Source organism: Aquimarina spinulae, from assembly GCF_943373825.1.
Lineage (GTDB): Bacteria > Bacteroidota > Bacteroidia > Flavobacteriales > Flavobacteriaceae > Aquimarina > Aquimarina spinulae.
In genome coordinates this window covers 692,058-749,728 of record NZ_CALSBP010000003.1, presented here as the reverse complement: position 1 = coordinate 749,728, position 57,671 = coordinate 692,058, and the positions used below count along the sequence as shown (strand labels likewise).

The 57,671-nt window shown below is 33.3% G+C and carries 46 protein-coding genes (1 of these 46 only partly in view); 27 read left to right on the top strand and 19 right to left on the bottom strand.

What is annotated here, in order from left to right:
- The first annotated feature begins 3 nt into the window (after positions 1-3).
- Positions 4-1,095, top strand: coding sequence for a trypsin-like peptidase domain-containing protein (locus NNH57_RS25975; RefSeq protein WP_108807616.1), 1,092 nt, complete (start codon positions 4-6; stop codon positions 1,093-1,095).
- A 50-nt stretch (positions 1,096-1,145) separates the two neighbouring features.
- Here NNH57_RS25975 and NNH57_RS25970 read toward each other — a convergent pair whose 3' ends face one another.
- The 5 genes from NNH57_RS25970 to NNH57_RS25950 all read right to left on the bottom strand — a co-directional run bounded on the left by NNH57_RS25970 (position 1,146) and on the right by NNH57_RS25950 (position 7,714).
- Positions 1,146-2,708 (bottom strand): FMN-binding glutamate synthase family protein, encoded by a 1,563-nt coding sequence (locus NNH57_RS25970; protein ID WP_074409915.1) that lies wholly within the window; start codon positions 2,706-2,708, stop codon positions 1,146-1,148.
- A gap of 10 nt (positions 2,709-2,718) precedes the next feature.
- A complete protein-coding gene (locus NNH57_RS25965) occupies positions 2,719-3,972 on the bottom strand; it encodes an amidohydrolase (RefSeq protein ID WP_373419409.1) in 1,254 nt (417 codons plus the stop codon).
- Between the two features lie 140 nt (positions 3,973-4,112).
- A complete protein-coding gene (locus tag NNH57_RS25960; protein WP_108807617.1) occupies positions 4,113-4,652 on the bottom strand; it encodes a DsrE family protein in 540 nt (179 codons plus the stop codon).
- Between the two features lie 133 nt (positions 4,653-4,785).
- Positions 4,786-7,161 (bottom strand): PKD domain-containing protein, encoded by a 2,376-nt coding sequence (locus NNH57_RS25955; RefSeq protein WP_108807618.1) that lies wholly within the window; start codon positions 7,159-7,161, stop codon positions 4,786-4,788.
- Positions 7,162-7,426: 265 nt separating this feature from the next.
- On the bottom strand, positions 7,427-7,714 hold the full coding sequence (locus NNH57_RS25950; RefSeq protein ID WP_051473707.1) for a hypothetical protein: 288 nt from the start codon (positions 7,712-7,714) through the stop codon (positions 7,427-7,429).
- 427 nt (positions 7,715-8,141) lie between these two features.
- Between NNH57_RS25950 and NNH57_RS25945 the strand changes: the two genes are divergently transcribed.
- Together NNH57_RS25945 and NNH57_RS25940 are read left to right on the top strand one after the other, a co-directional pair.
- Entirely contained in the window at positions 8,142-10,472 is a 2,331-nt protein-coding gene (locus NNH57_RS25945) for an ATP-dependent helicase (RefSeq protein WP_074410056.1), read from the top strand.
- A gap of 75 nt (positions 10,473-10,547) precedes the next feature.
- A complete protein-coding gene (locus tag NNH57_RS25940) occupies positions 10,548-11,168 on the top strand; it encodes an L-threonylcarbamoyladenylate synthase (RefSeq protein WP_074409912.1) in 621 nt (206 codons plus the stop codon).
- 17 nt (positions 11,169-11,185) lie between these two features.
- Here the strand turns inward: NNH57_RS25940 and NNH57_RS25935 are convergent, their stop codons facing one another.
- Positions 11,186-11,908, bottom strand: a complete 723-nt coding sequence (locus tag NNH57_RS25935) for a phytanoyl-CoA dioxygenase family protein (RefSeq protein WP_074409911.1) — start codon at positions 11,906-11,908, stop codon at positions 11,186-11,188.
- 84 nt (positions 11,909-11,992) lie between these two features.
- Here NNH57_RS25935 and NNH57_RS25930 point away from each other — a divergent pair, with 84 nt between their 5' ends.
- From NNH57_RS25930 to NNH57_RS25920, 3 genes are all read left to right on the top strand, one after another.
- Positions 11,993-12,859, top strand: coding sequence for an AraC family transcriptional regulator (locus NNH57_RS25930; RefSeq protein WP_074409910.1), 867 nt, complete (start codon positions 11,993-11,995; stop codon positions 12,857-12,859).
- Positions 12,860-13,009: 150 nt separating this feature from the next.
- Positions 13,010-15,112: a LodA/GoxA family CTQ-dependent oxidase gene (locus NNH57_RS25925; protein WP_132066085.1), complete on the top strand. Its 2,103-nt coding sequence runs from the start codon at positions 13,010-13,012 to the stop codon at positions 15,110-15,112.
- Positions 15,112-16,263 (top strand): NAD(P)/FAD-dependent oxidoreductase, encoded by a 1,152-nt coding sequence (locus NNH57_RS25920; protein WP_074409908.1) that lies wholly within the window; start codon positions 15,112-15,114, stop codon positions 16,261-16,263. Before NNH57_RS25925 ends, NNH57_RS25920 begins: the two co-directional genes overlap by 1 nt.
- An 81-nt stretch (positions 16,264-16,344) precedes the next feature.
- Here NNH57_RS25920 and NNH57_RS25915 read toward each other — a convergent pair whose 3' ends face one another.
- The 3 genes from NNH57_RS25915 to NNH57_RS25905 all read right to left on the bottom strand — a co-directional run bounded on the left by NNH57_RS25915 (position 16,345) and on the right by NNH57_RS25905 (position 18,891).
- Positions 16,345-17,205: an OmpA/MotB family protein gene (locus NNH57_RS25915; RefSeq protein ID WP_074409907.1), complete on the bottom strand. Its 861-nt coding sequence runs from the start codon at positions 17,203-17,205 to the stop codon at positions 16,345-16,347.
- A 98-nt stretch (positions 17,206-17,303) separates the two neighbouring features.
- The gene (locus tag NNH57_RS25910) at positions 17,304-18,296 is read right to left on the bottom strand and encodes a glycosyltransferase family 2 protein (RefSeq protein ID WP_074409906.1); all 993 of its coding nucleotides are present in this window, start codon (positions 18,294-18,296) and stop codon (positions 17,304-17,306) included.
- A 151-nt stretch (positions 18,297-18,447) separates the two neighbouring features.
- The gene (locus tag NNH57_RS25905; protein ID WP_074409905.1) at positions 18,448-18,891 is read right to left on the bottom strand and encodes a type I restriction enzyme HsdR N-terminal domain-containing protein; all 444 of its coding nucleotides are present in this window, start codon (positions 18,889-18,891) and stop codon (positions 18,448-18,450) included.
- A 26-nt stretch (positions 18,892-18,917) separates the two neighbouring features.
- Here NNH57_RS25905 and holA point away from each other — a divergent pair, with 26 nt between their 5' ends.
- Entirely contained in the window at positions 18,918-19,922 is a 1,005-nt protein-coding gene (gene holA, locus NNH57_RS25900; RefSeq protein ID WP_074409904.1) for a DNA polymerase III subunit delta, read from the top strand.
- A 1-nt stretch (position 19,923) separates the two neighbouring features.
- On the opposite strand, the gene NNH57_RS25895 is transcribed toward holA, so the two are convergent.
- Together NNH57_RS25895 and NNH57_RS25890 are read right to left on the bottom strand one after the other, a co-directional pair.
- Positions 19,924-20,652, bottom strand: coding sequence for an SDR family oxidoreductase (locus tag NNH57_RS25895; RefSeq protein WP_074409903.1), 729 nt, complete (start codon positions 20,650-20,652; stop codon positions 19,924-19,926).
- A gap of 79 nt (positions 20,653-20,731) precedes the next feature.
- Positions 20,732-21,187, bottom strand: coding sequence for an Lrp/AsnC family transcriptional regulator (locus NNH57_RS25890; protein ID WP_034238836.1), 456 nt, complete (start codon positions 21,185-21,187; stop codon positions 20,732-20,734).
- Positions 21,188-21,427: 240 nt separating this feature from the next.
- On the opposite strand from NNH57_RS25890, the gene NNH57_RS25885 reads away from it, so the two are divergent.
- The 7 genes from NNH57_RS25885 (at position 21,428) to NNH57_RS25855 (ending at position 29,199) form a co-directional block, all read left to right on the top strand.
- The gene (locus NNH57_RS25885; RefSeq protein ID WP_074409902.1) at positions 21,428-22,705 is read left to right on the top strand and encodes a cystathionine gamma-synthase family protein; all 1,278 of its coding nucleotides are present in this window, start codon (positions 21,428-21,430) and stop codon (positions 22,703-22,705) included.
- 231 nt (positions 22,706-22,936) lie between these two features.
- Positions 22,937-25,495: a ligand-binding sensor domain-containing protein gene (locus NNH57_RS25880; protein ID WP_074409901.1), complete on the top strand. Its 2,559-nt coding sequence runs from the start codon at positions 22,937-22,939 to the stop codon at positions 25,493-25,495.
- A gap of 345 nt (positions 25,496-25,840) precedes the next feature.
- On the top strand, positions 25,841-27,088 hold the full coding sequence (locus NNH57_RS25875; protein ID WP_074409900.1) for an erythromycin esterase family protein: 1,248 nt from the start codon (positions 25,841-25,843) through the stop codon (positions 27,086-27,088).
- 129 nt (positions 27,089-27,217) lie between these two features.
- Entirely contained in the window at positions 27,218-27,364 is a 147-nt protein-coding gene (locus tag NNH57_RS25870; protein ID WP_132066083.1) for a TIGR04149 family rSAM-modified RiPP, read from the top strand.
- Positions 27,365-27,456: 92 nt separating this feature from the next.
- Positions 27,457-27,600, top strand: coding sequence for a hypothetical protein (locus NNH57_RS25865; protein ID WP_159099190.1), 144 nt, complete (start codon positions 27,457-27,459; stop codon positions 27,598-27,600).
- A 43-nt stretch (positions 27,601-27,643) separates the two neighbouring features.
- The gene (locus NNH57_RS25860) at positions 27,644-27,811 is read left to right on the top strand and encodes a hypothetical protein (RefSeq protein ID WP_159099191.1); all 168 of its coding nucleotides are present in this window, start codon (positions 27,644-27,646) and stop codon (positions 27,809-27,811) included.
- 155 nt (positions 27,812-27,966) lie between these two features.
- On the top strand, positions 27,967-29,199 hold the full coding sequence (locus NNH57_RS25855; RefSeq protein ID WP_074409899.1) for a C1 family peptidase: 1,233 nt from the start codon (positions 27,967-27,969) through the stop codon (positions 29,197-29,199).
- A gap of 707 nt (positions 29,200-29,906) precedes the next feature.
- Here NNH57_RS25855 and NNH57_RS25850 read toward each other — a convergent pair.
- Together NNH57_RS25850 and NNH57_RS25845 are read right to left on the bottom strand one after the other, a co-directional pair.
- Positions 29,907-30,449: an SRPBCC family protein gene (locus tag NNH57_RS25850; protein WP_074409896.1), complete on the bottom strand. Its 543-nt coding sequence runs from the start codon at positions 30,447-30,449 to the stop codon at positions 29,907-29,909.
- A 223-nt stretch (positions 30,450-30,672) separates the two neighbouring features.
- Positions 30,673-31,092: a DUF2147 domain-containing protein gene (locus tag NNH57_RS25845; protein WP_074409895.1), complete on the bottom strand. Its 420-nt coding sequence runs from the start codon at positions 31,090-31,092 to the stop codon at positions 30,673-30,675.
- 283 nt (positions 31,093-31,375) lie between these two features.
- On the opposite strand from NNH57_RS25845, the gene NNH57_RS25840 reads away from it, so the two are divergent.
- A complete protein-coding gene (locus NNH57_RS25840) occupies positions 31,376-32,668 on the top strand; it encodes a T9SS type A sorting domain-containing protein (RefSeq protein WP_108807620.1) in 1,293 nt (430 codons plus the stop codon).
- 136 nt (positions 32,669-32,804) lie between these two features.
- On the opposite strand, the gene fumC is transcribed toward NNH57_RS25840, so the two are convergent.
- Positions 32,805-34,202, bottom strand: coding sequence for a class II fumarate hydratase (fumC, locus tag NNH57_RS25835; protein ID WP_108807621.1), 1,398 nt, complete (start codon positions 34,200-34,202; stop codon positions 32,805-32,807).
- A 191-nt stretch (positions 34,203-34,393) separates the two neighbouring features.
- Between fumC and NNH57_RS25830 the strand changes: the two genes are divergently transcribed.
- Positions 34,394-34,570 carry a hypothetical protein gene (locus NNH57_RS25830; RefSeq protein WP_165583327.1) on the top strand — a complete coding sequence of 59 codons (177 nt, stop codon included), beginning with the start codon at positions 34,394-34,396 and terminating at the stop codon, positions 34,568-34,570.
- Positions 34,571-34,636: 66 nt separating this feature from the next.
- Here NNH57_RS25830 and NNH57_RS25825 read toward each other — a convergent pair whose 3' ends face one another.
- The 5 genes from NNH57_RS25825 to prfB form a co-directional block, all read right to left on the bottom strand.
- Positions 34,637-35,593, bottom strand: a complete 957-nt coding sequence (locus tag NNH57_RS25825) for a PorP/SprF family type IX secretion system membrane protein (RefSeq protein WP_074409892.1) — start codon at positions 35,591-35,593, stop codon at positions 34,637-34,639.
- Positions 35,594-35,655: 62 nt separating this feature from the next.
- Entirely contained in the window at positions 35,656-42,585 is a 6,930-nt protein-coding gene (locus NNH57_RS25820; RefSeq protein ID WP_254504282.1) for a T9SS type B sorting domain-containing protein, read from the bottom strand.
- A gap of 1,245 nt (positions 42,586-43,830) precedes the next feature.
- Positions 43,831-46,275 (bottom strand): TonB-dependent receptor, encoded by a 2,445-nt coding sequence (locus tag NNH57_RS25815; protein ID WP_108807419.1) that lies wholly within the window; start codon positions 46,273-46,275, stop codon positions 43,831-43,833.
- A gap of 192 nt (positions 46,276-46,467) precedes the next feature.
- A complete protein-coding gene (arsC, locus tag NNH57_RS25810; protein ID WP_074405911.1) occupies positions 46,468-46,809 on the bottom strand; it encodes an arsenate reductase (glutaredoxin) in 342 nt (113 codons plus the stop codon).
- Between the two features lie 14 nt (positions 46,810-46,823).
- Positions 46,824-47,922 (bottom strand): peptide chain release factor 2 gene (gene prfB / locus NNH57_RS25805; protein ID WP_108807420.1). Its coding sequence is split into 2 segments (ribosomal slippage): positions 46,824-47,858 and positions 47,860-47,922, totalling 1,098 coding nucleotides; the frame shifts between segments, so codons are not numbered across the junction.
- A 104-nt stretch (positions 47,923-48,026) separates the two neighbouring features.
- Here prfB and NNH57_RS25800 point away from each other — a divergent pair.
- From NNH57_RS25800 to NNH57_RS25750, 11 genes are all read left to right on the top strand, one after another.
- Entirely contained in the window at positions 48,027-50,438 is a 2,412-nt protein-coding gene (locus NNH57_RS25800; RefSeq protein WP_108807421.1) for a zinc-dependent metalloprotease, read from the top strand.
- A 143-nt stretch (positions 50,439-50,581) separates the two neighbouring features.
- The gene (locus tag NNH57_RS25795; protein WP_108807422.1) at positions 50,582-51,802 is read left to right on the top strand and encodes a lanthionine synthetase C family protein; all 1,221 of its coding nucleotides are present in this window, start codon (positions 50,582-50,584) and stop codon (positions 51,800-51,802) included.
- A 224-nt stretch (positions 51,803-52,026) separates the two neighbouring features.
- Positions 52,027-52,236, top strand: a complete 210-nt coding sequence (locus NNH57_RS25790; protein WP_074405914.1) for a hypothetical protein — start codon at positions 52,027-52,029, stop codon at positions 52,234-52,236.
- 339 nt (positions 52,237-52,575) lie between these two features.
- The gene (locus NNH57_RS25785) at positions 52,576-52,788 is read left to right on the top strand and encodes a hypothetical protein (RefSeq protein ID WP_074405915.1); all 213 of its coding nucleotides are present in this window, start codon (positions 52,576-52,578) and stop codon (positions 52,786-52,788) included.
- A 38-nt stretch (positions 52,789-52,826) separates the two neighbouring features.
- Positions 52,827-53,051: a Blp family class II bacteriocin gene (locus NNH57_RS25780; protein WP_074405916.1), complete on the top strand. Its 225-nt coding sequence runs from the start codon at positions 52,827-52,829 to the stop codon at positions 53,049-53,051.
- A 76-nt stretch (positions 53,052-53,127) separates the two neighbouring features.
- Positions 53,128-53,475 (top strand): hypothetical protein, encoded by a 348-nt coding sequence (locus NNH57_RS25775; protein WP_074405917.1) that lies wholly within the window; start codon positions 53,128-53,130, stop codon positions 53,473-53,475.
- 219 nt (positions 53,476-53,694) lie between these two features.
- On the top strand, positions 53,695-53,961 hold the full coding sequence (locus NNH57_RS25770) for a hypothetical protein (RefSeq protein ID WP_074405918.1): 267 nt from the start codon (positions 53,695-53,697) through the stop codon (positions 53,959-53,961).
- Positions 53,962-54,037: 76 nt separating this feature from the next.
- Positions 54,038-54,199, top strand: coding sequence for a Blp family class II bacteriocin (locus NNH57_RS25765; RefSeq protein ID WP_074405919.1), 162 nt, complete (start codon positions 54,038-54,040; stop codon positions 54,197-54,199).
- Between the two features lie 96 nt (positions 54,200-54,295).
- Positions 54,296-54,481 (top strand): TIGR04149 family rSAM-modified RiPP, encoded by a 186-nt coding sequence (locus tag NNH57_RS25760; protein ID WP_074405920.1) that lies wholly within the window; start codon positions 54,296-54,298, stop codon positions 54,479-54,481.
- 13 nt (positions 54,482-54,494) lie between these two features.
- Positions 54,495-55,742: an HlyD family secretion protein gene (locus tag NNH57_RS25755; RefSeq protein ID WP_108807423.1), complete on the top strand. Its 1,248-nt coding sequence runs from the start codon at positions 54,495-54,497 to the stop codon at positions 55,740-55,742.
- Positions 55,743-55,745: 3 nt separating this feature from the next.
- On the top strand, positions 55,746-57,671 hold the 5' portion of the coding sequence (locus NNH57_RS25750) for a peptidase domain-containing ABC transporter (protein ID WP_108807424.1). The gene runs 204 nt beyond the window's last position; the window shows 1,926 of its 2,130 coding nt (coding positions 1-1,926); the start codon lies at positions 55,746-55,748; the stop codon falls past the right edge of the window.

The following is a 57,671-nucleotide window of genomic DNA, read 5'->3' as shown; positions in this document are numbered from 1 at the left end:
AATATGAGCAATTTAGATTCGTTAAAAGAAGCAACATTTAAAATACTTACCCCAAGAGGTACGGGGAGTGGCTTTTATATAAAAAGTAAAAATATTATTCTTACTAACCACCATGTTATTAGCGGTTGTAAAGAGGTCGCTGTCGAAGATGATCATCATAACAGAATGCTGGCAAAAGTTATTATGACAAATCCAGATATTGATATTGCAATACTCAAAGTAGAAGGGGAGTTGAATATAGATCATGGTTTTTCTGTAGATAATTCTTTAGAACTAGCCAGGCAAGAAAAAGTATTTGCTCTTGGGTATCCATTCGGAATGCCATTTACAATAACAGAAGGTATTGTTTCGAACCCCGAGCAACATATGAATGGGAGATATTTTGTGCAAACAGATGCAGCTATAAATCCAGGAAATAGTGGAGGTCCTTTAGTGACACAAGATGGAAGATTGGCAGGTATTAATTCTTCAAAATTCAATAATGCAGATAATATGGGATTTGCAATTCCGATTTCTGAAATTGAGCAGGCTATCGAAAGTATTGAAAATAACCCTGAATTTAAGTTTTCCCTGCAGTGCTCATCTTGTTCTGGTCTCACATATGTCGCACAAGATTACTGTAATAATTGTGGAGCAACATTATCTAAGGATGTATTTGATGAATTAGAACTCAATGAATTTTCAAACTTTATTGAAGATTCTTTGAAACAATTAGATATTAATCCTGTTTTAACAAGAACGGGTCAGGAGTTTTGGGAATTTCACCAAGGAAGTTCTCAAATTAGGATTTTTGTAATGAATAGAGAATATCTCTATCTAACCTCTCCTTTAAATAATTTACCAAAACAAAACCTTGAAAGGTTATATGAATATTTGATTTCTAGTGACCAGGGACAATTTACATTAGGAGTATATAAAAATACTATTTTTATATCGTATAGAATTAGTATCACCGATATATTTCAGGATGAAGCCACCAAAAATGATATTAAACTAAAAATAAAAGAACTCGCACTAAGAGCCGATGATCTTGATGATTTCTTTGTAGAGGAATATGGCTGTACTATGAGTACATATGCTAAAAAAGTAAGTTAATCATCTAATGTTATTTTCTGGTTTGAATTAGCTTAGATGATAAGAGAATCCTATTTTTGGTTATAACCACCAAGATATGTACATTCTTTTAGATCCTGAGTACAAGTATATTCAACAGCAGTCTTACTATATTTAAAAGATTCTCTTAATGTCTTGGTAAGTTCTCCGTCATCCACGTTAAGATCTATGTCCTGCATTGTAAACTGACAAGGATGCTCATATCCGGCAGCATGAGTGATCTCTGTAAATTCTTTTCTAAATGTTTTAAAATACTGTGCCAGGCGATCAGATTTTAATGGGATATCAATTCCCTTTTGTAACCATTTACTTTGGGTAGCTATGCCACTAGGACATCGATTAGTATGACATATCTGTGCCTGGATACAACCAATACTCATCATAGCTTCACGAGCAACATTGATACAATCGACACCCATGGCAAAGGCCATTGCTGCTTTTGCAGGAAAACCTAGTTTTCCACTACCAATAAAAACTACCCGATCTGTAAGATTATGTTTTTGAAAAATTTTATAAATAGCTGTAAATCCATATATCCAGGGAAGAGACACATGATCAGCAAAGCTTGGTGGTGCAGCTCCTGTACCACCTTCGCCACCATCAATAGTAATAAAATCCGGACCTCTATTGGTTTTTACCATTAGTTCTGCAAGGAGTTCCCACTGTTCTGTTTTACCAATTGCAGCTTTGATCCCTACAGGAAGTCCTGTCTCTTTGGCAATATCCTCAATAAATTGTAATAGTTCTGGGACATCAGAAAAAGCTTTGTGCGCAGAAGGAGATAATACATCTTTACCTACTTCTACACCTCTTATTTTTGCAATTTCTGGAGTAATCTTAGCACCAGGTAATACACCTCCTTTTCCTGGTTTTGCTCCCTGTGATAATTTGATCTCAATAGCCCGAATAAAAGGATTTCGAGTCACCAGATCTTTTATTTTTTTCATCGAAAAATTACCATTCTCATCGCGAACTCCAAAATATCCAGTTCCAAAATGAAAAATAACATCACCTCCATTACTATGATAAGGAGAAAGTCCACCTTCTCCTGTATTATGATAAGCATTTCCTTTTTGTACCCCTATATTTAGAGACTCTATAGCTCGTGCAGAAAGGGATCCGAAACTCATGGCAGAAACATTAATAACAGACCCGGGTCGATAAGGCTTTTCTCGTTGGTTGTATAAACCCATCACCTTTGCGCAAGGAAGAAAAGATTTATCTTTTCTATTGGGATGATCCTTATCCATCTTATAAGGGATCATACAGTTTTTTACAAAAATATGCTGGTGCAAATAAATATCCCTATCTGTACCAAAACCTTCATAATTATTTTCATTTTTAGAAGAAGCATATACCCAACCTCTTTCAATTCTATTAAATGGAAGTTCTTCTCTATTATTAGCAACAAAATACTGTCTTATCTCTGGACCTATACTTTCTAACAAATACCTTAGATGACCTATAATAGGGAAATTATGGCTTACGGTATGTTTTTTATTAAAAAATATATCGCGAATTGCAACTAATACAAACGCAGTAATGATCCACATCCACCAGGATATTGAACCTAAAAAATTAAATACACTTTCCATTTTATTTTATCTATTGTGCATTAAGATAGTCAATAGTTAATTGTGACATTACTTTAACTCCTAATAGTAACCCGCTTTCGTCTATAAAAAAATCAGGTGTATGATGAGAAGCTGCTTTATTGGTTCCAGGTGTTTTTCCTCCTAAAAAGAAATAAAATCCTGGTACTACTTCCTGAAAATATGAAAAATCTTCTCCTCCTGTAGTTGCCTTTGATAGGATAACATTTTCTTTGCCAGCAATACCTTCAATAGTTGGTAACATCTTTTTTACAAGGTCGGGATCATTATATGTTATAGAAGTATTATTTTGAAACTTAATAATAGCTTCACCACCATATGCCTTAGCAATAGTAGGTACCATTTCATTCATACGGCGAATAATATGGGCTCTCATTTTTGGATCCAAAGTTCGTACTGTACCAATCATTTCGGCACTTTCAGGAATAATGTTAAATCGTACACCACTAGTAATTTTACCTACCGTTATTACTGCGGCTTCATTTACCAGAGGGGATTCTCTACTTATAATAGTTTGTAAACCATCAATAATTTTGGCCGAAATCAGGATAGGATCTACTCCCGTCCAAGGAGCAGAACCATGCGTTTGTTTTCCTTTTACTGTAATAACAAATCGTTCTACTGCCGCCATTGTTCCCCCAGGTTTGTAACGAATTTTTCCAACTTCGGTTCCCGAATTGATATGCAAACCAAAGATTGCATCTACATCTGGATTTTTTAAAACGCCCTCTTTGATCATTAATTTGGCACCACCTTCTTCTCCTGGTGGCGGTCCTTCTTCTGCCGGTTGAAATATAAATTTAACCGTACCATTTATTTTATCTTTATGTTTTGTTAGAATTTCTGCTACTCCCATTAATATAGAAGTATGAGTATCATGACCACAAGCATGGCTAACGCCAACTTCGGTGTCCAGAAATGTAGTTTTTACAACAGATTTAAAAGGTATATCTACTCGTTCGGTTACTGGTAATGCATCAATATCTGCTCTTAGTGCTACAGTTTTGCCTTCTTTTTCTCCTTTAAGAATAGCTACTACACCAGTTTTAGCAATATTTTCGGTTACTTCTAAACCAAGACTTTTTAGGTGTTTTGCGATTTTCTTGGCAGTTTTAAATTCTCGATTAGAAAGCTCTGGGTTTTGATGGAAATCTCGTCTCCATTCAATTACTTTGGATTCTATTTTTTCTGCAGAAGTATTAATATCTGGATCAATTTGTTGTGCCTGTATGGAACAAAAGATCATTAAAAAAATAAATAAAAAAGATGATGGTTGTGTTTTCATGCGCTTGTTTTAGTGTTTAGAAGAGGGCCACAGATAACTTAAGGCGATTAAAATAATCATGTTGTGATATGAGGGTTATAATCATATTAGTTTCATTAAGTTTAAAAATTAATAAGTCTGTAGTTTTCGTTTTGTAGTTGTACCAATGCGGTCATTGCAGATAATGCAATCTGTATTTCGGGAAGTACATCTTCTTTAGAAATATCTCGATATGCTGCAGTCTGCCCGCACAAAATTAATTGGACTCCTTTTTTTGCTAAAGCAGAAAGAAGTGGAGCATTGGGGTTGTTAATATGGTATTTGGCTTTATACTTTGTATTGTTTAAGATATCATTTGCTGCCAAACCATGAATTACTAATGCAACCTTTAACTTTTCGAGTGGCACACCAGCACCAGCATGCATATTAAGATATCTCGCAGCGGTATTAAAAAGAGGATTTACTTTTGAGCTGTCTTTAAATGTTCTTCCAACATCAAATACAGCTTTTAAATCATGCTGCATTTTGGTTTTAAAATCTGGATCGCTAACTGTATAGGTTTTGCCATATTCAGTTATTATTTTACCTTCCTTAGATTTTTGTTGAGAAAAAATAAAAAAAGGAAGTAAAATAAAAATATAGGATGCTATTCTGTTTCTCAAGCTTTAATTTTTGTATCTAAAGATATTCAAAAATCTATTAATGGAAAGTTAAAATATTATTTTGATGTTTTATACAAAAAAAGCATACCCTCTAAACTAAGAAAGATATGCTTTAATAATTCTTATTATAGGTTTACTGTCTTACAAATTTACCAAGAGGTTTGTTGTTAATTAAAATGATATATAACCCATGCGAAAGTTCTGATATATCCATTTCGGGAGTGGGAATCATATCAATTAATACTTGCCCCTGTATGTTAACAATTCTTACAGAATAATCATTTGTTGTTATACCATCAATATGTAATATTTCATCATCATTAACCGGGTTTGGGTAGTAGGTAAACGTTTTGTTCTCCTGGCCCAAATTAAGTAGGGATTGATCAACTTCAAATGCTTTAGAAGTTATGCTACAGCCAGCTTCGTTAAATACTTTTATAGAATATTCACCTACTTCTGTGGGTAAATATACTGCTTGATTAGCATCATCAATAGGTTCATCTTTATAATACCATTGGTAAGAAGAGAATTGAGATGGTACAAATAGCATATGATTTTGATTAACAGCTATTGTTGGTTCTTCTGGGTTTTCTGATACAATTGCTTTTACTTCTGTTCTTGTTGTTGTAGTACAGTTACCAATAGCTCCTTCTATGTAATAGGTCTGAGTAGCATCGAGTGCTGGAGTCTCATAGGATAATCCAGATGCGATACTGGTACCTCCGGTTGCCGTGGTGTACCACTTATATTCGCTATTTCCTGATACAGTTATCGTCACAGATTCTCCGGCACAAACATTTTGATTTGTTACAACCGGGAGATTCGGAAGATTTATAGAAATAAAATCTGATTTTTCTTTAGTATTATTTCCAGAATCATTGGTTGTCGTAAGGGATACAGTATAGTCCCCATTAGTTGCATAAGTATGTGTTGGGTTTTGTTCTGTAGATGTTTGACCATCTCCAAAATTCCATAAATAAGAACTTATTCTATTGGTAGAAGTGCTTTGAAATTCTACTACCGAACAGTTTGTAGTTGCTTCGAAATCTGATAATGGAGGTTGTTTATCGTCTCCTGGTATATAATTACCCGATATAGAATAATTACCCAACGAAGAGTAATCAGAATATCCATTGGCTAATGTTCCTTCACCCACGCCATCAATCTCAATATAATAAATTCCTTCTGTAAGGTTTTGATTAATCGATGCTGTAAGTCCGTTTGGATCAGAGAGTGCTACTTCCTGGCCAAGTTCATTTAGAATTCTTACCTGGATGTTTAGATTGGGATAGTCGGGATCGGGATCAAAAGACAAGGATACATTTCCGGTTTCTACTGCAAAAGAGAAAACATCTTTATCCTCTCTAGTACTAATTAGTCCAAAATTTTGATCGGCACTTACTGCCCCAGAAGGAGCTACTTTAAGTGCAGTGGCTTCATTAATAGCATTGCCATGGTCATCATTTTGAAAACCAACACCGTTTCTATTATTAGAGATAATTGCGATATCGTCCTGAGTATTTGTTGCATCGGGATATTCTCCGCTACTCCAATGTCCTAATGTTTTATTAACGCTCCATCCCATAATTGGGCTCCATTCTCCATGCCCTGCGTAGTATGTTGTACCTGGTTTACCATCATGTGATAGTCCCAAAGTGTGGCCAACCTCATGAGATCCTGTCTCACCAGCAGATCTTGTTCCCAAATTATAAACCCAACAAGGGTTATTGCTATTCGACGAAAACGAATTTAAGTAAGCAACTCCTCCAGAATCCGGAGCAGCATCTTTTGTAGTCGTAAAAATGCACATCATTCTACGATTTTTAGGAGCTGCATCAAAAAGATCTCTTCTGGTAGTAACGTTTAGATTAAATGGGCGAAAATCTTCGGCCATGATTTTCCAAACTTTGATTATTTTTTCGTCAGAGAAATTAGGAGATTGCGCGTCAATTGTAGCACCACCAAGCCAACTTGTATTAGAAACCAATTCTCCATCAAAATCAAGATAAATAATACCAGGTGCTCCCGGAAGGCTTTCTAATTGTGGAGCTGCTTTTGAAAATACAGTTCCCGGATCAATGTCTTTTGTATTTGCTTTTTCAAAATCTACACAAAGAATTGTATTAATATCGGTTTCTTTCACAAATACCTGACCATTGGATTCAGAATATAAAGTATATGCTTTTTTTAAATCATGAAGTATGATATTTCCTTTTAACGAATTGTTCGTTTTGGTAAAAGAAAATGAAGATAATGAATGATTATTAACAGTACCTATTAAGGTAAGATCCTGATCGGTTTGATTTTGTACATTAAGTTTAAAAGAAAAAGACTGATTATTAGCAATTTTAATTGCCGAAGGCTTATTTTTTTTTGGGTTAATCAGATTATTTATAAAATTTTGTTGATTATCTGATACGAGGTATGATTTATCAGATTGACCGTAAGTATTATATCCTCCTATTATCATCATAATAAGAAGAAAATACTGTACTGATTTTCTTTTCATGTTGAGTTTGATTATTAAGTAATTATTTCGACTGCAATTTCTACTACAACTAAATATTCTTAGTTTTAGTATAATAAGGCGTAATATAGACCAAAAATACCAATGTAGGCTGTAGCATCTCTACATTTAGGTAAAACAAAAACAGTATGTACGTATTTCTATATTCAAAATACGTATATACCATTTTCGGAATCTAAATTTAGAATGCTAAAAATTAACTACATATCTAGATATAGAAATAGTGGCGTCTATGCATATTACATAATTATGAAATGCTTATGATTCTTTCTAACGGAATGATTGTAGACTGTTTTAAAATAACTTCTTTATCGGTTATTCCCCATATAGTAGTTTCTACTCTTTTTAAACCTTTATCATCTACGAAGACAATTCTTACTTTATGATGTTCTAGATTTCCTAAAGAGAGGGCTCTTTGTAATTCTAAGAATCGATCTATTTGATCTTTTCTTTTGTTTAAAACATCTTCTTTGGGGAATTTTAAAAATTTAATCTGCTCTTTTTGTACCATTTGTACATTCATGTTTGGGGCCATAAGTGCTGAGTTTGGTTGAATTTTTATTTTAATAAAAATTAGTGTTTACTTTTCGTTTCTGCTAAATATAGTACATTTTGTCCTAAAAAAATGCATTTAATCCATGTTTTTTATTAAAAAGATATCAACTTGTAAGAATTCTTATTGTTGATAATCCTAGTTAGATCGGTACTAATTTCATTTGTTTTTAACCCTAATGGATAATAGGTGTTGTATTATATATCGCTGTTAATTATAAGATATTTGGTGAAATTTATTTTTTATTTACCAATTGATTGTTAATGATATACATGATAATTTATCAATGTTGAAAAGATATTGGTGTTTGATAAAAGTTATTGACTATGATTTGTTTACAAAAAATGCAAAGTACGTTTCCATAACCGTAGTTCTTTCCTTAAATTTCGCCTTTAAATATAATGTTACTTTGGAAGAATATTTAGCAGAATTAAATGATGCACAACGAGCGCCTGTACTTCAGATAGATGGGCCAATGATTGTTATTGCGGGTGCTGGCTCGGGTAAAACAAGAGTACTTACATATCGTATTGCTTATTTGATGCATAAGGGGGTAGATTCTTTTAATATACTATCCTTAACGTTTACCAACAAAGCGGCCCGCGAAATGAAAAAGCGTATCGCAAATATTGTTGGTTCAAGCGAGGCTAAAAACCTTTGGATGGGTACGTTTCATTCAATATTTGCAAAAATATTAAGGTTTGAAGCTGATAAATTAGGCTACCCGTCTAATTTTACAATTTATGATACTCAGGATTCCCAACGATTAGTAGCTTCTATAATCAAAGAAATGGGACTCGATAAGGATATCTATAAATATAAGCAGGTATACTCCCGTATTTCTTCATATAAAAACAGTTTGATAACTGTAAAAGCATATTTTCAGAATGCAGAACTGGTAGAAGCTGATGCTATGGCAAAACGACCTAGATTAGGAGAGATTTATGAGCATTATGTAGATCGTTGTTTTAAGGCTGGTGCGATGGATTTTGACGACCTTTTATTAAAAACGAATGAGTTATTGAACCGTTTTCCCGAAGTACTTGCTAAATATCAAAACCGATTTAGATACATCTTGGTAGACGAGTATCAGGATACAAATCATTCTCAATATCTTATAGTAAGAGCATTATCTGATAAGTTTCAGAATATCTGTGTGGTAGGAGATGATGCGCAGAGTATTTATGCTTTCCGTGGAGCGAATATTAATAATATTCTTAATTTCCAAAGAGATTATGATAATGTACAGCAATATCGATTAGAACAAAATTATAGATCTACTAAAAATATTGTAGAAGCAGCAAACTCTATTATAGATAAAAACAAAACCAAACTGGATAAAGTAGTTTGGACTGCTAATGACGACGGACCTAAAATAATTGTAAATCGATTATTAACTGATGGAGATGAAGGTCGATATGTTGCAAGTTCGATTTTTGAAAACCAAATGCAACATCAATTAGGTAATGGGCAATTTGCAGTATTGTACAGAACCAATGCGCAATCCAGAGCTATAGAAGATGCGTTACGCAAGCGAGACATAAAATATCGAATCTATGGGGGACTTTCTTTTTACCAAAGAAAGGAAATTAAAGATGTATTAGCGTATTTACGATTAGTGATTAATCCTAAAGATGAGGAAGCTTTAAAGCGAGTAATAAATTATCCAGCCAGAGGAATTGGTGCAACAACCGTAGATAAACTGATAGTTGCGGCAAATCACTATGATCGTTCTATTTTTGAGGTGATCGAAAATCTAGATCGTATTAATTTAAAGATTAATAGTGGTACTAAAACTCGATTAGAAAACTTTATTAACATGATCAAAAGTTTTCAAATCACTAATGAGACTTCTGATGCATTCGTATTAGCCGAAACGGTGGCTAAAAAAACAGGGTTGTTACAAGAACTAAAAAAAGATGGTACTCCAGAAGGTATTGCCAGGATCGAAAACATAGAAGAATTACTTAATGGTATACGTGATTTTGTAGAAGGGCAGAAAGAAGTAGCAGATGTAAGAGGATCATTAGCAGAATTTTTGGAAGATGTAGCTTTGGCCACAGATCTGGATCAGGATACAGGGGATGATGATAGAGTAGCGTTGATGACTATTCATTTGGCTAAAGGTCTAGAGTTTCCATATGTGTATATCGTAGGAATGGAAGAAGATCTTTTTCCATCAGGAATGAGTATGAATACCCGAAGTGAACTCGAGGAAGAACGACGCCTGTTTTATGTAGCATTAACACGAGCAGAAAAACAAGCATATCTCACCTATACACAATCTCGTTATCGATGGGGTAAACTGGTAGATGCCGAACCTAGTCGGTTTATTGAAGAAATAGATGAGAAATTTTTAGAATATATTACACCAATAGAAAGTTATCGATATAAACCATTAATTGATTCTGATATTTTTGGAGAAGTCGATAAGAGTAAATTACGACTTAAAAAACCAGTTTCTGGGGCACCACCGTTAGCACATAAACCTACAGAAGAACAATTACGTAAACTAAGAAAACTTAGACCTACATCTAGTGACACGACCGATGTATCGTCTAATACGAATCTCTTCGATGAGGATCTTATACCAGGGACGGCAGTTGAGCATATGCGATTTGGTAAAGGAAAAATTATTAAAGTTGAAGGAGTTGGGCAAGATAAGAAAGCCGAAATTCATTTTGAAAAGGGAGGGATTAAGAAATTATTGCTTCGTTTTGCAAAGTTGAAGATTTTATAGTATTGCTAATTGCTTAAGTTAGGGATTAGTTCTTTATACTGTATTTTGTAGTATCTTTATTTACAATCACTTTATATGGCAGAGTTCATAAAATTATACAATGAAAATCCAAACCCACGTGAAATACAACAAGTAGTTAATTGTTTACGTAATGGAGGATTGGTTATTTATCCTACAGATACGGTATATGGCTTAGGGTGTGATATTACAAATAATAGAGCTTTGGAACGAATTGCACAGATCAAAGGTGTAAAACTAGCAAAAGCTAACTTTTCGTTTATATGTAAAGATTTAAGTAATCTTTCTGATTATGTAAGGCAAATTGATAATACAACATTTAAATTATTAAAAAGAACGCTTCCGGGGCCATATACTTATATTCTTCCGGGTAGTAATAATTTGCCTACGGTTTTTAAAAAAAGAAAAACGGTTGGTATTCGTGTTCCTGATAATAATATTTGCACAACTATCGTAGAAGAATTAGGAAATCCTATTGTATCTACTTCGATATACGACGAAGATGAAGTAATAGAATATACCACAGACCCAGAATTGATATTAGAAAAATGGGATAATCTGGTCGATATGGTGATCGATGGTGGATATGGGGATAATATACCATCTACAGTTATTGATCTTACCAGCGGAGAACCGATATTGCTTAGAGAAGGTAAGGGGAGTATTGATATTATCTAGCTTAGATAAAAAGCTATTTATGAACGTTGCTTTCTTACACCAGTATGGTCTATTCCCTGGTTCCGTTCTAATCTTATCATTTCTTTTGGTCTAAAATTTAGTATTAAAGCTCTTCGTTGACTATTTGTAGTGTTTCCTTTGCTATAATGTAGTGTGAAACCATCATGAAAAGTACATCCGCCAACCTGTAGAGGAGCAGGTATCGCATTAGTTGTATCAGTGTCACAATATAAAGCTCCTCCATTTGGTAAATTGTTATGTTTTAATATGCGTTGATCTGGTACCGGAAGAAACCACATACAACCATTACTTTCATATACATTATCTAAAGCAATCCAACAACTTACAGCTCTTTTATCGGGTAAATTTATCCAATAAGCAGCATCTTGATGCCATGGGGTTGGAGTATTAGTACGAGGTGCTTTATTAATAAGCATATCAAAATCTAATTCCATATCATCTCCCAGCAGTTCTTTTGCGTAGTGTAATGCCTTTTTATACGCGATATGATCTAATATTTTTGGGATTACCAAACTTGGTCTCATGATCTGAGTAATCCGCTCAATTGCTTTACTAGTATCATCCAACCCTGCCAAATCACTTCTTAAGTGCGTTGTTTTTTCCTTATCATTCAATACACTATTGTAGATCTCTAACAATTTTTCGGCTTCTGTGTTATCAAAAAGTTGATCTATTTTGGTATACCCGTTGGTTAAAAACTCATTTTTTGTAGTGTTCATTTTATAGTATTGATTTTATCCAAAGATGAATAAAACATCTTAATAAATCTTCTAAATTTGTACTACCTTATTTTTTTATACAAAATGAATATCAATTCAGAAGAACGTATAGTACATTTTTTATCAGATTATGGTATTAATGGTTGTTTGCAGTTTGGATATTATAAATATTCTAAAGCACAACCCCAATTACCGATACATGAACATCGCAACGCTATAGAACTATGTTTTTGCATTAAAGGAGAGCAACATTATGTAATTGGTGAAGAATTATTTCAATTGCATGGTAATGATATTCTTATTATTCCCCCTAATAAAGAACATGGGACCGGCAAATACCCCGAGGATAAAGGAGAGCTATTCTGGTTACAAATCAATTGTTCTGATAAGCGAGATAGATTATGTAATTTATCAGGAGAGCATTCAAAATATCTTCTAAAAGCGTTAGAGAAGACTTCAGAACAGGTTTTTAAAGGAGCATTTCAGATCAAATTTATGCTCGAAAAACTTTTAAATGAACTAAAAGCAAGCAGTACTATTTTATCCGAAATCACCATAAATCAACTTATTGTTCAGACTATATTAGAAATATTGATCCTTTCGAAGAGAAAACAAGATAGTCCTCCTTTAAAAAGATTAAATGATATCGATACTTATATTTTGAATAATTTACATCGTATCATCTATGTTGATGAACTAGCAAATATTTGTGATGTTTCTGTCGGATATTTTAAATCTTGGTTTAAAAACACCAAGGGTATCCCTCCTAAAGAATATATAAATAGGTTAAAAATCGAGCAATCAAAAGTTGATTTATTGAAGAAAGATAGTATTACTATGGTAGCTTTTGACTTAGGATTTAGTTCATCACAATATTTTTCAACTACTTTTAAAAAATTTACGGGGTATACTCCAAAAACCTATATTTCTATACAAAGTAATAAAGCATAGCTTTTGGTTTAGTAATACCGCTTTAGACAACTAATCTATACTTGCCTATAAGGTATAAATTGTACCTGATTTTAGTATAAAACCACGTATAAATACGTGTATAATGCCGTAGGATTTTTATTAACTTTAAGAAAACTTAAAACCAATAAAATGAGTACTAGGAAACTACCTAAATTCAGAATTTACCCATCTATAGGCATTGCGCGATTAGGAAACGGTCCCGCTACAAAAGATCAGGTTATTTTTAGTCCAGAGGTTCCCTGGGCTAATTTGTTTGATACAGACCAGCACTATCTTACCAAGGAGGGAGCTTTAAAAAAGCAAGCTCAGCGATTTTATGTTTATGAATGTGATGACAATGGGGTACCTGTTAAGCAAATAGATGCTAGTGATTATGATATTGAATGGACGGTAGAAGTAGCTAATAAGAAGCCATTTTGGTATGATTTTAATAATAGTCTGGATCTCTCTGTGCTATCTAAAAACCAAAACTTATCTCCAAATTTTGTAAAAAACAAACTGGCACCTGGTATTGGAGCAAAACGAAGAAATCTTAATGTACTAAACCAGTCTATGAGAGTAGAAGGAGGATACGATTATCGTAAAGAACTGGTGAATCACCCGGGAAAGACAAAAGTTAATGCTAGTGATCAACGTGAGGTGATTCGAGGGAAGTTTCCGTCGGATAATGGTGGGGTTAGTAAATTAGCGGCTAGTATGAATACTTCTTCTAAATCTGTTGATCTAGGTACTATCGAGTATGACGAAGGAACATTAATTTTTTATGGGGCAGATGGTATTTCGGCCTCTCTAAACCCATCGGATCTTAATAATGATTTTGCAGATAACTCTAACTGGTATGATGATATATGTGATGGAAGGGTTACAGCATCTATTGTTTCTAAGAAAAGTGGAGATACGTATCATTTGGATGATGTACTATCTTCTGCCTGGGTAGCCACTGCACCGCCAGATTATGCACCTCAGATTCAGCCAATATCTACGATGTTTGATTTAATTGCAGGAGCATCGAATGAGAGCTATGCTCCCGAGTTAAGCCTGGTATTTCCGATATTTTATCGTCTCTATAGGATGCAATGGGTTAATCTAGGAGATTTCCTTTCCCCATCATTTAAGGAAACGATCGATAAACTTATGGCAGATGGGAAATTTAAATATCTTTATAAAAAAGAACCAAAAGAAGAAGCAGATGCTGTGAGAAAACAAATATTCGATCTCTTTAGAGACCCTTCATATCATTATAATAATGAGCCTATAATACCGAGCAAAGATAAAACTGATGTTGTAAATCGAGGTAGTGGAACCGATGAATTAAAACTTCCCTATTATCCAGGAGATGCTATAGACTACCCAGGAAGCCCAGCTCAGTGGTTTGCTATTCCACCAATGCTTTATGAACAACTTGAAAACTGGAAAGATGGTAAATTTGAAACGTCTCCTGATTTTGATTTTCAGACTATAGATGAGATGGGAGCATTTTATCAAAATCAATTTTTGGAAGCTTTCAAAGATGAATCTAAAAAGCCATTATTGATGACCAGAGCTGTATTAGAAACGTTATATGGTGGAGGTTTTCATCCAGGAGTAGAGTTAACCTGGCCTATGCGGCATAATCTTATTTATGCAGAGAATAGTATGATATATCAATGGATAACCGAAGGAGCTTTTAAATATGGGTTTTATGGATTAAGAGAAGTTCGTCTTAATGCTGCTACTAGTAAAGAACAAAACGATATATTTTATAATGATTTTGGATTTCAGATGAATTCTGAGGATATTCGTGAATCTATGGATCCCAAAAATGAGAAAAATTGGTTGTGGAAACTTACACCTGGTGATCTTACCAAATGGATGGGGATTCCCTGGCAGTCGGATGCAGGTAGTTGTCAGGCAGTTTTTGTAGAGAAACAATATCCTATTCCGTCATGGTGGGCAGCTAATTTACCTGTACATGTGTTTCCTCAGGAAAGTTACCAAAAGCTTCTTGATCCCAATATTTTGGAGGATACCAAACGTAATATTTATGCAAATCGCTTGGCCTGGTTGCACACTGCAGATACAGGTTTTGTAGGATATCATGCAGAAGGAGGGTATCTTAACGGACTCATTAATATGGTATATCAATGGGATAAAATAGGAATAGTCACTGGTAGAAAATTGGATATAGATATAGAAGGATTACCCAAAACGGTATATGTTTCTTATAGCGGAAAAGAAGCTGATAAAAAATAATGAATACAGATGTTATTATTGTAGGTAAAGGTATTGCAGGATTAGTGTTGTCATTTCTTTTGAAGAAAAAAGGAATAGAACATCTGGTTTTGGATCGTAAAAGTAAGAAGAGACACTTTGCTTTGGCAGAGACATTGCCTCCTTCTTCAATGCCTTTATTACATGCTCTTGATCTCCTAAAGATATTTGAAAAAAATGCGATCAGGAAAACATATGGGTATCATTCAATGTGGGGGAATACAAGGATATCGAATAACAATTTTTTCTCTCAATTGTCATATAAAAATGGTTTAAAAATTAATAAGAAGGCTGTAGTAGATGATCTCGAACAATTATGCGATGAGAATGTGATGCGCTATGAAAAAATGTTGAATATGGTAATTTCTAAAGAAGAAGTTAGTGTAGAAGTAGAAAATAATCATCAAAAACAAACCATTACTGCAAAAATGATTATTGATGCAACAGGTAGAAATCGTGCTATTCTTAAAAAATTAAATATACCTATTCGATTATATGATAACCTAATATCTTTTAGTTGTCACTTACCAAAAGTAGAACATCCAAAATTGACATACGATGTATTTGTAGAATCTTTCGAAGACGGGTGGGGGATTGTTTCTGGTTTAGATGAGAAAACCAATGTGTTGTCGATTTTTACGAATAGAGAAAACCTTGTTCAACTAAAACTAAGAGAGTATTCTGATTGGCAATCGGTGTTATCTAAAACAGCTTTGCTAAAAGATTTTCTGGTAGAGCAATCTGAAGTGAAAATTATAGGATCAGATGCAAACTCATCTATAGCCAATTATTTATCAGGAGAAAATTGGATGGCGGTAGGTGATGCGGCTTTATCTTTTGATCCTCTTTCTTCTCATGGTATTGCCAATGCAATTTATACGGTTAGAGAAGCTTCAAATGCTATAGAATCCTATATCTTAACAGGCGACAGAAGAGGATTTGTAACATATTCTAAAACATTATTTTCTGTTTTTGATAGTTACTATTTGGTGAAAAGTGAATTGTACAAAGCAGAATCCAGGTGGAAAGAATCTTCTTTTTGGAAGAAATTTTTCCAACAAGGAGAAGAGAGGGGTAAAGACGAAACTCATAATTTCCCGAGACAGAATGGCACAGGAATCATTTTAAATTAATGAAAGTGCATACTGCTTGGTAAAATAAAAAAGGGAGATCATTTTGATCTCCCTTTTTGGTATATATAGAAAAATATTTTTTTATTTTCCTGAAGCTTTTTTCATACCATCTTCAATCATATTATAAAATTGATCAAGTTTTGGTAATACAACGATTCTTGTACGTCTGTTTTTTGCTTTGTTTGCTGCAGAATTATTATCAGTAACTGGTATATAATAACTTCTTCCTGCCGCAGTCATACGTTTTGGATCTACTTTAAAATCATTTTGTAATACTCTTACTACAGAAGTAGCACGTTTTACACTTAGATCCCAGTTATCCAAAAGCACTTTGTTTTTAATAGGTACATTATCTGTATGACCTTCTACTAAGAATTCGATATCTGGTTTATCATTAACAACTTTTGCAACTTTACCTAATACTTCACGAGCTCTTGCAGAAACATTATAGCTACCACTCTTAAAAAGTAACTTATCAGAAATAGAAACATAAACAACTCCTTTTTCTACATTAATTTCAATATCTTCATCTGCAAGATTTCCTAAGGCTCCTTTAAGACTGGTTACAAGTGCCAAGGTTACAGAATCCTTTTTGGTAATAGCATCCTGCATTGTTCTTATTTGCAAATCTTTTTCTTTAATACTTTCTAGAGATTTTTCTAGATTCTCTGCTTCCTTAGTAGAAAGAGTGGCTAAATTACCTACATTATTTAATAGAGCAGAGTTCTGATTTTTAAGATTAGATACTTGATCTTGAAGAACTTTAAGTTGCGAAGTCGAACTTGCTTTTTCTTCAAGGCAGCTATTTAGTTTAACCGTTGCGGAGTTTAATAAATCTTCAGTTTCTTTGTGTTTGGCTTCTAATTCTGAAAACTTCTTCTGCGAAACACAGGAAGATAGTAGAATTGCTAGAGAGGCCCCAATAATCATTGCTTTTTTCATTAGAAAATTTGTTTTTAGTCTTGTTCTGGTTATATAACTCAAAATTATTAAAAATGTGACGTAATGCTAGGTCATTAACAATAATTTATTATATCTCCTTATAATTGATCAAAATGTTTACGTTTCAAAATAAAATACTGCCATACAACGGAAAAAAGAGAATAATATTTCCCCGTTTTTGAAAGTTTTTTACGTTTTTTATTAAAAGTGTTAAAATTAGCATAGAAACTAATATGTGCCTTGAAAATAGCTGCAAAATGAGAAAATTTTCCTTGTGTAATAAATCTAATTGCAGCAAGCCCATCTAGAATCATTCGTATAAAAATCAAAAACCAAACTTTACTTCCTGGTACATTTTTGATTAGGAGATATAAACTGTTTCTAAAATTTAGAAATGTTTTTCTTGGATTCATCGCATCCAAAGTTGCTCCTCCTAAATGATAAATTGTCGACAAACCTTGATAAAGTATTGTATAGCCGTTACTGTGTATACGCCAGCAAAGATCGATTTCCTCTTGGTGAGCAAAAAAATCTTCATCTAGTTTTCCAACCTCTTCAAATACCTGTTTTCTTATAAATACGCATGCTCCACTCGCCCAAAATATAGTAGTAGTATCATCATATTGTCCTTTATCTTCCTCTAGAGTATCAAATATTCTTCCTCGACAATATGGGTATCCCAGCTTATCGATATATCCTCCTGCAGCTCCCGCATATTCAAAATGAGTTTTCTTTTTATAATCAAGGATTTTGGGTTGTATAGCCGCAACTTCTGTACGGGATTTAAACGTTTTAAGAATAGGAACTAACCAATCTTTAGTCACTTCAACATCGCTATTTAGAAGGCAAAAAATATCTGCATCAACTTTTGATAAAGCATCATTATATCCTTTAGCATAGCCTCCATTGACTTTGTTTTGAATAATTTTAACTTCAGGAAAAGTAGTTGTCACAAAAGCAATAGAATCGTCTGTAGAAGCATTATCAGCAAGATAAATAGTAGCTTCCTTAGAATTTTTGATCACCGAAGGTAAAAATTGTTCTAATAACGATCTTCCATTCCAATTTAATATGACTACTGCGATATTCACGTCTACAAAGTAAAAGGAATAATTACGATAAATTCAAATAAAAAAGAATAAAGTATACCCTATTTAAATTGATATCATATTTGGTTATGTATGTGAAATATTAAATTCTTGAGTTAAGTAACTGTATTACCATAAGTAATGAAGGCAACAACTATTTGTAATCTGGTATATCTTTTAGAAAAGTATACTGTTGATCGGTATAATTCATTTGACAATAATAATGCTCTAAACCGTTGGTGATCATTAAATACTCTGAGTCTAAAGCAAGGTTGTATCTTGCAATTTGATCAAATACTTCTTGCGTAATTTTTATACGTGCAGATTTACACTCTACTATAAGAAAAATACTACCGTCTGAGTTAAATATAATAATGTCATAACGTTTGTTAAGTCCATTGAGTTGTATTAGTTTTTCTACATTAATTAAGCTTTCGGGATATTTCTTTTCTTCAATAAGAAAGTGAATAGTATGTTGCCGTACCCATTCTTCTGGAGTAAGAATGATAAATTTTTTACGAATTCTGTCAAAAATAGAAACTTTATTTTCGCTATTTTTGAACCTGAACTGATACTCTGGAAAGTTAAGCTTTTGCATAACACAAATTTGATGATTTTTTCTGAATGGATGAAGTAAAACAAATCGTAAGTGATATAAAAAACGGAAATATTAAACCTGTCTATTTCCTTATGGGAGAAGAACCATATTATATAGATAGGATTTCTCAATTTATTGATAAGAATGTACTTGCCGAAGAAGAAAAAGGATTTAATCAAATGGTATTGTATGGTCGTGATATAAGTATAGAAGATATCGTGGCTAACGCAAAACGTTTTCCGATGATGGCAGAAAGACAGGTAGTGATTGTTAAAGAAGCCCAGGAATTATCCAGAACGATCGAAAAACTGGCAGATTATGTAGAAAATCCACAGCCTTCTACTGTTTTGGTAATGTGTTATAAATATAAAAAGATAGATAAGAGAAAAAAACTCTATAAAGTAGTTGCGAAGAATGGAGTTATTTTTGAAAGTAAAAAACTGTACGAAAACCAGGTTTCTGATTGGATAAGAAGGGTTCTTGGTGGAGCCAAATATACTATTGACCCCAAAGCGTCTCAAATGCTGGTAGAGTTTTTAGGTACAGATCTTAGTAAAATAAATAATGAGTTAGAAAAGCTAAAATTAATTATTCCTTCAGGAACTCAGATTACCGCTGATCAAATTGAAGAGAATATTGGGATTAGCAAGGAGTTTAATAATTTTGAACTTCGAAAGGCAATAGGAACCAGAAATGGGGTTAAAGCACATCTTATCATAAATTATTTTGCGCAAAACCCCAAGGACAACCCATTGGTGGTTACCATTTCTTTACTGTATAGTTTTTTTTCTCAGGTATTACAATATCATGGCTTAACTGATAAGTCCCAGCGTAATGTTGCCAGTGCTTTAAAAATTAATCCATACTTTGTAAAAGATTACTCAGAAGCAGCTCGTAATTACCCTATGAAAAAAGTAAGCGGGATTATTGCCTACCTAAGAGACGCCGATGTAAAAAGTAAAGGAGTAGGAGCAACAAATCTTCCACAAGGTGATATTCTTAAAGAACTTCTGGTGAAAATAATGAGGTAACTTATACCTTGGGATTTGTAGCAAAAACTGTGGCCTCGGTAATAAACCCTCGATCGTCCATTTCTAAAAGACTACTAATAGTATGGGCAATTTCTTCTCCTCTAAGTTTGGTTTGCTGTTCTGCTTCGGTGTATTGTTTTGTTTTAGAATTATGATCAACTCTATTATCTGCAAAACCAGTCATTACCTCGCTAGGGTTTACCTGCATAACCCTAATATTATGAGGACGTAATTCGTTTCTCCAACTTTCGGTCATACCTCGTAAAGCAAATTTGGTAGCAACATATGGCGAAGCCGTTGGTGAGCCTTTTAGTGAAGAAGTAGATCCTATATTAATAATATTGCCATATTCTTGTGATACAAAATGCTTTGCCGACTCTTTGGCACATAGTGTAGCACCTAGGATATTAGTTTTAAACTGATCGATAAATTTATCAGCTTCGATATCAACAAGTTTTGAAATATATCCATAACCAGCATTATTAACCAATACATTAAGTCCATTCATCTTATTTTTGGCTTCCTGCACCATATTCCGAACTTGATTTTCTTCGGTTACATCTGCCTTTATATACTCAATGTTTAATGTTTTTGCAGTTTCCTGTAATGTAGTTTCGTTTCTTCCAGAAATGACTACTTGAGCCCCTTTTTCTTTTAAAAGCTTAGCAGTAGCTTTTCCTATCCCAGAATTACCACCAGTAATTAAAACTTTAGCATTTTTAACATCCATAATCTGTGCAATTTTCTTTAGTTGAATATCAAAAATACAGTATGTATTCTAAATCTTTTGTTAAGCCTAAATATATTTTTTATGGAATTGGCAAATACGAGAAATCTTTTACTTCGGTCATCACAAAAGAACTTTGTACTTTAGAAATATTTTCTAGAGAAGCTAGTTTATTAGATAAAAAATCCTGGTAACGTTCCATGTCTTCTGCATAGATTTTAATTAAGTAATCAAACATACCCGCTACATGATAACATTCTACAACTTCGGGGAATTGTTGAATATCTTTTTCGAATTTTTTTAGATAATCGGTTTGATGAAGATTTAAGGTAACATTACAAAACACCATCAATTGTAATCCAGTTTTTTTACGATCTAGAATAGCTTTATATGATTTTATGTAGCCTTCACGTTCTAATTTTTTGACACGCTCAAAAATCGGAGTGGTAGTTAGGTTTAATCTTTCTGCAATTTCTTTAATAGTGATTTTACCATCTTTTTGTAATAACAATAATATTGACCGATCTATTTTATCCATAATAATTTTCTATATAAAGCTTGATACTATATCAAATATAGAATAAAATTCTATTAGAATTAAAAATAAATACTATTTTTTCTTAAAATTTATGACAATAGGGTTTTTAATTCTTTTAAGTGTAGTTTTAAGGATTGAAAAGAGTATTTAGGATATCAATTCAATTTATGAAAATAATAGTAAATATGCTGATCTATATTGGTATTAGCTCTACTATTAAAAAAGAATAAAATAGTATAAATGAAGAAACACGATTTTAACCCCGAGAGTTTAATGATGACTCATGGTTATAAGCCAGAATTATCAGAAGGAGCCATAAAGTGCCCTATTTTTCAAACATCAACCTTTGTTTTTAAAACTGCAGAAGAGGGAAAAGCTTTTTTTGAATTAGCCTATGGTTTAAGGGAGAAATCTCCAAAAGAAGAACTTGGTCTTATTTATAGTAGAATTAATAATCCCAACCTGGAAATCCTGGAAAATCGCCTATGTTTATGGGATAAAGCAGATGATTGTGCGGTTTTTGAAAGTGGAATGTCTGCAATAAGTACAGTATTATTAGAATTCCTTAAACCCGGAGATTTACTAATATATAGTAATCCATTATATGGAGGAACAGATCATTTTATTCATCATTTTTTGGATAAAATAGGAGTTCATACCATAGGAGTAATGCCAAATCAAAGTACAGATGAAGTGATTAAAATGATCGAAGATTCTGGAAAATCAGATCGATTAGCAATGATTTATCTCGAAACTCCTGCCAATCCAACCAATGATATTGTCGATATCGAAAAATATAGCCAGATTGCCAAACAATTTAGCACTAATGACAGAAAAGCTTTGGTAGCTGTAGATAATACGTATATGGGACCATTATGGCAACACCCTTTACAATGTGGAGCGGATTTGGTGCTGTACTCTGCTACAAAATATATAGGGGGGCATAGTGATCTTATTGCAGGAGCAGTTTTAGGGAATGCAGAACTAATGTTAAGAGTAAAAACCCTTCGTACTTTTCTAGGGAATATGGTAAGTCCACATACAGCGTGGTTAATGCTTAGGAGTTTAGAAACTTTAAAAGTAAGAATGGATCAGCAAACGAAAAATGCTCAGATCATTGCTGATTATTTAAATAATCATCCTAAGATTGAAAACGTATACTATTTGGGATTATTAGAAGAAGAAACAGAAGGGTATAAAACATTTCAAAAGCAATGTTCTGCTCCTGGAGCAATGGTATCTTTTGATATTATAGGGGGAGAAGAAGAAGCATTTATATTCCTTAATAATCTTAAACTAATGAAACTGGCAGTAAGCTTGGGTGGTACAGAAAGTTTGGCAGAGCATCCCAAAACTATGACACATGCAGGTGTAGATGAAGAACAAAGACAAGAAATGAATATTACAGACCAATTGGTAAGATTATCAATAGGTGTAGAGCATGCCAAAGATTTGGTCTGGGACTTAGAACAAGCATTAGAAAAAGTAAAAGCTAAGGTTGAAAAAGCTCTAAATTAATAAACAGTATTTCTACAAAAAAGCCCTCTGGATTCTATAATCCAGAGGGCTTTTTTTATGGAAAAATAACTTTTTCCGCAACTAGTATTTGATACTTTATGTTATTTTCAATGCAGGATTAAATTACTTAATTTGTGGTTTTAACTTAAAATTCACTTAATTTTTTAAAATGATTAACAGACTTATTTTGTAATATTACGCTTTAAAAATTTAATATATATAGTCATCATTTTGAAGATATTTCGATCACTTTTTTTATTCTTTTTTGCGTTTTCCTTTGCCCAAAATGATTATAACTATACATCATATGGAACAAATAATGGGTTGTCTAGCTCACAGATATATGATTTATATCAGGATAAAAAAGGATATATCTGGTTGGCAACACAAAAAGGTATTATTCGATATAACGGTTATGAGTTCGAAAAATTTGGATCAAATGAGAAACTAGAAGATGCAATTTTTGATTTTTTCCCGCAGGCTAATGGTCAAATTTGGTGTAGAACTCAAAATACAGAACAAACATTTATTATAGATGAAAAGACTGAAGAAATAAAATTATATAACTATAATGATAAACTGAATAATCTGATTAGTAAAAAATCGGTTGTAGAAAGTATATATTTAGATGCTGAGCAATCGTTACATATTGGAGGAAAAGGAATTAATGGTGAAATTATTATTAGTAAAAGCGGGGAAATATTACAACCTCCGGCTGATACTGAATTAAAAGAAGGTATATATATAGTTTCTAAAAAGACTTTTTCAGAAAACCCGTTTTTCTTTTTAAGTAATGATACTACTGAACTTAGCAAACATTTAGTAAAAACCAAACTAAAAGGTAGTACATTAAGAAGTGCTATTACTTTAGGAAATAAGTCTTATACAATTTTTATTAATGGAGAATTAATAGAAGTTATAACCGATAAAGGAGATATTCATACTTCTATAAAAAATAAATATAGCCCTCTAGGTCTTAAAACGATAAATGATTCTCAGTTTTTTGTAGGATATCATCATGGAGGAGCTCGCATTGTTGATATTAATGGAAATACAAACACCACATTTTTAGAAGGATTATCGGTAACCAATTTTTTAATAGATCACCATGGAGGGTATTGGTTTTCAACATTAAATTCTGGTGTATTTTATATTAAGAACCCTTGCATCAAAAACAAAAGAATCCCATTTATAGAAAACCCTCATGTAAATTCTCTGGCAAAGGATAAAAATAAAGCATTGTATTTTTCAACAACCGATGGATGTATCGTACGTTTTAAACAAGACGAAAAAGCTGTAATGTTTAGTAAATCTACTGGTAATATTCATGGTTTGGTTACGAGTGATACTATAAAAAATGAGTTATTCATCTATAATAATAATAGACTCATAACCCCATTTAATAAAAATATTGATCTAGGCTATACATTAAAACTTTCTGAGCCAGATGGTAGTTCAACTATTTTAGCATCAAGTAATGGAGCGGTGAGAATAATAACACCAGAATATGTAAACTCTATTGATACTCCGTATCGCGTCCTAGATGCAATTATTAGAAAAGATACGTTGTATATAGGAACCTCTAAAGGTTTATTTAAACAAAATGAGACCTCTTTTACTTCATTTTTTCCGAAGGGTACACCATTTTTTGATGCCAGAATTGAAGATATAGATATACATCCTAAAAAAGAAGAACTATATCTCGCTACAGTAGGCAAAGGTATTATTGTTGTAAAAAAAGATAGTACATATACAATAAATACCAAAGATGGATTAAATAGTAATACCATTAAAGAGATTTATTTTGAAAATGAAAACGTTCTATGGGCTTGTACCAATAAAGGTGTTAATAAGATTGTATTTGGAGTTGATAAGGATATCGACATAAAAGGAGTATCTGTTCAAGAAGGGTTAACTAGTAATGAAATAGAAGATATTGAGATTATAGATGATACAGTGTGGTTAGGAACAAAAAGAGGAATAACCTATTTTCCAAAATCTGTTTTAGAATCGAATATACCCGGTGCTTATTTTTTAAAAATTAAAAGCTTAAAAGTTAATGATTCTATACAGATTACTTCTAGATCACAAAAATTAAAGTATGATGAAAATAACCTTGAGTTTTTTGTTGAAGGAATATTATTTGCCAATAATAAATTAAAATACAAATATAAATTAGAAGGCTTTGATGAAGAATGGCAATTCTCTGATAATCGAAAAATTAGGTTTTCTTCACTACCACACGGTAGTTATACTTTTATGGTAAAGGCGTGTAATAATGAGAAAGATTGTTCAGAAAATGTACAGACGTACTCTTTTATTATTAAACTTCCTTACTGGAAAACCTTGTGGTTTCAGCTAGCATGCCTAATCGCTATTCTTTTATTGATATATTTATTTCTTAGGATAAAAATACTGTATACTAATCGAAGTTTTACTCGAGAACTAATGCGTTTATTAATAAAACGGGTAAACAAAAATGAAAAGTATATACTATTTAAAGAAGGTAAAAAAGAAATCAAAATAAAAACTAACGAAATCTTATATGTTAAATCCTCTGGAAATTATATTGATATTATTACAGAGCATAAAAACTATACCCTTAGAACAAAAATTGGCTGCTTTATAGAATCTACTCCCGACCCTTTAGAATATATTAGGATTCACCGATCTTATATCATTCGAGTAGATAAAGTACATTCAAAATCGAAGACCGAAGTGACGATTAATAATGAGAAATTACCGGTAAGCACAAAATATGTTTCCGAATTAGATAAAATCCACTTCTAGATAAAGATAATTCGTCACTAATTTATAGGGTATTCGTCACAAAACCCAAATTACATTATAATTTTTTTAGAGTTGAATCTATGTTTGCTTCAACAAAATTTCTTGCTGTTGTATCAAAATATAATAATGATATTGGTAGTCAATTATTTGTTTTTGAGAATATGGGAAATAACCTCATTCCCTTCAACGGCAAGAAAATTTTGCAACAATTCTTTTTCTGATTTTAGTTTGCCTTTTTATGATATCTAAAATAGCATGAAATAATAATTAAATCTATTAAGAAAGAAGGAAAAAAGAAGGAAAGAAAAAACCTAAGAAATAATTGTTTTGTAATTAATAAAACACATGAGATTAGCAGTAAGTGTCTTTATAACTTCAATTTTATACATATCATGTAATTCACAATGCAATTCTGAGCTGGCAAATTATGCTTCTGGGTTCGAAAACATAGCAGCTAACTCATTTTCATTTCTCGATAAAGAATTCAAAGATGTACGTATTGTTGGGTATGGTGAAGACACTCATGGAACGGCTGAATTTACCATTCTTGCGGAAGAATTAATGAAGTATTTATCCAAAAAACACAATTTTAAGATTTTGATTTTAGAAACCAGTTTTGGAGAAGGACAATACTTAAATGACTTCATTCAAGGTAAAAGAGATGGTTTAGAAGCCATTTTAAAAAACCATAATTCTACATGGCGTTATAAAACTAAGGAGTTTTATCAATTAATGAATTGGTTAAGAGAATACAATCAAAATCACACGGATAAAATTCACATTTATGGATGCGAAATGCAATATGTAATTTCTGATGTCAATCGAGTTAAAGAGTATTTAAAATTGCTAGGTTTTGATTATGTAATTGATGGATTTGAAAAACATCTGTGGCAAAATATAGAAGAAAGCGAGAAATCAGATTACTATATTTCTTACTCTAAACTGAAGAGCTATTTTATTGAAAATCATAAAATATTTAAAAACAAGACATCCGAGGAGGAATTTAGTTTAATATATCATCATATAGAAGTCTTAGGCCAGTTTGTTACCGCTATTAATCAAAATGTTGAGCAACGTAAACATGATTTCCGGGATATTTATATGGCCGAAAATATTGAATGGATTTTGAAGTATCATGGAGAAGATTCAAAGGCATTGTATTGGGCACATAATGCTCACGTTGGAGATTGGGTAGGTAATGGAGGTGTAGATGTAACAGGGCATCAATTACGCAAAATATATGACTCATCCTATTTTAATATAGCTACCGATTTTGGTATGGGAGATTTTATTGCTTACCCTAATAATGCAAATGAAGTAGGCTGGGATTTTCAAACATTTAGTTTTGATAAAACAGAAGAAAATACATTTACCAATTGCCTAAAACAATACGGAACCCCTAATACATTCGTAAATCTTAGAAAAGCAAAATATAATGATGATTTAAGATTGTATTTAGAAAAACCGCTAATAGTAATGTCTGGTGCAGGTGCTCAATATAGAAACAACGAAACTGAAATTGGTTATTATGGAAAAGCATTTGATGGTATCATTTATATCGACAGAACACATAAAATTAATTGGGCAGAATAAAAGTAACAAATGATAGTGGTGGTAAGAATTTATAATAAACTATTCAAAAATTTATTCCTAAAAGACATAAGCTTTGAGTGTCGATAAAAGATCAGAGTACTAATTAATAATCTAAAATTTTACACAAAAATGAAAAGTAAAGAAACCAAAAAAGTTAATCTAAAAAAACTAAAGATTGAGAAGCTAAAAGTAACTTCTTTGAATGAGGTTAAAGGTGGTAATCTTGGTTTTACATGGGAATACGGTTGTTATTCTGAGCGCCCAGAAGCTTGTTAATAGATACCCGGAGTATATTTTTATAAATGACATAAGTCTTGAGTGTCGCTAAATGATCAAGTAATAATTAATAGTCTAAAGTTTTAAAAGAAATGAAAAGTAAAGAAACTAAAAAAGTTAATCTAAAAAAACTAAACCTCGAGAAGCTAAAAGTAACTTCTTTAAATAATATAAAAGGAGGGAATGATGCTCCTTATACATATGAAATGGAATGTAATACTGCAGAGTGGTGCTAATTAAACACTGTATATACTATTAATCTATATAAAATTAAACCTAATGTTAAAACAGATTAAAAATTTAGAAGGAGTAGAAACGCTTCACAAACTACAGCAAAAAACAATCCAGGGAGGTTATATACCTTCAGTAAGGGAGTTTTGTAGTAATCCAAGCTTTTGGCTTTCAAATTATCCCTTTTTAGCCAATGATCCAGAGTATACTTGCTAATAAGTACATCTAGATTTTACTACCTGGTAACTATCAAATATCAGGTAGTAAAATAATAATGAATAATACGGGAGATAGGATTTTTAGAATCAAAAAAACTATTCTTTTTGATATTTCTATACTTAAAGAAGCATCTATTTAAATTTTCTGAACATATGAGAGTACCATTACTTAAAACGTTTTTAATAGTAATCTTGATTTCTACTACTTCGGGTTTTGCTCAATTACCATGCAAGTTTTCTTGGAAAGAAGTTAAAACATCATCGGGAGTAAGAGATTTTACAACACCAGCCAGAGATCAGATTTTTCAAGGGCCATGCATGTCTCATGCGTTTAATGCCGTCATAGAAACCATGTACATGATAGAATATAATGAAAATGTAAGTATTCCACTATCAAATGCATATTTGTATATGGGTGCTTTCTCTACTAATTTTTGGTTATATGAGGATGTATTAGAAGACGGATTTAAAATTCCTGCACATAAATATCCTTCCTCATATATTTATAATGATTTTATACCTAATGTAGATGATTGGTTTTCTCCTGCATATAATGGGTATAGAGGTAAGGCCTTAGAATGCATTAGTGAAGAAAGAGATTTTCGTCTTCGCGAAGTAGGAGAGCCCCCGGTCTATAAAATAGATAATCAATGTGGGCAACTGATTACTAATTCAGATTATTTTACCGTTAGAAATGTATCAGAAATAGGGTCAAATTCTATTAGATCTATCAATGATATAAAACGATTGTTAATTGATGGTCCAATGATAATGAAAGTAAAACATTCTCAGACGAACCGTGCTTTAGAAAAATTTGGAGAATACAGTTCTTCAGAATTAACCGAGATCAATGATCATGCTTATGCAATTATTGGTTGGGATGATCTGGGAAATAATACGCAATGGATTTTAAAGGATAGCTGGCCCAAAAAAGCAGGATATATTAAAACACAACCCTCTAAACTTTCAAATACTACTTTTCTTAATTTAATAGCTTCTGGTGATGTGTCTTTTTGTAAACTAAGCGGAGTTGTTAAAAATAATAAACCTACCCGAAGACCAAGATTCGAGGTTGATGAAAACCTACAATGCCCACCAGAGCTTTCAAGAATATTAGTTGATGTGGCTGTAATCACTATAAACGGTAAGACATATTCTAAAGCATACGTATCTAGTAATACAGTAATGGAAGATTGGCAATGGCAATTCTCTTTTTCGCGCACTACTCGGTCAGAAATCAAACAATCCAAGTATGCTAGTATAATGGTAAGCCCGTTGCGCAGTGGAATGGGAACGATTAAAGTAAGGGGTAAAAGTAACGGGGTATGGACAGAATGGACAACTTTATCAATTTATTTACCAAGTGGAGATATTGGACCTTTATAAATTTGTGGATACTAATTAGAGATTAGGCTTAATAAGTATCAGTTGTGTTGAAGTTTGTACCCCATTTTATCTTAATACATATTATATAGACATATCCCTGAGTGTCTTTAACTGTTCGGGAATTCTTTAAATCAGTTAATTTAATAATTATGCTAAAACAAATTTAAGAATTAAACGGAGCTAAAAAGCTTAAAAAGGAACAACTTCTTGAGATTAATGGAGGAGGAAATACAGTATGTCTTTCACCAGGGAAATGGTGTAGATATGGGCATATCGATGATAGTAAATTTGGTGATGTTGTATGTTGTGGATATTTACCACCAAATGATAGCATATCACATCCTTAATAATCAGCAGATTCAAAATCAAAAAAACAATCAGATTTGGACATAAATTCTGAGTGTCATTAAAATTGTTCAGAATACATTTAATAATTTAAATTTTCACACATGATAACAAAGATTTTAAATTTTAATGGAGTTCATAAACTCAAAAAAAATGAGCAGGGAAATATTAACGGTGGTAGCGAGGATACATGGGAATGTAAAGCAGGCCGTGGCTGTGATTATGGATATAGGAGAGACAAATATTTGGGACTTATTTGTTGTGGAATATAGAGTTGAGTTTGGTAGTGAAAAGGGGGGTGGTTCCCCCTTTTCTATTTGTTTTTAATATTTTTCTGAAATCAGGTGATCATGCATGAAATGTTACCCTTTATTTTCGCAAATATTTTTGAGTGTTGATAAACCTTTATTCCAATCTTTGCCCATCATTTCTTCCATATCGGTAAATAAATTCATAAGGTTAAAAGGGTAGGGCATTTCACTTTGAAAACCCCATGTTACTGTTGTGGCATTGCCTTCCTTTAGTACTTTAATATACCCTTTTGCTTCACTTTCATAAGGTTCATAAAATTTAAGATCCGTTTCAAAAAGATTAGGTTTTTCAATTTTGGCAATGGTTTGACTACCTTTACCTACTTCTTTTACATCACTGTCCCAACTAGCTGTTGCACCAATTGTCCCATCTGTACCCTTAAATTCTTTTGCCATGTTAGGATCATAATCATTCCATGGACTCCATTTATCTAAATCAGCGAGACTATTTACATTTTCCCACACAACCTCTATAGGAGCGTCGATACTAATAGATTTTTCATAAACTACTTCTTTAGAAACAAAGACTGCCGCTATAAGAATAATAGCGATAAGTGCAATAAGCACAATTCCTATTTTTTTTAAAACTTTCATGTTGTTGCTGTTTATTTATAGTTAAAATTAGATTCAAAATATAATACGCATAACAACAAAGGTTAGATTCATAGTTTGTTAGTTCTGAAAAAGGGGAAGTATACAAATTTAAAAGTTTTTTATGAATATGTACGTTTTTTTAAAATCAGTAGAATTCTATGAGTTCATCTAATTAGCATTTTAATAATAAATAAATGAGATGCAATAATAGAATATTTTATACCTATTTAACTCTTCTAGCTTCAAAGGTTTTAAATAGAAAGCTTTTATATGCTCTTATAAAACAAAGATCAGTATTGTCACTATTAATCCAAACTTTTACAATATAGCTTTTACCACTATCTGCATTATAAATAGTTCCGCCAGATAATGCCCCATCTTTATATTTCAAATTTTCTAAAATATTCATCCCAAGTAAAGGACGACCTTGAAGCTCTTTTTGAGGATTTTTATTATCCAAACCATTAAGATTGGATAAGGGACGTTCTGCTCGTTTATCAATTTTTCCAAAAAAATAATCTCCATCCCTATAGATTTCGATAATCGATCCTCCTTTAATTTTCCATTTTCCAATATAGGTATCAGAACTTACAGAAGACGATAGAAAAAGAAGGGGTAATACTAAGAATATGATAAACTTCATTAATGTAAACTTAGTAATTAAATTAGATTAATCCTTAAAAAATATATAAATGATTTATTCTCAATAGAATAAGAACTCAGTAGTTTAGTGAAAAGAATCTTCTGTACTTATTTTCGAGCTTATTTAATTCAATTTTCTTTTGTGAAGTTTAAGTTGATCATGTAGAGAAATAGCGTTTTAATACAAAGAAATGTAAGCTATATACAATGGTCCTTTATCTGTTTTTAAATTATTATCAAATTGTAATCTGATCATAATAAATATAAACACAAAAAACTCTCTTATGAAAAAAATTAAACTAAGTTTATTTATTGCAGTTGTTTTTCTTACGCTTACAATAAGTGGACAATCAGAACCATTACCCGAAGGACTTCCCGATTCGCGAATTTCTATAACAATTAATGACAAAGTGGTAGAACTTCCGTATTGGAGAAATCTTTCAATCGGAACTAAAAGAAATAATATAACCAATGCAATTATAGCTTTTCACGGTATAAATCAGTATGGTAAATCTGTATATAATAATATTAGATCTGCCGCCATATCTGAAGGGCAATTATCAAATACTATTATTGTATCTCCTATAATGATGGAATTAGACCATATAAATTATTATAATTTGAATACGAATAAATATCCTTACTGGACAAGAAGATGGAAATTTGGAGATCTTTCTCAAAATAGTAATAGAGTAAGTTCATTTACGGTAATCGATGAGCTTATTAAAGTATTGATAAGAAATAACCCCAATTTGGAGACACTTACGATAACCGGTTTTTCTGCGGGTGGACAAATGATTAACAGGTATGCTGGAGGAGGAAGAATTCCAAATACGATACCTAGCAGGGTTAAAGTACAATTTGTTTCTTATGCGCCTTCTATATATTTATACCCTGGGAGGTACCGAAGAATAGCCGGAACAGAAAATCAATTTGCTACACCCAATACAAGTTGTAGTAATTATAATGACTATGAATTTGGGGTTGGGGGGAACTTAAATTCATATATGAGAGCCACAGGGGTTTCAAATATCAAATCTAATATGACAAACAGAACAGTATATCAGATGGTTGGTTCTGAAGATACAGGAACAAAGTTTTTAGATGTACGTTGTGGGGCTAAGTTACAAGGAGATAATAGATACCATAGAGCAAGAATTTATACGAACTATGTTAAAAGGTATTATATGAGAAATAATAATAAAAAGCTATTAGTGGCTAATGGATATGCTCATAGTGCAAGAGCATATAGAGCATCTAATGTAAGAAAAGTATTTTTTCCTTCTAACAGAAGAAATAAACAATTTAAAGGTAATGATTTAGTAAATAATCAGTTGGGAGAAAAGCTTGAAAGTATTGAATTATTCCCAAATCCAGTAGAAAACGTTTTGCATATTCAATCGATTAAAGCCAACTCTTCTATAAAATATTCTATTATGAATATATCTGGAGCACTAGTGAAAGAGGGAAGATATTCTTCTGAATCTATATTGTTAAGTGATTTAAAATCAGGTATGTATTTTATGCAAATAAATGATGGTAAGCAGGTAAGAAAAGCGAAGTTTATCAAACAATAACATTCCTCTTGTTTTTAATAAATAAGATCGTATATATGTGAAAAAACCGTTATTTATTTTAATAACGGTTTTTTTGATTATAATCTGGATTCTTTGAAGGAGCAAATAGCGTCAAATAAAAGAACTTATTTTACTGTTATTTTAGAACTCCCACCATATCTTCTGGTTTTACCCATTCGTCAAATTCTTGTTCAGTTACATATCCTAAAGCTACTGCTTCATGTTTTAGAGTTGTTCCATTTTGGTGAGCAGTATTAGCGATTTCGGCGGCTTTATAATATCCGATTTTAGTATTTAAAGCCGTAACCAACATTAATGAGTTATTCAATAATTGAGTAATTCTTTTTTGGTTAGGTTCGATTCCCTGAGCACAATGCTCATCAAAAGAAATACAGGCATCCCCAATGAGTTGAGCACTTTGAAGTAAGTTAGCAGCCATAACAGGTTTAAATACATTCAATTCAAAATGGCCTTGCATTCCTCCAACATTAATAGCTACATCATTACCCATAACTTGTGCACATACCATAGTTAATGCTTCACATTGTGTGGGGTTTACTTTACCAGGCATAATAGAACTCCCTGGTTCATTGGCAGGAATAATTAGTTCACCAATTCCACTTCTTGGCCCAGAAGCCAGCATACGAATATCATTCCCTATTTTATTTAATGAAACGGCCAATTGTTTTAAAGCACCGTGACTCTCTACAAAAGCATCATGTGCAGCCAAGGCTTCAAATTTGTTCTCTGCTGTGATAAATGGTAAACTGGTAAATTGTGCAATAAATTCTGAAACCCGTTTTGCATACCCTTTTGGAGTATTTAGCCCAGTTCCCACAGCAGTTCCTCCTAAGGCTAATTCTGCCATATGAGGTAAGGTGTTTTCTAAAGCCTTAATTCCGTGATCTAATTGAGAAACATACCCTGATAATTCTTGCCCTATCGTAAGTGGTGTAGCATCCATAAAGTGGGTACGACCAATTTTTACTACATTTTTAAACTCTTCAGATTTTTTCTTTAGAGTATCTCTTAATTGAATTACCCCCGGAATAGTTACTTCTACTATTTTTTTATAGGCTGCAATATGCATTCCTGTAGGAAAAGTATCATTTGATGATTGAGATTTATTAACATCATCATTTGGTTGTAATGTTTTGTCTCCTTCACCAATTGTTTTACCAGCTAATTGATGTGCTCTATTAGCAATAACTTCATTCACATTCATATTACTTTGCGTACCAGAACCGGTTTGCCAGATCACCAAGGGAAATTGGTTATCATGTTTTCCTTCTAGTATTTCATCACATACTTGAGAAATAAGGTCTCTTTTCTCTATCGGTAATGCGCCTAATTCGCAATTTGTATATGCTGCAGCTTTTTTTAAGTAAGCAAAACCATATACAATTTCTAATGGCATAGATGCTGATGCACCAATTTTAAAATTATTTCTAGAACGTTCTGTTTGTGCTCCCCAAAGCTTATCAGCAGGTACTTTTACCTCGCCCATCGTATCCTTCTCTATTCTATATTCCATTTGTGGTAAGATGATTTGTTTTTTTTTAAGAGTGCAAATTTAAGCATTTGCCTCACTATTTTTGAATAAAGTAGCTACTTTTTAGTAGATAAATTACGATCATAAGAGATTTAAAAATAAATTATATTTCTGCTATGACATATAAGTAAGAGTTATTATCTTTGACAAAATTTGAAAATTAGAATATTATTATGTTTGAATTCGATCAGTACCTTGGTTTTTTAGCGTTCTTAACTATCCTTACCATTGGATTTTGGTTAATGATCTTTTTGTTAACTTTTGTTATTCCTTATTGGATTATAGGAGCTAATGTCGAGAACTTCAAATTGAGAAGAGAAGCTAAACGCAAAGCGAAAGAAGAAGCATAATTGTTTATAACATTATATATGAAAGGAAGTCAAAATGACTTCCTTTTTTTGTTTTATTTCTTTTTTCTAATAGGTACATCCACATTTACTTTGTCTACAACCAAAATCAAATCCAAGCGTGATCATATGCGATCCTGCTGCTGTGGTTGGTTGTAAAACTTCATTTACATTAATCTGATATCCATACGCAACATAAAAATTAGCTTTTTTGATCCCTAACATAGGAGATACAGAAAGTGGTTTAAAATCCTGATCAACAAGAGATCGAAGACTAACGCCTATCCAATAATAATCTCCACGGTGCATTTTACGAACTTTTAAGTTAAGATCTGCTGTAGAACGACCATCACCTGCAAAGTTTTGATACAACATAGAAGGCTCTACCTCGATATCACTAAATCTATGATAGAATGTATATCCAGTATATAGATAATAGTTCTGTATCTGTGAAGGTTCGGTTGGATTAAAATCATCAATCTCTTTCTGTAATAAATTCACCGCATTGGCACTCAAAAAGAATCGGCCAATACGATATAACAATCCAATATCAAAATTAGAATCATTTATACTTATATCTGCTAACTCGGGATTTAGTGGATTATCAGGGTCTCCATTATTAAACCTTGAAGTGTCAATACCAAATTGGGTGAACTTATAGCTAATCCCAAACGATAGATATTGATTATTATATTCGCTTAATGTTAAATGGTGTGCAAAAGATAACTGAATTCCTTTTTGAGTTGTAAATCCATTCTGATCATTAAATAGAATTGCACCTACACCAGAACGGTCAGATATTCTACCATCTATTGATAAGGATTGTGTACCTGGAGAATCCTCGATACTTACCCATTGCTCAAAACCCGAAGCTCTGATCTGCCAACAATCTCCAATACCCGCGTAGGCCGAGGATATCAAATATGGGTTATCTGCAATATATTGATTTTGTACAGGAGCAAAAAACTCCTGAGCAAAAGTACAATAACTTGCAAATAGGCTAAATATGATAATATACTTCTTCATCTAATATTAGGATTTACAGGTTGTAACTTTTGCGTTTCGATATTTATCGATTAAACTTTATATTATCTATATAATGTAAAGTGTCCTGTAATTTCTCTATTATCTACATCATTCAGAATTATAGAATACCAATAATCTCCTGATGGAAGTTGTTTTCCTTGATATAAACCATCCCACCCTTGTTGGTCTCCTTTAAATATTGCTAACATTCTTCCGTATCGGTCAAAGACAATTACTTCCATGTTCTCAAAGAAGAAAGGATCATCTATATTAGGAGTAATCTGTCTAGGATACCAGAAACGATCTTCTGCTGTGCTATTAGGGCGATCTGGTGTAAAGTAATTCGGAATACGAATATTAATATAAGTCAAATTCTGAACCGTAAGTACTTCACAACCATCTGCATCAACAACACGCAATACATAATCAGCAGTCTGTCGTATTACAAAAATATTTCCATCTAATTCTGTATAGTCCGAAGGCTCTAATTGATCCAATGTCATTCCTTCTTCTAGCATCGTAAATGAGAATGCATAGAAAGGAGTGTTTTCAAATGGTCTTCCTCCTGATGCTATGATTTGATATTCATTAGGATCTTCTGGGTTATTGGTCATTTGAGCAACTGGTATTGCCAATGGAGTATACTCAAGAATCTCGATAGTATCTACTGTTCGTGTACATCCCTGGTACTCCATAATACCTTCATACTCTCCTGGGGTAACCTCAAAATTACCTGTCAAATTCGAATTGTTAGGTGGATTTGGTGTTCCGTTTATACCATTTAAAGTATAAATAATACCTAATCCTTGTGATTCTTCAACAATATCAAAACTCACAAAGTATTGCTCTTCACTAGTCATCACAGGACTCGTAGGATCACTATAATCAAATATAGGACATACTAATTCTGGTACGAGTTCGCCAGCAAGATTAACACCTGGTTCAATATCAATATTAAAGGCTCCCTGACAGTTTGCATTGTTTTGAGAATCTCTAATAAATACTGTAGTTGTACCTCCTGGTAGATTATCTATAAACAAATTCGCAGGATCTGTAACCGCTTGATAGGTTACCCCATCGATACTCCAGAAATAACTAGGATCCGCTGGGTTTGTTGGTGGTAATCCTCCTGTAATAGATAAGGTAGCTGTACCATTCATATCTCCCGCACAATCTTCTGGAGTTGTAGCATTTACAGTAGCCAAAATTGGTGCTGGTTCTATAATCTGAATATCAGTAATGGTTATCGGGCAACCGTTATCATCTTCTACTTCTACTCGATAGGTATCTGAGAGTAGATTTTCAAAAGTATGTTCCCCGGGAAGATTATCTATATCATCTCCTCTAAGCTCATATACGGCTATATTTGCACTATTATATAAAGAAAACGTATATGGGGCTGTACCACCAGAAGCGGTTACCCTAATATTACCATTTCTTTCTCCACTACAAGTAACAGGTGTTTCAAAGGCTTCTGCCATGAATTTCTCTTTCGGTTGACGGATTTCAAACGGCGTTACATTATCGATACAATCTCCACTGGTTACGATATAGGTATAATTTCCGGCTAATAAATCTCCAAAGAAACTAGTGGTTTGTGTATTATCAGAACCAATAGGCCCAGGGAGTTCAACAGGATTTCCTAAGTAATCTGTACCAGTTACTCGGTAGCCATAATCACCTAAACCTCCTTCAACTTTTGCATTAATAGAACCTGTTCGCTCACCAAAACAAATAATAAACGTGTTATTTAGATCTAATGCCACTTTTATTTCCGGAATTTCTCGTATTCGTATCGTATTAGACGCCGGAGAAACACATCCTTTTGCATCTCTAACATAGAAATTATAATCACCTTTTGGTAACGTTGAGAATGTAAAAGGATTTGCTCCTGATACAAAAATAATTCCATCACTACTAAATTCATAAGGAGGTGTTCCTCCTCCTGCAGTAACCGTCATTGATTTAGGGCTAGCACCACGACAAGTTATAGGTCCTTGATTTACTTCTATAGTCACAGCAGATGGCGTATTAATATCCACATTTCGAGAAAACTGACATGCTAAATTATCAGTAACTGTAACAATATAACGACCTGGTTTAAGATCATCCCACTGGAAAGTATCTGTAGTACTTGCTATCCTACCAGTTTGTGAACCATCGGGATATTCAAGCATAAAAAAATAGGTTCCAGATCCCTGGCCACCTGAAGCTTGAGCTACAATTGTGCCATCCTCACTATTAGAACAATCTAGTAGAATTGGTGCAATTGGATCTAACCCTAAAGGTGTTGGTGGTTGAATGTTAATAGTATCTGTTACTTCACAACCTCTAGCATCTTTTACCCTAACTACATAGTCTATTCCTGCCGGTGCAATACCACCATTAAGTTTATAACCTCCAAATCTAGGGTCACTACCAAATGGCACTAATGGTGGCCCTCCTCCTGGATCATCTAACTGGTATTGTATTGCTCCAGTGCCTCCAGTAACAACTGCTTCTATCTTAGCATCATCGCCAGGATTACAGGTTTCATCTTGTAATTGATTGATTTTTATTGATATTGAAGATTCTGCTGCTTTTATTTTAAAATTTTGAGATACTCCCGAACACAATCTGGTACCCGTTACCTCGGTAACACGAATATAGTATTCTCCCGGAGGCAAACCTCCTTCTGTGCTAGAATCTATTGAAATAGGTCCTCCACTTGCTGTTACGGGACCTCCAGAAAGTACGGGAAGATCTGATGGGGTCGCGAATCTATTAAAAATCTCCCAGTTTAGATCGACAGGTATCGGATCGTAATTGTCTACAGTAAATTTAATTTCTCCATCTTTTCCATTTAGACACCGCTCATGAGTTATAGTTCCTAACGAAACTATGGGAGCTGCAGGAGCGGTAAGCGTGAATTTTTGCTGATATTTACAATTTGTTCCCAGGTCTACAACTTTAATGGTATAGCTTTTTCCAAATTCTAAAGCATTTGCACCGTCAATACGATGATCTTTAATAAGACCTAGGGGTGTTGGAGGAGGAACAGGATCTGGTGCTCTATCGTTTAGAGCCTGAACAGGATTGTTGGGATCACCGATTACTTCGATTGTAAACCCTACAATAGCGCCACCGGTATCAACTCCAGATCCATTAATTACAGTGATGTCTACTACAGACCCAATAGCACAATTACCTAATGGGCTTACTTCTATTTTTAGCTCATCAACTGCATTTTTAATTTCATAAGAACCAAAAACTTCACTACACAAATTGTCATCTATGACTTCAATAGTATATATACCAAAGTCTAAACCTGCAAATAAAACTTGGTCAGCCGAAGGGAAAGATGGAGTAATTAGGGGTATTGGTAGTCCATTTTTAGTTAATTTGTAGGTATAGCTTGCTGCATCGGCATCAGGAGTTCCTCCATCCAAAGTAAGTGTGATTGAACCAGGATTATTACCGCTTCCATCTGTGTTACAGGTAATGTCAAGAATGGTTTCACTAGCTTTAATAGGATCTGGCACAGTAAAAGTTATGTTAGTGATGGTGAAATCACAATCATACCTATCTTTAACAGTAACAGTATGGGATATCGATGTATCTACATTGTTAAATATTTCAGTGGTATTATTTGAGTTAATAGTTACCTCTGTCGCTGTTCCTTGATCTAAAATATAGCTAACAGGTTTTCCTGTACTAACATCTACTTGAATAGCCCCTTTATCGTTAGCACATAAAGGATTTTTAGGGGTTACAGTTACATTTAATGTTTCAAAAGAATTTACTTTAACACTACCTGCTTTGATTGTACAATTGTTGGTGTTATCATTAACAAAAACAGGGTAAACACCTGCTGTAGTAGCTCTAAATTGAAATGAAGTACCAGGTAATGGATCTAATGTGGTTCCTGAAAAATCTTCTTTGGTATTAAAACTATAATTCCCTGACCCTCCGGTTATTTCTACCTTATATATTGCAATAAATTCATCTGGATCAAAGGGTAGGGCTAAAGGATCGTGATTGGGTGAGCCTGGGTCGTTAAGAGTTGGATCAGGTTGATATCCAGGATTACAATGTAAATCTTTAAGAAGCTTCACTGTAGCCGAAAAGTCTTTTGCTTTCTCTATTACTACATCTTTGTCGAATAAACAGTTACCACCAGAGGATTCAACAAAAACCTGGTATGTGCCTGGGTTAAGGCCTTTAAACGTATGTTTCGCATTTTTGATGGGCCCTGTTGTATCTGTATGTGGAGGGGTTGTGCCTGTGCTATTTATAGTATACGTATAGTATTCTTTTGATTCTGTTACAACTATTTCTACTTGTCCTCTACCATTAGGACAAGAAGGTGATGTTACTGTAACCTCTTCTTTAGCATCGAATTCTTTTAATTTTGCTGTTGCCTGTACAATGCACGCTCCATTAGGCCCATTTTTCTGACGAACGTTAACAGTATATTCACCGGGCTTTGTTAAATCAGAAAATATAGTGGATGTTTGATACGGTCTAATAACTTCTTCGTTAAAAATCAATTCATACTCATGTTGATTTGAGGTTTTTTGAACTTGTAATATTCCTGCTCCCACTTTTGTTCCGGGATTATAACAAACAATATTTTCTAAAACTTTGAGTTCTGGATCTAGACTATTTTTAAATACATTAAAGTAAAAAGGTATCGTACAATTAGCATCAAAAGTAACAACGATCCTATATTCTCCACTTTCTTTAACTGTATAATCTATCCCTTCTCCGACTTTTCTCCAATCATTAATACATATATTATCGATATCTATTGATGGGGTGGGACAATTAGGATCTTTTTTTATTGTACAAGCTTTGGTGTCTAAGCGTTCCCATATGATTTTAGTCGCTGTTGTAAACCTAGAATTTATGGTGTATTCTGTATCAGATCCACATAAAAATAGCTCAGGTAAAGCTTCACCAGTGATTGTACATGTACGTATATTACCACTTATATTAGGAATAGGATTATCTATAATATCCTTTACAATTTCTAAAACAGGATTTTTTACTGTAGTAAAGGCATCAACCTTAAAAATTTCTATTGCATTTTTACACTTTTTATCGATTTTGGTAACTCTGTATGTTCCGGCTTTTGTAACGTTCAATATTTGATTATTTCCAATTATAGTCCCAGGAGCATCCATATTTACCCATTCATATTTTTCAAAATTATTACCAGCAACAAGCTCTATAGATCCCGTACAAATAAATGCATCTTGTACTTTTTCGGTACATATATCATCTCTCACCAGAACGTTAGAAGTTCCTGTAACATCATATCCACATGTATCTTGTCCTAAAATACTTTCCTTCTCTTCTCTGAGAAACCCAGAAGTAGCCCCTGTATACGTAGAAAGAGCCACATTTTTAATCTCATTAGAACATGCATCCCTCAGCTTAGAACAATCATCAATAATTTGTACCCCAAACTCAACAGTATAAGTACCTCCGTTTTTAACTAATAGGTCATCCTCAATAGTAATATTGATTTCATCTTTATTACTGTTAATAACAGCAATTACTCCAGAATTATCTGTAGAAATACTACCTTCTATATAGTCTACATTTATAGGAAGTTTATCTTTGATTGACGCATTGATAATATCTTCATTACCTTGATTTTCTATAGTAAGTTTATAATACAATTTTTGTCCTAAGCTTACATTTTCTCCTGTAATTTCTTTATCGTCAATATTAAATACTTGTTTGGTAACTGTAAGTTCGGGTTCAATAATTTCTATTTGAAAAGAATGAAAAAATACACTATATGAATCACTCTTAGTAGAAGTAAAAAAAGTAGCCGATGTCTGACCATTTTGAATAATAGTGTTTTTGGGGTTATCGATATCAAAAATATCTATATCAAGCCCCATAGTGTTTTTGGATTTAGGTCTTCTTGCAGTTACATATTCACCATTTTCAGAAATCGAACTGTCGAAAAAGTTGTTTTTGGGATTAGCAGGAGTTGTGTAAAGTTCTTGTGTTGTTAAATCAGGTTTTTCTATTTCTAAAATGTCTCCGCTAAAATATCTTTCCCCTTCTAGAGTGGCAATAGAATATCTGGCATTTACGGGTAGTTTATCTGGTAAAGTATTAAAAGGCTCATACTTAAAAGATTTTTTTTTATCTCCTACATCGACTACTAAATATCCACTTCTGGTACTTATGTATTTTGCCGGTAATTTGGGGTCTTCATATGCTACTACTAATACCCACCCAGACGAGATACCGTTAGTACCCATTTGGTTAGGATGTTGGTAATCCGATTTTCCAAGTCCCGTAGCAGATCGTACATTAGCAATAGTATATGTTCCTGATGGGTTTGATATACCTTTCATAATATCTGTAACATCTGCGTAGCAAACATAAGGCATGTCTACGGCTGCTGCTGGTTCTGTGGTATCGCCATCTTTATCAAAATCTAAAACATCCAGATTTTTGTTGGTATCGCTATTGGGATAACCATCATAAATAACTGTGGTTTGAGAAGGTGGAATCGTGATATAGCTCCCTCCTGGAGGTTTAAATTTTACACTTCTAAAATCCGGACGAGTATCTATTAGTGGTAAGTCGGTATATCTTGGCCGACCATCGGGCATCCTGTCAACAAAATATGTAGCAGACCAATATAAGCCTGCATATGCAATTTTTTCGCAACCAGAAGGAAGAATCAGGTTTGCGCTACTAGAACTAAATGTATCTTCACCATCTATATCTATATATCCAAAAGTTTTACTGTTATTACTTTGCAAACCATCATAATCCATATTGGGAGTATATAGTATACCATCCAACGTTTGATCCAGCCCGGTGATAGCATTACCAATTACTTTTAATTCTCCCTTTATTTCTAATGTACTATTTGGAACAATACCAAAGTCAACTTGAGCGAATGTTTGTGGTGAAATAGATATTGAAATAATTAAAATGATAATAAATTTAGATGACGAATTGAGGTATTTTGCTATCATATTTATATTTGCTTTAATACTTTAGAGCTTTTCTTCTATATTATTCTTTATTGAAATTGAATAAGTTTTAGGCACTCTTTTTTATGATGTGTGTTTTTTTTCAATATTATTCCCTATTAGAGAAAAAATAGTCACGGTTTTCAGGGGTACACTACTTTTTTAATTTGAAATCAAACCCTAAACCGATAGCTAGCTTTGTAAACAAACATACTTGAAGTCTTCAAAAAAAATGTTGAGCAATTTTGGTTTTGTGATGAATACCTAGTGAATTAGTGACGAATGATTAGAATTTAGACTTTGATTTTCTATAATTCACGTATTGATTTTGCGCTTTTACCTTTAAAAAGACCTCTTGGTGGAGCATAACTTTTGTGAATTACAGCTGTTCATCTATCATCTTGGATATTTTATGCAAGTAATCATAAAATATTGCAGTTTGCCACATATAGAGTATAAGTAGGTTATTAGTGGTATTCATGTGAGACATTGTTTAAAAATTAGTGAAAAGTAAAAGAAGATATCTTCAGTCAAAGTTAGTTATGTCATATAATTGTTTGTTAATTGAAAAACCAAAAAAGATGTATGTATTTCTTCATTTTTTGTGTTTTATTAAAAGTTAGAAACTAGTTTTGTTTTTCAAAATTATTACTGATAGAAATAGAATAAAAAAAAAATAGGGGGACAAAAAGGGGACATGTTTTATATGATTGGTAAAAAAGGGCTGAAGCCTAGGATAATCTTTTTGTTGTTACTGTCTGTCTTGTATTAGAAAAAGAATTATACGAAAACCACGAATTCAAAACATTGGTTAAAGAAATATCCGAATTTGATGAAAAATATAAAGCAACAGCTCCAGAACAATATGTTGTGAGTGATATCACCTATATCAAAAGTAGAGAAAGATCCCACTATTTATTATTGATCACTGATACTTACAGCAGAAAATGTAATGCAGGCAATCAAGATGGCTGCTTATAATAGAATAACAACAAAGGATTTGATACATCATTCAGATAGAGGATTACAATATTGTTCTACTATATATCAATCAGAATTGAAAAAACATAATATAACACCATCAATAGAATATTAAAAGGCAAATTTTTAATCAATACTAGTAATACAGGTAAAGAACTTAAAAAATTAATTGAGCACTCTATCAAAACTTGTAATAGCAATAGACCTCATTTGTGCCTTAATTTATAAACTGTCAACCTCTATTAGGATGACTCAATTCCGCAAATACTACCCTTCAAATTCTTCATCTCCATTAATACCTCTTTGAGAGCGTTGTCTTTTCTTTTTCTGATTAAATCTGTATGTAAATGATAGATTAAAGCTACGTTCTCTCCACTGAAATTCATTATCCGACATAAACGTAGTAGTAGTAGAGGTACTTGTTCGTTTTCGAGAGTTAAATACATCACTAACGTTAAAAGTAAGTGAAGCCTTTTCTTTAAAGAGATCTTTACTGAATGCAAAGTTCATACTAAAAATACCATCACTTTTTGTTTGTGCATTTTCACTTGGCCCTCTATAAAACATACTGGTTTGCCAGTCTATTTTTGCAGGTAGCGTAACTTTATTATTAAGCCTTGCAAACCAACTAAAATTATCTGCATCAAGATTTTCTCCATTATTCTCTCCTCGAACACTATTCTGAAATGCGTTAAAATTACCATTCACTCTCCATTTTCTACTGGGGTTGTAAGTAAGAGTAAACTCAAAACCATATCGATCAGAACTAGTTAGATTTATAGGCGTTCTTCTAATAACAGGAACTTCTGTGCCAGGGTTATTTGCATCTGCTCCAATGATGGTTGTATCACCTGTATCTTCAGAAATAAAAGTGAATATCTGTGTAGAGTGATTATAATATATAGATGTATTTAATGTAAGCTTTCCCATTCTATTTAAATAGCCTAAATCAAATGCATTAGAATAACTTGGATCAAGATTTGGATTTCCCTGAAATAAATTAGTAGCACTAGACCTAGAAGGAAAAGGATTAATAAATCTGGATCTAGGCCTGCGTATTCTACGGTTATAGCCAAGAGTTAAACTTTGTTTTTTAGAGATTTCGTACCCCAGATTAATCGTAGGAAATATATCGGTATAATTCTTTTTGCTTAAATCATTACTAGTTTGCTGATCGATAGTAATTCGAGTACTTTCCATTCTAAGTCCTAATAAATAAGATAGTTTCCCCCATTTACTTCCTAATTGTGTGTACCCAGCATTTACTTGTTCTGTATATAATAAGGTGTTGGATAAATCAGAATTTGTTGTTATGGATCCATTATCCTCTAATTGTACCAAATAATCAGTATCTAGCTCATTAAAATTACCTCTATACCCTAACTCGAATTGAGTGTTTTCGCCGATAGGTAACACATAATCAGCTTGCAACAGAATACGATTTTGTTCTTCTATTGTTTCTACAAGCTCTACAGCGGTTATATTTTCTTGTGTAATTTTTGATCGTTCATCTTCATTACTATCTTCTATCTGAAAATCGAAAGTTAATTTGTGGCCACTGGTATTAAAATCTTTTGTATAATTAAGAGAGTATTGTTTTGTAATATCATCTTCGATTTCTGGATCAAAACGAATATTTTGGCTTAAAATATCTCCATTAGAATTTAACTCTGTAATTCTATTTGTTGTATTACTTTCTTTATCACTGGATCGGTATAAAAAAGATGTTGTGACAGATGAAGTTTCATTGATATACCATTCGACTCCGATATTAGAATTTAATCCTTTACGTATCCTGTCAAAATCCCGTTCTTCTCTTAAAAAGGAGTTTGGGAGACCACTAAAAAGATATTGAGTTTGAGAAAAAGAATTCCCTGGGACTTCTCTATAATTATATCCAGAAGTTGTAAAAAAGTTAAAATCTCCGGATCGATAATTTAGATTTCCCGAAATACCAGCGGATAGGGGATAACCACCATTAATTGTAATGGCTCCATTCATACCTTGTAGTTTACTTCGTCTTAGAATAATATTTAAAATCCCTGCGGTTCCTTCGGCATCATAACGGGCAGAAGGAGAGGTGATTACTTCGACTCTTTCTATAGATTCTGCGGGCAATTGTCTTAATGCATCTGTACTATTTAAACCAACTAAACCCGATGGTTTTCCGTTAATAAGGATTCTTACATTATCGTTGCCACGAAGCGCAACATTTCCTTCGACATCTACAGAAACAGAAGGTACATTATCCAATACATCGCTTACTGTGCCACCACTCACTGTGAGATCTTTACCTACATTATAAATCTTTTTATCTAGTTTAATTTCTACAGTAGTTTTTTCTGCTATGACTACGACATCGTCTAGTGTTTCGGTATCCAGTCCAAGAGTAATTGTGCCTAGGTTTGTGTTTTTGAATAACTTTTGCCTGGGAAGTTTTTTGGTTTTAAATGAGATAAACTCGACACTTATATCATATACTCCAGCATCTACTTCGATAGCAAATTTTCCATTTTTATCAGTAATACCACCGGTAACAATTTTTTGTAGCCTGGGATTAAAAAAAGCTATTGTAGCATATTCCAGAGGTTTATTAGTGTCTTGATCTAATATTAAACCGGTAATGTTTACAGGGCCTTTTGAAAAGCTCCGGTTTTGAGCTGATAGTATAAGTGTTAATGCCGAAAACAGTAAGAATAAAAACTTCTTCATTTCTAAAATTGAATAATTCTGGCCAAAAGTATCGAAGCAGATACGAGAAGGCGGTTAATGATGTGTTAAATGTGATGTGTTTAAAATGTGTGATACGTAGTATCACCTATTATGCGTTACATGCATTTAGACATGAAGAAATGTAAAAGGTTTAATCTTATGCGAAAAAATATTTTGTAAGAGAGGAATTACTTATATAATATCAATTACTTTTTCTGGTGGTCGTCCGATTATTGCTTTATCTCCATTAACAACAATAGGGCGTTCAATTAATTTTGGATTATTAGAGAGTATAGTGATCAATTCAGAATCGGTATAATCTTTACCTTTAAAATTTTCTTTCCAAATGGCTTCATTTTTTCTAACCAGGTCTATAGGAGAGATGTCTAAAAGTTTAAGTATTTCTTTCAATTCTTTTTCTGAAGGTGGATTTTGTAGGTAATTAACCACAGTAATGTCTTTTTTTTGCTCTTCGAGTATGGCAAGACATCCTCTTGATTTACTACATCTCGAATTATGATAAATTGTGATCATTTTAGTTTTGTTTTTTAATCGTCATTTTTTTGTCCCATTGCCATAAGGTAAGCCTTTAAGAATTGATTGATGTTTCCATCCATTACAGCATCTACATTACCTGTTTCTTCTGCAGTTCTTACATCTTTAACCAATTTATAAGGATGCATGACATAATTACGAATTTGAGACCCCCATTCTATTTTCATTTTTGAGGCCTCGATCTCATCGCGTTGTGCTTGTTGCTTTTTAAGTTCAATTTCAAACAATTGTGATTTAAGCATTTGTAAAGCTTTTAATCTATTTTCTTGTTGAGATCTTGTATCTGAGCATGAAATCTGGATTCCGGTAGGGAAGTGGGTGAGCTGTACTTTGGTCTCTACTTTGTTTACATTTTGCCCGCCTGCTCCACTAGAACGAGATGTGATAATCTCATAATCAGCAGGGTTGATATCTATTTCTATACTATCATCGGCAAGAGGATACACATAAATAGAAGCAAACGAAGTATGGCGTTTTGCATTACTATCGAATGGGGAGATACGTACTAATCGATGTACACCATTTTCTCCTTTTAACCACCCAAAAGCATAGTCTCCTTCAATTTCTAGAGTAACTGTTTTTATACCTGCTACATCACCTCCTTGATAATTAAGTTCTCTAATTTTAAAGCCTTGTTTTTCTGCCCACATTAGGTACATACGCATGAGCATGCTAGCCCAATCGCAACTTTCGGTACCTCCTGCACCTGCTGTGATTTGCAATACAGCGCTCATGCTGTCCCCCTCATCACTAAGCATATTTTTAAATTCCAAATCTTCAATTAATGATTTGGTTTCATCATAACGCTCAGAAACTTCTGCTTCAGTGGCGTCACCTTCTTTATAAAATTCATAAAGAACTTCGAGGTCATCAACTAGTGTAGCCCCTTTTTCGTATTCGGAAACCCATTTTTTTTCAGCATTTAGAATACGCATTAGTTTTTCGGCTTCCTGGGCATTATCCCAAAAATCCGGAGCAAATGTTTTTTCTTCCTGATTGGCTATTTCTATAAGTTTGGCATCAATGTCAAAGATACCTCCTTAACGCAACCAGGCGCTCCCTAAGATCTTGTAAAGTCTCAGTATTGATCATAATCTAATTTATTTTTGACAAAAATAAGATTTAACAGTTCAGTAAGAAGTAATTTTTGTGTTATTTTATAGATTTAGAAATTTTATCACATAAATCATCAGTCTATGAAACTACGCTTCATTTGTTTATTCTTTCTAGCGGGGAATATCATTTCTGCTCAATTTTTAGAAAAACAGAAAAATTTGGCATCTTTTGATGGCTATTTTAAGTTCTATTATAATGAATCAAAAGACGAGATTTATCTAGAAGTAGATAAGCTCGACTCAGAATTTTTATATGTACATTCGTTGGCTACAGGATTAGGATCAAACGATATAGGATTAGATAGAGGACAGATTGGTGATGGCGTAGTGGTAAAATTTCAAAAAGCAGGTGATAAGCTGTTACTAGTGCAACCCAATCAACGATACCGAGCTATAACAGACAATACACTAGAGAAAAGAAGTGTCGAACAGGCTTTTGCAAAATCTGTACTGTTTGGATTTCCTATTAAAGAAGAGAAATCTAATACATATATTATTGACTTAACTCCTTTTCTTCTACAGGATACGCATAACATCATTAATCGATTAAAGTTTCAAAAAGAAGGAACATACAGTGTTGACAAAACCAGAAGCAGTTTGAGTCTAGAAAGAACCAAAGCTTTTCCTAAAAATGTAGAATTCGAGGCTTTGATTACTTATAAAGGCTCACCTACAGGGCGAAATATTAGATCTATAGCACCAGACTCAAAATTCTTAACTGTTATTCAGCATCATTCGTTTGTAGAACTACCAGATGATGGATATAAGAAGAGAGAGTTTGACCCCAGAAGTGGAGCTATATCTATTTCCTACCTGGATTATGCAACACCAGTACAAGACCCTATAAAGAAACGCTATATTATTAGACATCGATTAGAGAAAAAAAATCCAAATCAAGCTATAAGTGAAGCAAAAGAACCTATTGTTTATTATTTAGATCCTGGTACCCCAGAACCAGTGCGATCTGCATTATTGGATGGAGCAAGATGGTGGAATCAGGCATATGAAGCAATTGGTTTTAAAGATGCGTATCAGGTAAAGATGTTGCCTGCAGATGCAGATCCTATGGATTTAAGATATAATGTAATACAATGGGTACATCGTTCTACCAGAGGGTGGAGTTATGGAGCAAGTGTTGTTGATCCCAGGACAGGAGAGATTCTTAAAGGACATGTAAGCTTAGGGAGTTTAAGAATACGTCAGGACTTTTTAATAGCTCAGGCATTATTAAATCAACCTTTTGCTACACGTGATGATAATTACGAACCTATGTTGAAAATGGCACTAGCTCGTATTCGCCAATTATCTGCGCATGAGGTAGGTCATACTATTGGTTTTGCGCATAATTTTACCGCAAGTACAAACGGAAGAGCGTCGGTAATGGATTATCCTCATCCAACAGTGGCACTTAAGGATGGTAAAATAGATTTGTCGAATGCTTATGATACCAATATAGGAGAATGGGATAAAGTCACAGTGGCATACAGTTATTCAGAATTTGATAAAAATACTAATGAAAAAGAAGCACTTAACAAAATTTTGAATACAGCCTATCAATCTGGTCTTCGTTTTATTTCGGATAGTGATGCCAGACCGCAAGGAGGAGCACATGAATTAGCTCATTTATGGGATAATGGTAAAAGTGTTACCGAAGAGCTAGGCAATATGCTGAAAATTAGAGAAGTTGCGATACGCAGTTTTTCTTCAGATAACATCAGAAGTAATGAACCATATTCGGTTTTAGAAGATGTTTTTGTACCACTGTATTTTTTCCACAGGTACCAGACCGAGGCTACAGTAAAGCTTATTGGAGGACTAAATTATAATTATGCAGTTAAAGGTGATCAACAAACAATTGTAGAGACAGTTGGTTCGAAAAAACAAAAAGAAGCACTTGGGCAGGTTTTACAAACACTAGCTCCCGAAATTTTAGCTATTCCAGAAGATAAACTAAAATTATTTCCACCAAGAGCCTTTGGATATGGTAGAACCAGAGAATCTTTTAAAGGAAAAACAGGAGTTGGTTTTGATGCTCTAAGCGTAGCTTCTACAGCAAGTGATATGAGTCTTTCTTTGTTATTGCATCCCGAAAGAGCATCTCGACTGGTACAGCAAAAAAGTTTAGATCAAAACCAATTAGGATTAGTAGAAACTCTAGATGAATTATTAAAATTCTCTTTTGATACCAAAGCGAAAAATAAGTATCATAAAGAAATTCAACATATGGTAAAAGCTAATATTTTAAAACATTTAATGAACCTAAGTAAAAATACACAAACGTATTCGCAGGTTAATGCTATTGCGTATGCAAAAATTAAAGGTTTAATTCCTCTTCTTAAAAGCAAGACCGGAGATGTTACAGATAAAATGTATAATGAATATTATCTCAATCAAATTAATAAGTTTATAGAAAAACCAGGAGATTTTAAAGCATTACCATCTCCCAAAATACCAGATGGATCTCCTATAGGTAGTTTTAGTTGTGGTTTTTAAATGTATATCCTATCATTTTATATATTATAAAATAGGTATCAGTCTAAATTCTAGAATTTAGACTGATATTGTTTGAAGCCCTACTATTTTACTCTTTATCTTTGCCACTTTACAAATTCGAAATATCAAATACCAGACACTACATGACTATTGAAATTCAACTAAGGAATAAACTAAAGGAAATAAGTGAGGTTTTAGATGCTAAGGCAGAAAACAATCAGGAAGTAGGAGTTTTATCCGGAGTTTCTGGAGTTGCATTATTTCAATTTTATTATTCAAAATTTTTAAATGAGGATATTCATGCAGATAAAGGAGCAGAAACAATTACAAGAGCTATAGAACTTATTAATAATGGTTTTACTTTCCCTACTTTTTGTACCGGAATTGCAGGAGCATGTTGGGTGCTCGAAATTCTTAAGGAAGAAGAATTCGTAGAGTTAGATGATGATTTTCTTTCAGCGGACTTAGATTCTTATTTGTTAGAAGCAATGAGAGCTGATATAAAAACAGAGAATTATGATTTTCTACATGGTGCAATGGGATATGGATATTATTTTTTGAAACGTTATCAAAATCTTGCTTCAGAAGAGTCAAAAAAGCACTATAAAAACTACCTTGATGAATTGATTGCAGCACTAAAAAAATCATCAAAAAAGAATGATTACGGAGTATGGTGGGAGTCTGTTCTAAGACAGGAAGAAGGAGTTAAGGGATGTAATTTAAGTTTATCTCACGGAATATCAAGTATGGTTAATTTCCTATCCCGAATAGTCGAACATAAAGAATTTTATGATGATGTTAGAGAGATGTTGGAACAAGCTGTGAACTATATATTGCATTGTAAAAATAAAGATAAAACAATGACTGCTACATTTCCAAACTGGATTGTTAAAGAGGATATAGTTGATAATAATTCGAGATTAGCATGGTGTTATGGGGATTTAGGGATAGGGATATCAGTATTTCGAGCTGGTAAAATATTAGGAAATACCCAAATTAGTGATGAAGCAATAGCAATTTTAAAATATTCTACCCAACGAAGAGATATTGAAGAAGCAGGAGTTCAGGATGCCGGATTGTGTCATGGAGCATATGGAATACTTCTTATTTATAATTACTTATATAGAAAAACAGACGATATTGTATTTAAAAAAGCTTCTGATTTTTGGGCTCAGAAGGCGCTGGATATGGCAATACATGAACAAGGGTATGCCGGATATATGGTATGGCGAGGAGGAGTAGAAGAAGAAAAATGGAAAACCGAAGTAAGTTTGCTTGAAGGTGTTGCAGGTATCGGGTTATCTATAATCTCCTATTTAGCTCCTTTTGACACCAAATGGGACGAATGCCTTTTGATTAGCTAATTGTTTTTTCTTTATGATTTCAAAAACTACAACTTCATAGGGGCATTTTAACTGCCTCATGGTAAGGTTTTCTACTATTTAATCTGAAAATAAAGTCGAAATTCTGGAAAATCGTTCGTTTTTCCAGAATACTCAATACTACTATTTGCATTAAGCTTATGGTGTGAGCTATGTTTGTTTCTATCAAAGCGCTTTGATATTTGTATAACTTAAAATTAGATATCATGAAAAGTAAAAAGAAACTGAGTCTTAAGAAAATGAATGTTGCACAATTAGATAGCATTAAAGGGGGAATAAACTGGCCTCATCCAATAACAGGGCCCGGATTACCTAGCGCAGATCCATTTGGTTGTGGAAATGGTACCGAAGGGCTGGCATGTCTATACTCTCAAACACCTATGAGCTGCCAGGTATGTGTTAATATTCAAAAGTAAATAACAATACTTATCGAGATTCTTTGATAATACATTTTTAGCTGATTTGTAAATACACAGTTTTTCGAAAGTTGAGATGAATCGTCTGAAATATATTTTCAGACGATTTTTTGTTTACGATTATTAGACGATAAAATACGTTCCTTTTTTAGAGAAATAATATTTGAAATGTTTTTAGTCATTTTTTTCTGTAAAAACAAAATCGAAATTCTGGAAAAACGCTCGAAATTCTGGAATACCCAATACAACTTGTTGCAACCAACTTCTTTGTTCCCCTATGTTTGCTTGTATCAAAGCGCTTTGATAGAAATTTATGTTTAACAATTTAAAATTACAAAAATGAGAGATTTAACAGTAAATGAAATGGCTTATGTTTCCGCAGGAGACGGTACTAATCATGCTGGAGTAATAGGTGGAGCAATTGGAGGAGGTTTGGCAGGAGCAGGAGCAGGAGCCAAAATTGGATCATTGGCCGGACCAGCAGGAGCAGCAGTAGGAGCAGCTTTAGGCTTTGGTATAGGAGCTTTGGCTGGGATGCTTGCTTTTTCTTAAAATCAAATTAATTATATAAATCATTAAAAAATAATACAATGAGAAATTTAACAAATAGTGAATTGAATTCTGTAAATGGTGGTTGTAGTGGACAAACTGCCGGAGGTATTTTGGCTGGTGCTCTAGGAGGAGCTAGAACTGGTGCAGGTATTGGAGGTGCAATAGGAACATCGGCTACCCCTGCAGGAAGTATAGTAGGAGCAGTTGTTGGAGGTTTATTTGGAGCTATTGCAGGTGGATTTATTGCCGCAAGTAGATGTTAATCCAGAATAATTAGATACTAATCAGGGTAATCATGATAATTACCCTGATTAATTAATAACTTATAAAAAATGTATAATGAATACCAATCTTAATGCCTTTTTTGAAAGCTTGTCTTCTGCCTATAAAGAAAGGAATCTGGATACAATATTTGATCTTCATCATCCAGATAACGTTTTGTTTAATGCAGGTAAAGAACAACTAAGAACAGTTTTGTCTAGTTATACGCTAGAGGCAAATTTTGAAGATATCAAAATATTACAGGAAGATGAGAATATAAGCGTTGTAAGACTTTCTCAAAAGACTAAAAAAGTCGAAGGTCCGGATTTTAAGAATAACATAATTGATATGGTTATGATCTTAAAGCCGCATAATGATAATTTCAAAATATTATCAAGTGCTTCTATTAGCACAGACTTCATATAGCCATTTTTGAGTTTTTTTATAATTCTTAAAAGCAATATTTACTGCATTTCTAAAAACCTTAATTTTTTACAAAGAAACAAAATCGAAATTCTGGAAAAACGCTCGAAATTCTGGAATACCCAATACAACTTGTTGCAATGAACTTTCTTGTTACCCTATGTTTGTTGGTATTGAAGCGCTTTGATAGAAATTTATGTTTAACAATTTAAAATTACAAAAATGAGAGATCTAAAAATTGAAGAAATTCAAGAAATCGGAGGTGGCCCTGCTGAAGGTGCTGCTGTAGGTTGTGTAGCAGGAGCCGTGGCTGGACAGGTTGGTGGTCAAACAGCAGGAGGATACATTGGCGGTGCAATAGGTTCATTGTTTGGACCTGTGGGAACATTAGTAGGGACTTATATTGGTATGAATATAGGTCGTACTTATGGTCAAACAATAGGTTGTGCAGCTGGTGGATACGTTGGTGATCAGGTACAAGGAGACTAGTATAGTACCTTGGTATCCTAAATATCCAAATATATTTTAACAACACTAAATAAATTTATTAATAAAAATCATAGATATGAGAGATTTAAAATTTGAAGAAGTACAGGAAGTTAATGGTGGTGATGCCGCGAGTGGCGCAGCAACAGGTGCTGGTATCGGAAATGCAATAGGAGGGCCAATAGGTGCTATAGTAGGTGCTATTATTGGTGCGGTTGTAGGTAGTATGTCTGAAGACTAATACTCTAAATATCATACAGGTCCATATAATTGGGCCTGTATGTAATCTTTTGTTGAGACGATTTAAAGAAATTAACAATATAAAATTAATGATATCATGAAAAACAATAAAATTAAAAAACTGAACCTTAATAAGTGCACCATATCAAACCTTGAAATGAATACGATAAAAGGAGGAGTAGTAGATTCTTGTACTCCGACCTGTCATATTAGTTTTCCTACAAATCCAACAAGGCAATCTAATAATTTTGAATGTGAAAATTTTACACAAAGAATTCACTAAATAAATAAAGCTTATGAGTTCCCCGCTATTTCGTAAAGAAGCCATAAAAAATAATACCCAACGTTTATTGGGAGATGTTTTATTAATACGACCTATATCATTTTGGATATTTACAGGTATACTGGTTTTTGTAGTTACGATGGTGGGGCTTTTTTTAGCGTTCGGAACCTTTGCCCGCCGTGAGATGGTAACGGGGTATTTGGTGCCCGACAAAGGTTTAGTGCGAGTGTATGCTCCATTTAACGGAGTTATTGATAAAAAACATAGTACAGATGGTCAAAAAATTAGTAAAGGCCAAAACCTACTCGAAGTTACTACAGAACGAGGTACAAAAGATAGTATTAGTATCAATCAACAATTAATTACCCGACTAGAGCAGCAAAAAATAAACCTCGAACAACGAATTATTGATGAAACACAAGTTTTGGATAGCGAAGGTAGCCGATTATCCACCATTCTTATAAATCATAAGAATGAATATTATCAGATCAATCAACAATTACAAAGCCAGAAAGAACAAGTACTATTGGCAAAAAACCAATGGAATACCTACAAACAACTAAGAGCGAAAGGGCTAGTTTCTGAAGATAACCTTAGTAGTAAAAGAAGTGTATATTTTAGTGCTAAGGCATCTTTTAATGCTACCAAAAGATTACAAATCAATAAGAAAACAGAAATAGCCAATATACGAAAACAGCAGGAGCAATCTCCTTTGCGAAAAAGTACACGATTAAAAGAATTGCAAAACCAGCTGGCACAAAAAGAAGAACGTCTTATAGAACTAAATAATAGTCATTCTTATATGATTAAAGCCCCGGTAAATGGTCGCATTACTTCAACACAAGTTAATATTGGGCAAAATGTGTCTTCTGCTGTACCTATACTAACCATCATACCAGAGAATACAACATTGTATGCCGAGTTGTTTTTGCCTTCTAGAGCTATAGGTTTTATAAAAAAGAATCAACAGGTATTGTTACGGTATGATGCTTTTCCATATCAGCGATATGGATTGTATCAAGGCAAAATTGTACAAATAGCAGAAGCAGTTATTAACCCAAATGAGGTAGCTATACCTATTCCTATGCAAGAACCTGTATATCGCATAAAAGTTGCTCTAGATGTACAAACTATTAATGCATATGGTAAAAGAATGCCATTGCAATCAGGAATGTCTGTAGCCGCAGATATTATTTTGGAAGAACGCAGCCTGGGGCAATGGTTGTTAGAACCTATTTATAGTCTAAAAGGAAAATTATAGTATATGCAAAATCCAATTCATTTACTTCATTACGGCTGGGGAAAAAGAGTCCCCGTCATCATACAAACAGAGGTAGCAGAATGCGGGTTGGCTTCTATGGCTATGGTTGCTAATTACTATGGACATAAATTGGATCTAAACTCGTTGCGACGTAAATATTCTATATCTTCTAAAGGAGCAACGCTACAAGGGCTTATAAAATTAGCAGATAATCTTCAGTTTAGCTCCAGACCGCTACGCCTTGAATTAGAAGAGCTTTCGCAACTAAAAACTCCGTGTATTTTACACTGGAATTTAAATCATTTTGTTGTACTCACATCAGTAAAGGGAAATAAAATCACTATCCATGATCCAGCCGTTGGAAAAAGAATAATGAAGCTGTCAGAAGTTTCGAAGCATTTTACAGGAGTAGCATTAGAACTGACACCTACACCTGATTTTAAGCCAGAAAAAATTTCAAAAAGAGCAAAACTATCTGATTTCTGGAGTAGAATTACAGGTTTAAAGAGGGTATTGACACAAATTCTGGTATTGTCATTGTTACTACAGGTATTTGCTATAGCAACTCCATTTTATATGCAGTTAGTGGTCGATGATGTTATTATTAGCAGAGATTTGGATTTATTATTGATACTAGCATTAGGTTTTGGTCTTATGAAGCTGGTTAATTTGGCAGTAACTGCGTTACGCGGAGTCGTTATTTTGTATATGGGAACACAGCTCAATATCCAAATGGCAGCAAATCTGTTACGGCATTTGCTAAAATTGCCAATGGATTACTTTGAAAAAAGACATATTGGTGATATCATCTCCCGATTCGGATCTCTGGAAGATGTAAAACAACTATTAACTACTGGTCTTATTGAAACCGTTGTAGATGGTATAATGGCTATCGGGCTTCTGGTTATGATGTTTATATACAGCGCAACACTTGCTTTTATTGTTTTGGCAGCTGTAGCGATATATATAATAGTGCGATTAGCATTGTATCGCCCGTACAGGCAATTGAAAGAAGAGGCCATTGTAGCAGATGCCAAACAGAATTCTAATTTTATGGAAACCGTTAGAGGTATCCAGAGCGTTAAGCTATTTGGTAACGAGAGTCAACGACAAACTGTATGGCATAATTATTATGCCGATGCTATGAATACTGGTATACAAATTGGCAAATTGGATATTGGCTATAACTTTATTAATGGGTTTTTATTTGGACTCGAAAATATAATTGTGATTTATCTGGCTGCCTCACTGGTAATGGATAGCCTAATGACTATTGGAATGTTATATGCTTTTATGTCCTATAAAAGTCAGTTTACAGAAAAGGCTTCTGCTTTGGTTAATAAATTTATACAATTTAAAATGCTTTCCCTTCATATGGAACGCCTAGGAGATATTATCCTTACGAGGCAAGAAGAAGATATCGATAGCAAAAGGCAATTATCACAGGTAAAAGGCGAGCTAAATCTAGAGAATATTAGTTTTAGATATTCTGATAATGAACCGTATTTGTTTAAGAATCTTAATTTTAAAATAGAAGAGGGGAGTTCTATAGCAGTAGTGGGAGCATCTGGATGCGGAAAGACAACGTTAATGAAAGTAATGTTGGGATTACTAAAACCAGAAACAGGAACTATTCTTGTTGATGGATATGATATACGAAAAGTGGGGCTACGAACGTATAGAAATTTAATAGGTACGGTAATGCAAAATGACCAGCTGTTATCGGGTAGCATTGCAGATAATATTTGCTTCTTTGACCCTGATTTTGATCAGGAATGGATAGAACAATGCGCGCAGATGGCGGCTATACACCAAGATATCATGGCAATGCCAATGGGATATCATACTTTAATCGGTGATATGGGAAGTAGTCTGTCTGGAGGACAAAAACAAAGATTGCTACTCGCAAGAGCTTTATACAAAAAACCT

Bases quoted from the DNA above. Each gene is read 5' to 3' on its own strand.
- NNH57_RS25975 (WP_108807616.1), top strand. From the start codon at position 4: ATGAGCAATTTAGATTCGTTAAAAGAAGCAACATTTAAAATACTTACC.
- NNH57_RS25970 (WP_074409915.1), bottom strand. From the start codon at position 2,708: ATGGAAAGTGTATTTAATTTTTTAGGTTCAATATCCTGGTGGATGTGG.
- NNH57_RS25965 (WP_373419409.1), bottom strand. From the start codon at position 3,972: ATGATCTTTTGTTCCATACAGGCACAACAAATTGATCCAGATATTAAT.
- NNH57_RS25955 (WP_108807618.1), bottom strand. From the start codon at position 7,161: ATGAAAAGAAAATCAGTACAGTATTTTCTTCTTATTATGATGATAATA.
- NNH57_RS25950 (WP_051473707.1), bottom strand. From the start codon at position 7,714: ATGGCCCCAAACATGAATGTACAAATGGTACAAAAAGAGCAGATTAAA.
- NNH57_RS25940 (WP_074409912.1), top strand. From the start codon at position 10,548: ATGGCAGAGTTCATAAAATTATACAATGAAAATCCAAACCCACGTGAA.
- NNH57_RS25935 (WP_074409911.1), bottom strand. From the start codon at position 11,908: ATGAACACTACAAAAAATGAGTTTTTAACCAACGGGTATACCAAAATA.
- NNH57_RS25930 (WP_074409910.1), top strand. From the start codon at position 11,993: ATGAATATCAATTCAGAAGAACGTATAGTACATTTTTTATCAGATTAT.
- NNH57_RS25925 (WP_132066085.1), top strand. From the start codon at position 13,010: ATGAGTACTAGGAAACTACCTAAATTCAGAATTTACCCATCTATAGGC.
- NNH57_RS25920 (WP_074409908.1), top strand. From the start codon at position 15,112: ATGAATACAGATGTTATTATTGTAGGTAAAGGTATTGCAGGATTAGTG.
- NNH57_RS25915 (WP_074409907.1), bottom strand. From the start codon at position 17,205: ATGAAAAAAGCAATGATTATTGGGGCCTCTCTAGCAATTCTACTATCT.
- NNH57_RS25905 (WP_074409905.1), bottom strand. From the start codon at position 18,891: ATGCAAAAGCTTAACTTTCCAGAGTATCAGTTCAGGTTCAAAAATAGC.
- holA (WP_074409904.1), top strand. From the start codon at position 18,918: ATGGATGAAGTAAAACAAATCGTAAGTGATATAAAAAACGGAAATATT.
- NNH57_RS25895 (WP_074409903.1), bottom strand. From the start codon at position 20,652: ATGGATGTTAAAAATGCTAAAGTTTTAATTACTGGTGGTAATTCTGGG.
- NNH57_RS25890 (WP_034238836.1), bottom strand. From the start codon at position 21,187: ATGGATAAAATAGATCGGTCAATATTATTGTTATTACAAAAAGATGGT.
- NNH57_RS25885 (WP_074409902.1), top strand. From the start codon at position 21,428: ATGAAGAAACACGATTTTAACCCCGAGAGTTTAATGATGACTCATGGT.
- NNH57_RS25875 (WP_074409900.1), top strand. From the start codon at position 25,841: ATGAGATTAGCAGTAAGTGTCTTTATAACTTCAATTTTATACATATCA.
- NNH57_RS25870 (WP_132066083.1), top strand. From the start codon at position 27,218: ATGAAAAGTAAAGAAACCAAAAAAGTTAATCTAAAAAAACTAAAGATT.
- NNH57_RS25865 (WP_159099190.1), top strand. From the start codon at position 27,457: ATGAAAAGTAAAGAAACTAAAAAAGTTAATCTAAAAAAACTAAACCTC.
- NNH57_RS25860 (WP_159099191.1), top strand. From the start codon at position 27,644: ATGTTAAAACAGATTAAAAATTTAGAAGGAGTAGAAACGCTTCACAAA.
- NNH57_RS25855 (WP_074409899.1), top strand. From the start codon at position 27,967: ATGAGAGTACCATTACTTAAAACGTTTTTAATAGTAATCTTGATTTCT.
- NNH57_RS25850 (WP_074409896.1), bottom strand. From the start codon at position 30,449: ATGAAAGTTTTAAAAAAAATAGGAATTGTGCTTATTGCACTTATCGCT.
- NNH57_RS25845 (WP_074409895.1), bottom strand. From the start codon at position 31,092: ATGAAGTTTATCATATTCTTAGTATTACCCCTTCTTTTTCTATCGTCT.
- NNH57_RS25840 (WP_108807620.1), top strand. From the start codon at position 31,376: ATGAAAAAAATTAAACTAAGTTTATTTATTGCAGTTGTTTTTCTTACG.
- fumC (WP_108807621.1), bottom strand. From the start codon at position 34,202: ATGGAATATAGAATAGAGAAGGATACGATGGGCGAGGTAAAAGTACCT.
- NNH57_RS25830 (WP_165583327.1), top strand. From the start codon at position 34,394: ATGTTTGAATTCGATCAGTACCTTGGTTTTTTAGCGTTCTTAACTATC.
- NNH57_RS25825 (WP_074409892.1), bottom strand. From the start codon at position 35,593: ATGAAGAAGTATATTATCATATTTAGCCTATTTGCAAGTTATTGTACT.
- NNH57_RS25820 (WP_254504282.1), bottom strand. From the start codon at position 42,585: ATGATAGCAAAATACCTCAATTCGTCATCTAAATTTATTATCATTTTA.
- NNH57_RS25815 (WP_108807419.1), bottom strand. From the start codon at position 46,275: ATGAAGAAGTTTTTATTCTTACTGTTTTCGGCATTAACACTTATACTA.
- arsC (WP_074405911.1), bottom strand. From the start codon at position 46,809: ATGATCACAATTTATCATAATTCGAGATGTAGTAAATCAAGAGGATGT.
- NNH57_RS25800 (WP_108807421.1), top strand. From the start codon at position 48,027: ATGAAACTACGCTTCATTTGTTTATTCTTTCTAGCGGGGAATATCATT.
- NNH57_RS25795 (WP_108807422.1), top strand. From the start codon at position 50,582: ATGACTATTGAAATTCAACTAAGGAATAAACTAAAGGAAATAAGTGAG.
- NNH57_RS25790 (WP_074405914.1), top strand. From the start codon at position 52,027: ATGAAAAGTAAAAAGAAACTGAGTCTTAAGAAAATGAATGTTGCACAA.
- NNH57_RS25785 (WP_074405915.1), top strand. From the start codon at position 52,576: ATGAGAGATTTAACAGTAAATGAAATGGCTTATGTTTCCGCAGGAGAC.
- NNH57_RS25780 (WP_074405916.1), top strand. From the start codon at position 52,827: ATGAGAAATTTAACAAATAGTGAATTGAATTCTGTAAATGGTGGTTGT.
- NNH57_RS25775 (WP_074405917.1), top strand. From the start codon at position 53,128: ATGAATACCAATCTTAATGCCTTTTTTGAAAGCTTGTCTTCTGCCTAT.
- NNH57_RS25770 (WP_074405918.1), top strand. From the start codon at position 53,695: ATGAGAGATCTAAAAATTGAAGAAATTCAAGAAATCGGAGGTGGCCCT.
- NNH57_RS25765 (WP_074405919.1), top strand. From the start codon at position 54,038: ATGAGAGATTTAAAATTTGAAGAAGTACAGGAAGTTAATGGTGGTGAT.
- NNH57_RS25760 (WP_074405920.1), top strand. From the start codon at position 54,296: ATGAAAAACAATAAAATTAAAAAACTGAACCTTAATAAGTGCACCATA.
- NNH57_RS25755 (WP_108807423.1), top strand. From the start codon at position 54,495: ATGAGTTCCCCGCTATTTCGTAAAGAAGCCATAAAAAATAATACCCAA.